At 69.1% G+C, this 56142-nt stretch carries 53 protein-coding genes and 2 pseudogenes (2 of these 55 running past the window's edge); 26 read left to right on the plus strand and 29 right to left on the minus strand.

Features of this window, described 5'->3' with window-relative positions:
- From AC5Y6X_RS10455 to AC5Y6X_RS10475, 5 genes are all read right to left on the minus strand, one after another.
- Positions 1 to 511: the 5' portion of a TIGR03085 family metal-binding protein gene (locus AC5Y6X_RS10455; RefSeq protein ID WP_499986346.1), read on the minus strand. Its footprint begins 107 nt before the window's first position; the window shows 511 of its 618 coding nt (coding positions 1–511); the start codon lies at positions 509 to 511; its stop codon lies beyond the left edge, outside the window.
- A 4-nt stretch (positions 512 to 515) separates the two neighbouring features.
- The gene (locus tag AC5Y6X_RS10460) at positions 516 to 1184 is read right to left on the minus strand and encodes a C39 family peptidase (RefSeq protein ID WP_499986347.1); all 669 of its coding nucleotides are present in this window, start codon (positions 1182 to 1184) and stop codon (positions 516 to 518) included.
- A gap of 253 nt (positions 1185 to 1437) precedes the next feature.
- Positions 1438 to 3204, minus strand: coding sequence for a serine/threonine protein kinase PknE (locus AC5Y6X_RS10465; protein WP_499986348.1), 1767 nt, complete (start codon positions 3202 to 3204; stop codon positions 1438 to 1440).
- Positions 3205 to 3306: 102 nt separating this feature from the next.
- A complete protein-coding gene (locus AC5Y6X_RS10470) occupies positions 3307 to 3648 on the minus strand; it encodes a hypothetical protein (protein ID WP_499986349.1) in 342 nt (113 codons plus the stop codon).
- Positions 3649 to 3787: 139 nt separating this feature from the next.
- Positions 3788 to 5095: a PPE family protein, SVP subgroup gene (locus AC5Y6X_RS10475; protein ID WP_499986350.1), complete on the minus strand. Its 1308-nt coding sequence runs from the start codon at positions 5093 to 5095 to the stop codon at positions 3788 to 3790.
- Positions 5096 to 5475: 380 nt separating this feature from the next.
- Here AC5Y6X_RS10475 and AC5Y6X_RS10480 point away from each other — a divergent pair, with 380 nt between their 5' ends.
- Positions 5476 to 5961 carry an SRPBCC family protein gene (locus tag AC5Y6X_RS10480; protein ID WP_499986351.1) on the plus strand — a complete coding sequence of 162 codons (486 nt, stop codon included), beginning with the start codon at positions 5476 to 5478 and terminating at the stop codon, positions 5959 to 5961.
- 38 nt (positions 5962 to 5999) lie between these two features.
- On the opposite strand, the gene AC5Y6X_RS10485 is transcribed toward AC5Y6X_RS10480, so the two are convergent.
- The gene (locus tag AC5Y6X_RS10485; RefSeq protein WP_499986352.1) at positions 6000 to 6497 is read right to left on the minus strand and encodes a flavin reductase family protein; all 498 of its coding nucleotides are present in this window, start codon (positions 6495 to 6497) and stop codon (positions 6000 to 6002) included.
- A gap of 16 nt (positions 6498 to 6513) precedes the next feature.
- A complete protein-coding gene (locus AC5Y6X_RS10490; protein ID WP_499986353.1) occupies positions 6514 to 7638 on the minus strand; it encodes an FAD-dependent oxidoreductase in 1125 nt (374 codons plus the stop codon).
- 223 nt (positions 7639 to 7861) lie between these two features.
- Between AC5Y6X_RS10490 and AC5Y6X_RS10495 the strand changes: the two are divergent.
- Positions 7862 to 8705: pseudogene (locus tag AC5Y6X_RS10495) on the plus strand (hypothetical protein).
- A gap of 33 nt (positions 8706 to 8738) precedes the next feature.
- Here AC5Y6X_RS10495 and AC5Y6X_RS10500 read toward each other — a convergent pair.
- Positions 8739 to 9941, minus strand: a complete 1203-nt coding sequence (locus AC5Y6X_RS10500) for a glycoside hydrolase family 3 N-terminal domain-containing protein (RefSeq protein WP_499986354.1) — start codon at positions 9939 to 9941, stop codon at positions 8739 to 8741.
- Between the two features lie 246 nt (positions 9942 to 10187).
- Here AC5Y6X_RS10500 and AC5Y6X_RS10505 point away from each other — a divergent pair, with 246 nt between their 5' ends.
- Positions 10188 to 10736 (plus strand): DUF4333 domain-containing protein, encoded by a 549-nt coding sequence (locus tag AC5Y6X_RS10505; RefSeq protein WP_499986355.1) that lies wholly within the window; start codon positions 10188 to 10190, stop codon positions 10734 to 10736.
- Positions 10737 to 10817: 81 nt separating this feature from the next.
- Complete coding sequence (locus AC5Y6X_RS10510) at positions 10818 to 11495, plus strand: PadR family transcriptional regulator (RefSeq protein WP_499986356.1); 678 nt, start codon at positions 10818 to 10820, stop codon at positions 11493 to 11495.
- On the opposite strand, the gene AC5Y6X_RS10515 is transcribed toward AC5Y6X_RS10510, so the two are convergent.
- Entirely contained in the window at positions 11492 to 13204 is a 1713-nt protein-coding gene (locus AC5Y6X_RS10515) for a 3-ketosteroid-delta-1-dehydrogenase (protein ID WP_499986357.1), read from the minus strand. The genes AC5Y6X_RS10510 and AC5Y6X_RS10515 overlap by 4 nt on opposite strands.
- Positions 13205 to 13304: 100 nt before the next feature.
- Here AC5Y6X_RS10515 and AC5Y6X_RS10520 point away from each other — a divergent pair, with 100 nt between their 5' ends.
- Together AC5Y6X_RS10520 and AC5Y6X_RS10525 are read left to right on the plus strand one after the other, a co-directional pair.
- Positions 13305 to 14441 (plus strand): 3-ketosteroid-9-alpha-monooxygenase, oxygenase component, encoded by a 1137-nt coding sequence (locus AC5Y6X_RS10520; RefSeq protein WP_499986358.1) that lies wholly within the window; start codon positions 13305 to 13307, stop codon positions 14439 to 14441.
- Entirely contained in the window at positions 14438 to 14782 is a 345-nt protein-coding gene (locus AC5Y6X_RS10525) for a ferredoxin (protein WP_499986359.1), read from the plus strand. Before AC5Y6X_RS10520 ends, AC5Y6X_RS10525 begins: the two co-directional genes overlap by 4 nt.
- Here AC5Y6X_RS10525 and AC5Y6X_RS10530 read toward each other — a convergent pair.
- Genes AC5Y6X_RS10530 through AC5Y6X_RS10540 form a run of 3 tightly spaced genes read right to left on the minus strand, consistent with a single transcriptional unit; the run spans position 14760 to position 17346 of the window.
- Positions 14760 to 15836: a hypothetical protein gene (locus AC5Y6X_RS10530; RefSeq protein ID WP_499986360.1), complete on the minus strand. Its 1077-nt coding sequence runs from the start codon at positions 15834 to 15836 to the stop codon at positions 14760 to 14762. The genes AC5Y6X_RS10525 and AC5Y6X_RS10530 overlap by 23 nt on opposite strands.
- Positions 15837 to 15873: 37 nt before the next feature.
- Entirely contained in the window at positions 15874 to 16818 is a 945-nt protein-coding gene (locus AC5Y6X_RS10535; RefSeq protein ID WP_499986502.1) for an alpha/beta hydrolase, read from the minus strand.
- Positions 16819 to 16875: 57 nt separating this feature from the next.
- Positions 16876 to 17346 carry a nuclear transport factor 2 family protein gene (locus AC5Y6X_RS10540; RefSeq protein ID WP_499986361.1) on the minus strand — a complete coding sequence of 157 codons (471 nt, stop codon included), beginning with the start codon at positions 17344 to 17346 and terminating at the stop codon, positions 16876 to 16878.
- Positions 17347 to 17447: 101 nt separating this feature from the next.
- Here AC5Y6X_RS10540 and AC5Y6X_RS10545 point away from each other — a divergent pair, with 101 nt between their 5' ends.
- Both AC5Y6X_RS10545 and AC5Y6X_RS10550 read left to right on the plus strand, forming a co-directional pair.
- Positions 17448 to 19349, plus strand: a complete 1902-nt coding sequence (locus tag AC5Y6X_RS10545) for a flavin-containing monooxygenase (RefSeq protein ID WP_499986362.1) — start codon at positions 17448 to 17450, stop codon at positions 19347 to 19349.
- Positions 19346 to 20233, plus strand: coding sequence for an SDR family NAD(P)-dependent oxidoreductase (locus tag AC5Y6X_RS10550; RefSeq protein ID WP_499986363.1), 888 nt, complete (start codon positions 19346 to 19348; stop codon positions 20231 to 20233). The genes AC5Y6X_RS10545 and AC5Y6X_RS10550 overlap by 4 nt, the downstream gene beginning before the upstream one ends.
- On the opposite strand, the gene AC5Y6X_RS10555 is transcribed toward AC5Y6X_RS10550, so the two are convergent.
- From AC5Y6X_RS10555 to AC5Y6X_RS10595, 9 genes are all read right to left on the minus strand, one after another.
- Positions 20234 to 20860, minus strand: a complete 627-nt coding sequence (locus AC5Y6X_RS10555; protein WP_499986364.1) for a Dabb family protein — start codon at positions 20858 to 20860, stop codon at positions 20234 to 20236.
- Positions 20853 to 21197: a hypothetical protein gene (locus AC5Y6X_RS10560; RefSeq protein WP_499986365.1), complete on the minus strand. Its 345-nt coding sequence runs from the start codon at positions 21195 to 21197 to the stop codon at positions 20853 to 20855. Before AC5Y6X_RS10560 ends, AC5Y6X_RS10555 begins: the two co-directional genes overlap by 8 nt.
- Before the next feature lie 11 nt (positions 21198 to 21208).
- Positions 21209 to 22030, minus strand: coding sequence for an IclR family transcriptional regulator (locus tag AC5Y6X_RS10565; protein ID WP_499986366.1), 822 nt, complete (start codon positions 22028 to 22030; stop codon positions 21209 to 21211).
- A 141-nt stretch (positions 22031 to 22171) separates the two neighbouring features.
- Positions 22172 to 23638 carry an FAD-dependent oxidoreductase gene (locus AC5Y6X_RS10570; protein WP_499986367.1) on the minus strand — a complete coding sequence of 489 codons (1467 nt, stop codon included), beginning with the start codon at positions 23636 to 23638 and terminating at the stop codon, positions 22172 to 22174.
- Positions 23639 to 23645: 7 nt separating this feature from the next.
- Positions 23646 to 24554 (minus strand): biphenyl-2,3-diol 1,2-dioxygenase, encoded by a 909-nt coding sequence (gene bphC / locus AC5Y6X_RS10575; RefSeq protein WP_499986368.1) that lies wholly within the window; start codon positions 24552 to 24554, stop codon positions 23646 to 23648.
- Positions 24555 to 24562: 8 nt separating this feature from the next.
- Positions 24563 to 25747, minus strand: a complete 1185-nt coding sequence (locus AC5Y6X_RS10580; protein WP_499986369.1) for an acyl-CoA dehydrogenase family protein — start codon at positions 25745 to 25747, stop codon at positions 24563 to 24565.
- 92 nt (positions 25748 to 25839) lie between these two features.
- Positions 25840 to 26118, minus strand: a complete 279-nt coding sequence (locus tag AC5Y6X_RS10585) for a 2Fe-2S iron-sulfur cluster-binding protein (RefSeq protein ID WP_499986370.1) — start codon at positions 26116 to 26118, stop codon at positions 25840 to 25842.
- A gap of 193 nt (positions 26119 to 26311) precedes the next feature.
- The gene (locus tag AC5Y6X_RS10590) at positions 26312 to 27190 is read right to left on the minus strand and encodes an alpha/beta fold hydrolase (protein WP_499986371.1); all 879 of its coding nucleotides are present in this window, start codon (positions 27188 to 27190) and stop codon (positions 26312 to 26314) included.
- 137 nt (positions 27191 to 27327) lie between these two features.
- On the minus strand, positions 27328 to 27783 hold the full coding sequence (locus tag AC5Y6X_RS10595) for a nuclear transport factor 2 family protein (RefSeq protein ID WP_499986372.1): 456 nt from the start codon (positions 27781 to 27783) through the stop codon (positions 27328 to 27330).
- 69 nt (positions 27784 to 27852) lie between these two features.
- Between AC5Y6X_RS10595 and AC5Y6X_RS10600 the strand changes: the two genes are divergently transcribed.
- Positions 27853 to 30099, plus strand: coding sequence for a molybdopterin-dependent oxidoreductase (locus AC5Y6X_RS10600; RefSeq protein ID WP_499986373.1), 2247 nt, complete (start codon positions 27853 to 27855; stop codon positions 30097 to 30099).
- Between the two features lie 99 nt (positions 30100 to 30198).
- Here the strand turns inward: AC5Y6X_RS10600 and AC5Y6X_RS10605 are convergent, their stop codons facing one another.
- Positions 30199 to 31038 (minus strand): SDR family NAD(P)-dependent oxidoreductase, encoded by an 840-nt coding sequence (locus AC5Y6X_RS10605; RefSeq protein ID WP_499986374.1) that lies wholly within the window; start codon positions 31036 to 31038, stop codon positions 30199 to 30201.
- A gap of 163 nt (positions 31039 to 31201) precedes the next feature.
- On the opposite strand from AC5Y6X_RS10605, the gene AC5Y6X_RS10610 reads away from it, so the two are divergent.
- Complete coding sequence (locus AC5Y6X_RS10610) at positions 31202 to 32251, plus strand: alpha/beta hydrolase (protein WP_499986375.1); 1050 nt, start codon at positions 31202 to 31204, stop codon at positions 32249 to 32251.
- 84 nt (positions 32252 to 32335) lie between these two features.
- Here the strand turns inward: AC5Y6X_RS10610 and AC5Y6X_RS10615 are convergent, their stop codons facing one another.
- Positions 32336 to 32575: a hypothetical protein gene (locus AC5Y6X_RS10615; RefSeq protein ID WP_499986376.1), complete on the minus strand. Its 240-nt coding sequence runs from the start codon at positions 32573 to 32575 to the stop codon at positions 32336 to 32338.
- Positions 32576 to 32642: 67 nt separating this feature from the next.
- Here AC5Y6X_RS10615 and AC5Y6X_RS10620 point away from each other — a divergent pair, with 67 nt between their 5' ends.
- Complete coding sequence (locus AC5Y6X_RS10620; protein ID WP_499986377.1) at positions 32643 to 35300, plus strand: FHA domain-containing protein; 2658 nt, start codon at positions 32643 to 32645, stop codon at positions 35298 to 35300.
- Between the two features lie 14 nt (positions 35301 to 35314).
- Here AC5Y6X_RS10620 and AC5Y6X_RS10625 read toward each other — a convergent pair whose 3' ends face one another.
- A complete protein-coding gene (locus tag AC5Y6X_RS10625) occupies positions 35315 to 35479 on the minus strand; it encodes a hypothetical protein (protein WP_499986378.1) in 165 nt (54 codons plus the stop codon).
- A 223-nt stretch (positions 35480 to 35702) separates the two neighbouring features.
- On the opposite strand from AC5Y6X_RS10625, the gene AC5Y6X_RS10630 reads away from it, so the two are divergent.
- From AC5Y6X_RS10630 to fadD1, 9 genes are read left to right on the plus strand one after another with little or no spacing between them, the layout of a single operon-like run.
- Entirely contained in the window at positions 35703 to 36881 is a 1179-nt protein-coding gene (locus AC5Y6X_RS10630) for an acyl-CoA dehydrogenase family protein (protein WP_499986379.1), read from the plus strand.
- On the plus strand, positions 36871 to 37968 hold the full coding sequence (locus tag AC5Y6X_RS10635; RefSeq protein WP_499986380.1) for an acyl-CoA dehydrogenase family protein: 1098 nt from the start codon (positions 36871 to 36873) through the stop codon (positions 37966 to 37968). The genes AC5Y6X_RS10630 and AC5Y6X_RS10635 overlap by 11 nt, the downstream gene beginning before the upstream one ends.
- Positions 37965 to 38465, plus strand: coding sequence for a MaoC family dehydratase (locus tag AC5Y6X_RS10640; RefSeq protein WP_499986381.1), 501 nt, complete (start codon positions 37965 to 37967; stop codon positions 38463 to 38465). Before AC5Y6X_RS10635 ends, AC5Y6X_RS10640 begins: the two co-directional genes overlap by 4 nt.
- Before the next feature lie 7 nt (positions 38466 to 38472).
- Entirely contained in the window at positions 38473 to 38919 is a 447-nt protein-coding gene (locus tag AC5Y6X_RS10645) for a hotdog family protein (protein ID WP_499986382.1), read from the plus strand.
- Positions 38916 to 40118 (plus strand): thiolase family protein, encoded by a 1203-nt coding sequence (locus tag AC5Y6X_RS10650; protein WP_499986383.1) that lies wholly within the window; start codon positions 38916 to 38918, stop codon positions 40116 to 40118. The genes AC5Y6X_RS10645 and AC5Y6X_RS10650 overlap by 4 nt, the downstream gene beginning before the upstream one ends.
- A gap of 2 nt (positions 40119 to 40120) precedes the next feature.
- The gene (locus AC5Y6X_RS10655; protein ID WP_499986384.1) at positions 40121 to 40540 is read left to right on the plus strand and encodes a Zn-ribbon domain-containing OB-fold protein; all 420 of its coding nucleotides are present in this window, start codon (positions 40121 to 40123) and stop codon (positions 40538 to 40540) included.
- Between the two features lie 8 nt (positions 40541 to 40548).
- Positions 40549 to 41508 carry an alpha/beta hydrolase gene (locus AC5Y6X_RS10660; RefSeq protein ID WP_499986503.1) on the plus strand — a complete coding sequence of 320 codons (960 nt, stop codon included), beginning with the start codon at positions 40549 to 40551 and terminating at the stop codon, positions 41506 to 41508.
- Positions 41505 to 43106 carry a flavin-containing monooxygenase gene (locus AC5Y6X_RS10665; protein WP_499986385.1) on the plus strand — a complete coding sequence of 534 codons (1602 nt, stop codon included), beginning with the start codon at positions 41505 to 41507 and terminating at the stop codon, positions 43104 to 43106. Before AC5Y6X_RS10660 ends, AC5Y6X_RS10665 begins: the two co-directional genes overlap by 4 nt.
- Positions 43103 to 44698: a fatty-acid--CoA ligase FadD1 gene (fadD1, locus tag AC5Y6X_RS10670; RefSeq protein ID WP_499986386.1), complete on the plus strand. Its 1596-nt coding sequence runs from the start codon at positions 43103 to 43105 to the stop codon at positions 44696 to 44698. Before AC5Y6X_RS10665 ends, fadD1 begins: the two co-directional genes overlap by 4 nt.
- Before the next feature lie 16 nt (positions 44699 to 44714).
- Here the strand turns inward: fadD1 and AC5Y6X_RS10675 are convergent, their stop codons facing one another.
- Both AC5Y6X_RS10675 and AC5Y6X_RS10680 read right to left on the minus strand, forming a co-directional pair.
- The gene (locus tag AC5Y6X_RS10675) at positions 44715 to 46079 is read right to left on the minus strand and encodes an HNH endonuclease signature motif containing protein (protein WP_499986387.1); all 1365 of its coding nucleotides are present in this window, start codon (positions 46077 to 46079) and stop codon (positions 44715 to 44717) included.
- A 133-nt stretch (positions 46080 to 46212) separates the two neighbouring features.
- On the minus strand, positions 46213 to 46533 hold the full coding sequence (locus tag AC5Y6X_RS10680) for a hypothetical protein (RefSeq protein ID WP_499986388.1): 321 nt from the start codon (positions 46531 to 46533) through the stop codon (positions 46213 to 46215).
- 105 nt (positions 46534 to 46638) lie between these two features.
- On the opposite strand from AC5Y6X_RS10680, the gene AC5Y6X_RS10685 reads away from it, so the two are divergent.
- From AC5Y6X_RS10685 to AC5Y6X_RS10695, 3 genes are read left to right on the plus strand one after another with little or no spacing between them, the layout of a single operon-like run.
- Entirely contained in the window at positions 46639 to 48261 is a 1623-nt protein-coding gene (locus tag AC5Y6X_RS10685; RefSeq protein ID WP_499986389.1) for a class I adenylate-forming enzyme family protein, read from the plus strand.
- Positions 48248 to 49018 (plus strand): class II aldolase/adducin family protein, encoded by a 771-nt coding sequence (locus tag AC5Y6X_RS10690; protein WP_499986390.1) that lies wholly within the window; start codon positions 48248 to 48250, stop codon positions 49016 to 49018. The genes AC5Y6X_RS10685 and AC5Y6X_RS10690 overlap by 14 nt, the downstream gene beginning before the upstream one ends.
- 4 nt (positions 49019 to 49022) lie before the next feature.
- Positions 49023 to 50291, plus strand: a complete 1269-nt coding sequence (locus AC5Y6X_RS10695; RefSeq protein WP_499986391.1) for an amidohydrolase family protein — start codon at positions 49023 to 49025, stop codon at positions 50289 to 50291.
- Positions 50292 to 50297: 6 nt separating this feature from the next.
- Here AC5Y6X_RS10695 and AC5Y6X_RS10700 read toward each other — a convergent pair whose 3' ends face one another.
- The 3 genes and pseudogenes from AC5Y6X_RS10700 to AC5Y6X_RS10710 all read right to left on the minus strand — a co-directional run.
- Positions 50298 to 51113, minus strand: a complete 816-nt coding sequence (locus tag AC5Y6X_RS10700) for a class I SAM-dependent methyltransferase (protein ID WP_499986392.1) — start codon at positions 51111 to 51113, stop codon at positions 50298 to 50300.
- 2 nt (positions 51114 to 51115) lie between these two features.
- Positions 51116 to 51586: a GbsR/MarR family transcriptional regulator gene (locus AC5Y6X_RS10705; protein WP_499986393.1), complete on the minus strand. Its 471-nt coding sequence runs from the start codon at positions 51584 to 51586 to the stop codon at positions 51116 to 51118.
- A 140-nt stretch (positions 51587 to 51726) separates the two neighbouring features.
- Positions 51727 to 52308: pseudogene (locus tag AC5Y6X_RS10710) on the minus strand (nitronate monooxygenase); the annotation flags it as partial.
- A 43-nt stretch (positions 52309 to 52351) separates the two neighbouring features.
- On the opposite strand from AC5Y6X_RS10710, the gene AC5Y6X_RS10715 reads away from it, so the two are divergent.
- From AC5Y6X_RS10715 to AC5Y6X_RS10725, 3 genes are all read left to right on the plus strand, one after another.
- Complete coding sequence (locus AC5Y6X_RS10715; RefSeq protein ID WP_499986394.1) at positions 52352 to 53962, plus strand: arylsulfatase; 1611 nt, start codon at positions 52352 to 52354, stop codon at positions 53960 to 53962.
- 24 nt (positions 53963 to 53986) lie between these two features.
- Positions 53987 to 55201 (plus strand): FAD-dependent oxidoreductase, encoded by a 1215-nt coding sequence (locus tag AC5Y6X_RS10720; protein ID WP_499986395.1) that lies wholly within the window; start codon positions 53987 to 53989, stop codon positions 55199 to 55201.
- A 109-nt stretch (positions 55202 to 55310) separates the two neighbouring features.
- Positions 55311 to 56142 carry the 5' portion of a Gfo/Idh/MocA family protein gene (locus tag AC5Y6X_RS10725; protein WP_499986396.1) on the plus strand. It continues 176 nt past the right edge of the window, so the window shows 832 of its 1008 coding nt (coding positions 1–832); the start codon lies at positions 55311 to 55313; its stop codon lies off the right edge, out of view.

The raw sequence follows: 56142 nt of genomic DNA on the forward strand, positions 1-56142 counted from the left end.
CGCCGGTCACGGTGACGGCCGGGCCCCGCCCGGCGGTCAGCAGCGTCTTGCCCTCCGGGGTGCGCAACGCGACCCGGCCCGGAACCTTCGCCAGCGTCAGCCGGCCCATCAGCGGCAGGGTCCGGCGCAGCCTGGAGGCCAGCGCCGGCTCGAGTGCCCGCGGCTCCCAGCCCGGCCGCGCACGTCGCACGTCCTCGTGGTGGATGAACATCTCCCCGACGTTGGCGACCGGGTCAAGCAGTTTGAGCGGCGAGTAGGCCGGCGGGCCGGACGCGATCTTGTCGAGCAGCTCGTCCCAGTCGCGCTCGGCCACCTCGTTTTGCACCCTGTCGGTGTGGCCGGCGAAGAACGGGATCACGATGCCGGGCGCGGCGTCGGGGCGGTACTCGCGGATCACCAGATGGGCCGCCAGGTCCCTGGTTTTCCAGCCTTCGCACAGGGTGGGCGCCTCGGGTCCGACGCTGCGCATGGTTTCGACGAGGGCGGCACGTTCGCGTTGGGCAACCGACACGCGTTCAGCCTAGTGTGACGACGGCCGAGTTGCGGTTGGGCGCCCACGCGCGTTCGAAGGTCGCGAGGGGGACCCGCTCGTCGCGCCCGGTGTCGACGCCGCTGTCGTTGAGGTGCACGACGCCGGTGCTGGTGTCGATGCCGGTGACGACCACGAAATGGTTCGCGGAGTCTCGCCTGCCCGGCCGGTTCCAGATGGTTTCGGCGTTGAGGATCACGACGACCTTGCGCCCCCCGGTCAGATCCTGCTCCAGCGCTTTGGTCGTGGTCTGAATGTTCTCCGACCGGATCCAGTAGTGCCACAACAGCACCGGCAGATTCCTGATGTCGGTGTTGCCGGCGGGTTTCCAGATCGGGCCGCGGCCCACCGCGCCCTGGGTGGCTTCGGCGACGGCGGTGATCTGCTGCTCGCTGGGTTCGCGGCCGGTGATCTGGCCGACCACGTCGGCCACCGCCAGCTCCCCGCAGTCCGAGGAGTGCTGCCGCTGCCAAAAGCGCGCGGCGGCCGCGGGGTCGCCGTGCATGCCCAGCTCGTAGTTGGCGTCGGGGACGGACCTGCCCGTTTCGGCGTGGGCCGCCGCGGATCCGCCCCCCGATGCCGCGGCGCACGCGAGGAGCACCAGCCCGGCGATTCGCGCCGCCGCCGCGACCGTGGTCCTCGGGATCCTTGTCATGCGTGTCCTCTTCTCGGGCCGCCCCGCGGCGGCGCGTCGGGAGTATGGAGAAAAGGCTCACGGGTCGCCCTACAGGGATCATCGATCCGAACCTGGTCAAGATCTTGCACCGACGCGCGGAAACTTTGTCCCGATTACGACGGATTGCTCACCCCTTGCCGGCCGCGCGGCCCGCTTGTTCTCCGAGACTTAAATCGCTGCGACACCCGTCGGCGTGTCGTGTGCGTCGTTTAAGTGTCGGGGACTGAGCGGATCACCCGATGAGCTTGGTGAGCCAGGTCGCGTCCTGATAGTTCACGGCCTTGGTGCCGTCCCACACGAACGGCGTCCCGGAGGCATTGAACCCGGACAGCGTCGCGTCGCCGGCCGCCGCCTTCGCCTTCGCGGTGGCGACGTCGTCGCCCGCCTTGATGCAGTTGATCACGCTCGCGTCCACGCCGACGGTCTTGGCCAGCTGGGCCAGTTCGCCGTCGGTGCGATCTTCCAAGGCGTCCTCCGCGGGCTGGAAGTTGCTGGCGAACAGGCCGGTGTAGAAGCCGCTGTAGAGCTTCGGATCATTTTGCGCCGCAACACAATACGTCGCCGCAACCGCGCGGGTCGAGTAGTCCTTGCTGCGCGATTTGTCGTCGAGGAAGTTGAGCAGGTGATACCGCACCGCGAGCTTCTTGTTGTTCACCGCGGTGTCGATGTCGCCGGCATTCGACCTGATGAAGCTGCCGCACGGTGGGCAGATGGGTTCGTTGAAGATGTCGATCGTGGTCGATGCCGCCGGGCTACCGACGAACACGCCGTCGTCGAGGACCCGCAGCGCGACCGCGTCGGCCGGCGGCGGTGGGGGAGTCGGCGGGGCCGGGGACGGTGACTGCCACGGGCGGGCGACCACCAGGACCACGGCCACGACGACCACCACGGCGAAGGCGGCGACGCCGGCCCACAGCCAGGGCTTACCGCCGCGCCGCGGTGGCTGGCCCCACGGCGGCATCCCGGTGGACATCCCGGTCGGCATCGAGGCGGGCATTCCGGTGGGCATTCCGGTGGGCGCACCCCAGCCCGGCCCCGGCGGCGGCGCGTGGGTCACCACCGCGGGCGGCGGCGCGACACCGCCGGGCGGCGGGCCGGCGAAAGCGGCCGGCAGCCCCGCGAGCTGGCTGCGCTGCAGGATGTCGGTGGCGCGGTCCTGATCGGGTGTGGCCAGCGCCGCGTAGGCGGCAGCCGACAGGTCACCGCAGGTGGCGTAGCGGTCCTCGGGCTTTTTCGCCATGCCGCGGGCGATCACGCGGTCGAAGGCGACCGGAATGCCCGGGCGCGCCGCGCTGGGCCGCGGGATCGCCTGGTTCAGGTGCGCGCTCATCACGCTGATCTGGTCCCCCTGAAACGGCGGCGAGCCGGTCAAGCACTCGTACAGCACACACGCCAGGGCGTAGATGTCGGCCCGGTAGGTCACCTCGGCGTCGGAGAACCGCTCGGGGGCCATGTATTTGAAGGTGCCCACCGTGGTGCCGAACTGCGTCAGCTTTTCGTCGGAGCTGGCGCTGGCGATCCCGAAATCGACGAGGTAGGCGAAGTCGTCCGAACTGACCAGAATGTTCTCCGGCTTCACGTCGCGGTGCAGCACCCCCGCGGCGTGCGCGGCGTCGAGCGCCGAGCCGATCTGGCGCACGATCGCCACCGCCCGCGGCGGGGCCAGCGGCCCGTAGCGGCTCAGCATGGTCGCCACGTCCACGCCGTCGATCAGGCGCATGTCGACATAGAGCTGCCCGTCGATCTCGCCGAAGTCGTGGATCGGCACGACGTGCGGCTCCTGCAGCCGCCCCGCGGTGCGGGCCTCGCGCTGCATCCGGGAGCGGAACACCGGGTCGCTGGAAAGCGCCGGCGACATCAGCTTCAGCGCCACGACCCGTTCCCGCACCGTGTCCTCGGCCTCGTAGACGTCGCCCATGCCGCCGCGACCGACCAGCCGCCGCAGCCGGTACGGCCCGAACTCCGAACCCTCACGCGAATCCGCGGTCGTGTCACTCATCGCCGACTCCTCACCCGCCGTACGCGGTGGAATGCCAGGCATAAGGCTAATGGTTCGGGCAACCACCGGGCACGGTGAACGCGGAGAATGCCAGCAAAGCGGTCAGGGCCGCTCTTCGCCGCCGTTCCTGCGTTCGCTCAGGCCCTCCCGGGACAAGGCCCTGACGAAGCCGTACGCGTGCATCCCGGCCGGGCCGGGATTTTGGACGATCCAGTCGTTGATCCTTCCCAGCGCCCTGGCCAAGTCGTCGCGCCTGACCCGGATGAGGTAGGTCTTCCGATCGTCGTTCGGGTCGTCGGTGGCTTCCGCGACCGCGACGGGGTGCCGGAACGCGTACGCGATCCCGTGCACGGAGTCGTGGTTGAGCGCCCAGTGAAGTTCGCTGGGCCGCAGTCGATTCACCGCCAGGTTGCGGTAATCGCGATCGTCGTTCGCACTGCTCACCTGCCCGATGGTCCTCCTGAAGGGTGCCGCGACAATTTTCGCGACATGGATTGAAAGTGGTGTCGCGCAGGCGATTCGATGAAAGCGCCACGGCGGACTCTCTCATCATAGGAAGACGGGCGGTTCACCGCCTGTCGAATCAGCGGCCGAGCAGGCGCCGCTTCAGCTCGAGGAATTCCTCGTTGGTCAGCACTCCGGAGTCGCGGAGTTCGGCGAGCTCCCGTAGCTCGGCCGCGATTCCCTTCACGACGCCGCCCCGTTCGAGCGACTCGGTGTCACCGGTTGTCGCCTTGGCGCGCTCCCGGCGCCCGCCGCCGCCGAGGGCGCCGCTGATGGCCCGGCTGGCCGTCGCCCCGACCGCCATGTCGCCGAGCGGGCTTCCGGTGCCGATGGTCAGCGCCGCCTCGGGTGCGGCGGCGGTGCTGGCGGCCGGCAACCCGAGCGCGGCCGGACGTATCGCCGGGGCCTGCGCGGTCCAGCCCGCCGGCACCGACAGCGCGCCCACCTTGTTCGCCCCGCCCAGGCCAGCCGAGAGCGTCGTTCCCCCGGCGAGGTTGGTGATCACCGGAAACGGTGTCGGCGGTACCGGCGCCGAGCCCGGCCAGGCCTGGATGCCGGCCCAACCGCTGACGATCTCATCGGTGTGCAGACCGGTCAGGGCACTGGCGACGTCGAAGGGCAGCGCCACGCTGCCGACGGTGAGCCCGGCCGCCCCGATTTCCGGGTCGACAAAGATTCCGCTCAGGCTGCCCAGCAGGTTGATCAGAGTCAGCGCCGACGGCGGGTCGGCCGCGGCCGGCGCGCCGAGGCCGATGAGCGCGTTGGGTACCGCGGTGACCGACGAGACGATGCTTTGCGCGTTTCCCGCTGCGGTGCCGGTGCTTTGGCCGACGGCGGCGGCTTGGTCGGCCCCGGCCGCCGGGCTGGTGGTCCGCGGCGGCTCGGTGAACGGCGACAACGTGGTCGCGGCCGCCGACGAAAGCGCGTAGCCGTACATCGCCGCGGCGTCCCGGGCCCACATCTCGGCGTACTCGGCCTCGGTGGCGGCGATGGCCGGAGTGTTCTGTCCTAAGAGGTTGGTGGCCACCAGCGTTGCGAGCTGGGCGCGGTTGGCCGCGATCACCGGCGGGGGCACCGTGTCCGCGAACGCGCTCTCATAGGCGGCGGCGGCCATCTTGGCCTGGGCGCCCGTCTGCTCGGCCTGCGCGGCGGTCGCGTTCATCCACGCCGCGGTGGTGGCGGCGGCGGCCGCCATCGACGCCGACGAGGGGCCCAGCCACGGGCCGGCGATCAGCCCCGACAGCACCGACTGATACGAACTTGCCGCGGCATGCAGTTCGGCGGCCAACGTGTCCCAGGCCGCCGCGGCGGCCAGCATGGGTCCCGACCCGGCGCCGGCATACATCCGGCCGGAGTTGATTTCCGGCGGTAACGCCGCGAAATCCATCGCTGCACACCCTCCCGCAGGTCGGGTTCGAAGCGGCCCCCATGAGCGGGGTGGCCCCAAACGAACCGGTACTGGCCATAGTGACGGTCACGGCCCGTGCGCCGCCGTGGTTTGCTCCGTTCTCGCTACGTTAATCGCCAGTTAATGTGACTTCGTATGCGGCAACCGCCGCCGAGCAAATCCCGTGCCGGCGGCACGTGGGACGGATGGCTAGAGGGTATACCGAACGGCCTGCGAACCAGTCGCGAATCGCCGCGGCCCGGGTGTGTCGCCGAACCCCGCCGCGATCCTTGTGACCTGCGGTTTTTGGTAACACCGTCGGGCGATCCGAGCATCGGCGAGTAGATTGACGATCTCACCTTCGGCGGTTGCGAGGAATAATGACGGAACGCTTCGAGGTCGAACGCACCATCCCGGCGCCGGCGGCCGATATCTTCGCCGTGCTGTGCGACCCGCAGGGCCACGTCGCGATCGACTCGTCGGGGATGCTTCAGGACGCCGAAGGCGATCCGGTGCGGGCCGCCGGCGACGGTTTCGTGGTCCACATGGACCGCGCGGCGCTGAACGACTTTCCGCAGCTGGGCAAGTACGACGTCACGGTCAGCATCACCGAGTTCGAGCGGGACCGGCTGATCGCGTGGACGGTGCTGGGCCAGATCAAGCCGCCCATCGGCCATGTCTACGGTTACCGGCTCCGGCCGGCCGACGACGCGACGGGCACCGCGGTCACCTCGTTCTACGACTGGTCCAACATCGATCCGAAGTGGCGCGAGGCCGGGATCTTCCCGGTGCTTTCCGAGGGCGCGCTGCGGGCGACCCTGGGCATTCTGGACCGCACCGTGCGCCGCGGTTATCCACGGCGATAAGCCGGCGGGCGATAAGCCGGCGGGCGATAAGCCGGCGCTCAGGCCTGGTGGCCGGGCCGCAGGTGATGGACGTCGCCGAAGGACACCCAACGCTCGAGCCCGTGCGGTGGGCTGCCGCCCACCGGTTCCAGCAGGTGCCCGACGTGGTCGCCCAGGGAGAAACGGTCGAGGATCTCCCCGACGAACCAGGCCGCCGCGTCGTCGAGGATGGGCATCCGCGCCGGGCCGTGATGCCAGGAGCAGCGCTCGAACTTGTCGACGGTGTCGCCGGTCTGGGTGCCGAACAGTTCCACGACGTCGAGGTGCTCGCGGCCGAACACGTGCACCGCCAGGTGGGTGGCGCCGGTGGCCACCCGGAACGTGTGGTTCTGCTCGGACAGGCCGACCAGGAAGCGGGGCGGGTGGATGCTGGCCTGGCAGGCGAACCCCACCAGGCACCCGGCCGCGACGCCGTCGGCGTGCGTGGTGACGACGAACATCGGGTAGTTCAGCAGCGCGACCAGCTTCTCGAATGCGTCCACCCCGGGCTCGGCCACGGGCCCAGTGTCGCACTCAGCGCAGCGGGTTGTTTTCGCGCACGCCGCGATACATGCCCCAGCGCACGATCCACGGCATCACCACCCGCTCGACCGACCAGGACGGGAAGCGGAACGCGTGGCCGGTGGGGAAGAACACCTCCAGGCCGTCGGGCTGGATGCCCAGCAGCGAGCCCCACCGCCGCCCGGGCGTGCGGAAGGTGCGCAACTTTCGGCCGGCGAACTCGGCGCGAATGTTGTGGTCCACCAGCACATCCCCACGATTGCGGGCGGAGCTGCGGAGGGGGTCGGTGGCCGCGACGTCGCCGACCGCGAAGACGCCCGGATGGCCCGGCACCCGCAGCTCGGGCGTCACCCGCACGAACCCGTTTTCGTCCAGCAGTTCCGGCGGCAGCCAGTCCGTGTTGGGTTGGACCCGGCCTATCGCCCACAGCACCGCGTCCGCGCGAGCCGGGGGCTGTCCGGTGCTCCAGCTGACCGGTTCGTCGGTGATCTCGTCGCCCGCAAAGCCGTTCGAGAGCACGGCGCGGTGCCCCGGGTGAAGGCCGACGCCGAGGCCGGTCAGCCTGTCGCGGATGCGCGCCCAGATGGCGGGGTGGTACGCGCCCAGCGCGCGCTCGCCGGGAAAGTAGAGGTCGATCCGCTTGGCCGGCCACGTCGTTGCCATGTTGGCGGCGCTGCTCACCGCGGCGGCGCCGCCGCCCACGATGATCACCGAGCCGGCGGCCGCCAATCGGTCGTGTGCGGCGCGCAGGCCCGCGCCGATCTCGGCGGCCGACTGCAGCGTCGGCTGCCGCCAGAAGCCGTTGGCCACCCCGGTCGAGATGACCAGCGCGTCGTACGCCTCGGTGACCGCCGTGCCGTCGTCGCGCCGCCCGCGCACCACCCGGGCCGCCAGGTCCACGCCCGTCAGCGTCGCGTGCACGGTCCGCACCCGGTCCAGGCGGCGGAAGCGGTCGAACGGGATCCAGTAGTCGCGGGCCCAGTCGTGTGGGCGGGCGAGGCGCACGCCGAGCTCCTGGCCGCTGACCAGCGCGGGTTTGACCGAGATTCCGACGACGTCGGCGTGGTCGGCGAGGCGGATCGCCGTCAGCAGGCCCACGTCTCCCAGCCCCGCCACGACGACGCGCTTGCGGGTCACGCTCTCACCCCGCGCGCCACATCGCGCCCAGTTCGCTTGCGCTGCTGGACTTTCCGGCGTCTGAAGACGCATGCGACGGCGGAGCCGATGCGGCCCTCCTTATGCGCGATGCCGGTTGCCCGGATGCCCGGCCACGGTGGGCAAACCGTAACACGCCCGGATCAGTAGCATTAGCCAGCCGGTCACGATGGCTGCGGTGGAGGACGTGTTGGAGGTTCACACGATGATGCCCGCACGGGTGCGTGCCGTCCTGCGCGCCGCGGCGCGCGCGTCGGCTCCCCGGCCCGCCGCCGCGCAGCGGGCCGCGAGGGACTTCGAAAAGGCTCTGTGGCCCGCGGTCGGTGCGGAGGTTCCGCTGGGCGTTCACCCCGCCGCGAACCTGGCTCATGGGCGTGGTGGCCAACGTGTTCCTGGCCGCGGCGTGGTTGCTCGTGCAGCCGCTGACCGTCGGCCACCACCATCACCACCGCGACTGGGTCATCCTGGTCGGAACCTACTTCTCCTCGTGGGTCCTCGCGGATGTCACCACCACCAACATGCTGGGCGCCGACCACTATCGCGTTCGTGCGGCGTTGGGCTGCGACGTGCCGGTCGGGCGGATCCTGCTGATCAAGAACCTGGCGCTGCTGGTGATCGTCGGGTTGCCCACCCTGGCGGCGGCGATGTTGTTGACGTTGTGGCTGGAAACGCCTGGGCGGCTGGCGATCACGGTGCCCACCGTCGCGGTTCCCATCGTGTCCTGGCTGGGCGTGGGAAACGCCATGTCGGTGTTGCACCCGGTGGGCGTCGAGCCCCTGCTCCGCCGGTGGCGGCAGCGCGGTGATCGTCGCCGCACCGGCAACTGGCTGGTGGGCCTGGCGCTGCCGTACGCGCTGTACTACGTCGCCGACCCGATGGGCGGCGTGGAGCACCGCGTGTTGTGGAACCAGGTACCCAGATTGATCTGGCCGGTGTTCGGGCGCGACACCAAGAGCCTGGTGCACCTGGCCATCGCGCTGGGCGTCTGGCTGGCCGGCAGCGTGGCCGCCGTGCTGTGGGTGCGCAAGCGCGGCCTTCAAATCCATTGAGAACCGGGCTGTTTCGTTGCCAGGCGTGACATGTCAACGCCCGCAGGGCGAATCGAAGGCCTTGGCCGCCGCCATCCGCCGCACCGAGGCTTCTATGGCGGGCATGCTCAGCTCGCCGGAGGCCAGCGCCGACACCAACCGGTCGAGTACCGCCGGAACGGCGGTGGTGCTCACCCACAGCGCGGTGTCGGCGCCGGCCTGCAGGGCCTTGAGCACCGCGTCGGAAATTCCGTAGCGATCGGTGATCGCTCGCATGCTCGACAGGTCGTCGGTGAACACCGGGCCGTCGAATCGCGGTGCGCCGTAGTCTTTTCCGTTGCGCAACAACGTGACCGCGGCCTTGCTGAGGCTTGCGGGATCGTCACCGGTCAGGTCGGGAACCTGCATGTGGCCGATCATCACCCCCACCGGCGCCTGGTCCACCAGCGTCCGGTAAGGGACCAGGTCGACGCCTTGCATCTCGGCCAGCGGCGGGGTGACCACACCGGTGGCGTGCGAGTCGCCGGAGGCGTGGCCGTGCCCGGGAAAGTGCTTGAGCACCGGCAGGATTCCGGCGTCGCGCAGGCCGCGCGCGTAGGCGCCGGCGTACTGCGTCACCACCGCGGGCTTGTCGCTGAAAGACCGGTCACCGATCACGGTGTCGTCGGGTGCGTCGGTGACGTCGACGACGGGCGCGAAATCGATGGTGATGCCGAGCCGGCGCATCTTGCGTCCGCGATCCAGCGCCAGCCGGTAGACCTGCTCTGGCGACTCGTTCTGCGCCAGGAAGCGAGCCGACGGGGCCGTCCCGAGCAGCGCCGGTGCGGACAACCGCTCGACCCGCCCGCCCTCCTCGTCGACGCTGACCCCGAGGTGCAACGGGCCTGCCGAGGAAGCGATCTCGGCGAGTGACCCGTCGCTCAGCATCGACATGTTGGTCCAGCTGGCGACGAAGATTCCCCCGACGTGCTGGCCGGATACGACCGCTCGCGCGTCGGCCGCGTCGGTCACGCCGACCATCAGCAGTTGCGCGAGTTTGTCGCGGGGCGACATCGACGCCAGCAACGACGAGATGTCGCAACCAGGCGACGCGGGGGAGGACACGCCCTTACCGGGCGGTGGCGACGAGGCGGCGTGCTGGGTGCGGCCCAGCCGAAGACCCACGGCGATGCCGCCGGCGACCACGGCCACGGCGAGGATGCTGATCGCGACGATCGCGGCGCGCGGCCAAGATCGGAGTCCCCGCTTATCTGTCATCGGGATCGACCATCGGTGGTGCCCGCCTGCATTCAAGCCTCCCATGCGTCGAAAACCGTGTCGGTGGATTTGTCGAAATGCTTGAACCGTCTGGGATTTCGAAAATCGCCCACCGAAAGCGGTAACGGCCGAAGCGATCCTTGCCGATCGCTTCGGCAAAGACAATAATTACCCGCACCTAACCCCGAGGTTGGATTCTCCATTCTCGCCGCGTCGGGTGCAGTTCGTCGAAGGGAGGATCCGATCGTGACGACACCTGCGGGCTGGTATGACGATCCCGAGGACTCGACCGTACAGCGCTACTGGGATGGCCGAGAGTGGACGCCGCACCGTCAGCAAAAGGCGGTCTCGCAACCCGCGCCGCAACCGGCCGGGCCCCCGGCCATGCCGCCGCCCCCGCCCGGGCCGCCGGGCCAACAGGCGCAGTGGCTACCGCCGGGACAACCCCCCGGCGGGGTGGCGCCGCGACGATCACGGACCGCGCTTCTGGTTGTCGCCGTCCTGGCCGTGGTCGGCGTGCTGGCGGTGGTGGGGGTGTTGGTGTTTGTGCTCCTGTTGAACGACAAAACCATCGTGCCCGACAAGGCCGCGAAAATGCTGACCAATGCGGTGTCGACGCAGAACGGGTTCACCCCGACCGACGCGAAATGTCCCTCCGGGGTCAAGGCCAAGGTCGGCACGACGTTCGACTGTCGCTTCACCGGCCCCGACGGGTCGACCGTGACCTCGCACATGAAGGTGACGAAGGTCGAGGGCGACGATGTCGAGCTCGACATGAGGTGGGGCCAGGATTAGTGGGTGAACCCGCGTACTAGCGTGTCCCGGCCAGCGGTCAGCCTCACGCAATCCGCCGCCCCGGGTTGTTAACCTGGCGAAATGGACGAGCCCAGGGACAAACCGGCTAAGGCGGCGCTCGCGGCCACCAGCTGGGCGCTGCTGGGCATGATGTCCTACGAGGAAGAAGTCTCCGGCTACGACCTGAAAAAGTGGATCGACTGGAGCGTCGACCTCTATTACTGGAGCCCGTCGTACAGCCAGATCTACACCGAGCTGAAGAAGCTCGAGGGGCTGGGCCTGGTGACATCGCGCGTCGAACGCGACGAGGGCACCCGCAGCCGCCGGCTGTACAAGATCACGCCCGCCGGGATGCACGCCGTCACGGAGTGGACCAACGACGCGCCGGTGGACCCGCCGGTGCTCAAGCACAGCGTGCTGTTGCGGGTGACATTCGGCCATCTCAGCAACCCGGCCCGACTCAAGGAATTGCTGCAGGAGCATGTGGCGTACGCGGAAGCCCGGCACCGCAAGGCCGTTGAGGACGCCGAGGGGGCCGAGGCCGAACCCGCCTGGGCCTACTCGGTGATCGCGTTGCGTTGGGCGGCGAAATACTACGCCGCGGAGCGGGAGTTCGCCCTGGAGCTGATGAAGGACATCGACGAGGCCGACGCCATCATGAAGCGGGCCGAAAAGGGCGGTTTCGGGCAACCGCGCCCGCGGCCCGGCTACTGGCGCGAAGTCGAGAAGCAGGTCGAGGCAAAGCGGAACGCCGACTAACCGGCGCCGGCCGCGTCGCGCGCCGCGACGTACCCGTACACCAGCCCCTGCGCGATCGTCGCGCCCGCACCCGGGTACGTCGTGCCGAACGCGTTGGCGGCCGTGTTGCCGATCGCGTACAGCCCCGCGATGACGCTGCCGTCCTCGCGCAGCACCCGCGCCCGCTCGTCGGCCCTCAGCCCGCCGCAGGTCCCCAGATCGGACAGCACCATCTTCACCGCGTAGAACGGGCCCGTGGTCAGCGGGCGCAGGTTGGGATTCGGCTTGATCGTCGGGTCGCCGTAATAGCGGTCGTAGGCGCTGCGGCCCCGGCCGAAGTCGGGATCCTCACCGGCGGCGGCGTTTTCGTTGAAGCGGGTCATCGTGCCGACGAACTCCGGCACCGGAACACCGATCCGCCCACCCAACCCGGCGAGGCTGTCGGCCCGTGCCGCGATGCCCGCGTCGTACCACGACTGCGGGAGACGCATCCGCGGAAAGAGCACGGCGCCAAAGACATAACTGTTGCGGTACTGCTGATCGAAGACGATCCACATCGCCTCGACCCGGCTTCCGGACCGCTCCAGCTCGAGCAACCGCTGACCGAACGACATGTAATCCGACGACTCGTTGGCGAACCGGTGCCCGTTCTGGTCCACAACCAGGCAGCCCGGAAGTGACCGCTCGGCCAGCATCACCGCGGGCGCCCCACCGGGCAGCGGCGCGACGGCCGGAAACCACCACGCCTGATCCATCAGATCGATGCCGGCGCCGATTTCCTGCCCGGCGCGGATCCCGTCGCCGGTATCGGTGTGCGCGCCCAGGCTCAGGTTGGCGCCCAACGACTCCGACTGGAATTTCCACCGCATCTCCATGCTGTGGTCGAAGCCGCCGGTGGCCAGCACCACGCCGCGCCGCGCGGTGATCGTCACCTCGCGCCCGTCGTGGCCGACGACGGCACCGTTCACGCGGTCGCCGTCGGCCGGATCGTTTAACAGACGCAGCAGCGTTGTGCCGGTCCACACCGGGATTCCGGCGCGCAGCACACCGGCGAACAGCCCGGCCATCAGGCCCTGGCCGCCCGCGGCGTAGCGCCGGCCGAGCAGCCGGCCGCCGACGCCCTGCGCCAGGCGCTTGGCGAAAGTCGGAATGCCCTTGCCGGGCACCCGGGCCACCAGGTTCATCCAGCGGTAGTCGGCACCCGTCGTCGGTATCGGGACGCTCGACTCCATCAGGCCCGGCTGCAGCCGGGTGCGGTATCCGCCGAGGACCGAGGTGTCGAACGGAAGGCACTCGCAGGTGCGGCCCGCCGCGCTGCCGCCGGGCTCCTCGGGGTGGTAATCGGAATAGTCGCGGGCCCAGAACAGCCGCAACGGCGTCGTTCGGCGCAGCATCTCGACAGTCGCGGACACATGCTCCAAAAACCCGGCCGAACGCTGCCGCGGCGCCGACCCCGCGACCACCGCGTCCAGGTAGGCGCCGGCTTGCTCCGTCGTGTCGTCGGCGCCGGCCTCCCTCAGCACCGGGCTGGCCGGCAGCCACAGTGCGCCGCCGGACCGGGCGGTCGAACCGCCGACGTAGCGGGACTTCTCCACGATCAGCACCGACAGCCCGAGCTCGTGGGCGGCCAGCGCCGCGGCCATGCCGGTGCCCGAGCCGACGACCAGCAGGTCGACGGTCGTGTCGGCAACCGGAAGCCCGACGGGGATGGTCGCGCTGTGGGTGCTCACTCCGAAAACGGTATGTCGCGGCGGCGCCACGCGGGAAGAGCCGTCCTGATGAGTGGAACAGGGCACCCGATGGGCCGCGCCGGGCGGCTAGAACGGGCGTATGACGTCGCAGACTCGCGCCGACAAAGTTCGGCTCATCGAAGCGCAGGCCGCACCGACGCGGTTCGCCCGCGGCTGGCACTGCCTGGGCCTGATCAGAGATTTCGATGACGGCAAGCCGCACGCGATCAACGCGTTCGGGCAAAAGCTCGTCGTCTTCCGCAGCGGCGACGGCAACATCAACGTGCTCGACGGCTATTGCCGGCACATGGGCGGCGACCTCTCCCAGGGTGAGGTCAAGGGCAACGAGATCGCGTGCCCGTTCCACGACTGGCGCTGGGGCGGCGACGGCCGCTGCAAGCAGGTGCCCTACAGCAGACGCGCACCCAAACTGGCCCGCACGCAAGCCTGGACCACGCTGCAACAGGACGGCATGCTGTTCGTCTGGAACGACCCCGAGCGCAAAACACCGCCACCGGAAGTCACCATCCCACGCATCGAGGGCGCCGGCGGCGACGAGTGGACCGACTGGCACTGGTACACCACGGTGGTGAACAGCAACTGCCGCGAGATCATCGACAACGTCGTGGACATGGCGCACTTCTTCTACATCCATGGTTCGCTGCCAACGTATTTCAAGAACATCTTCGAAGGACACGTGGCGACGCAGTACATGAACGGGGGGAGCCGACCCGATCTCGGCGGCACCGCGGGTTCGCAGTTGCTGGGTACGACGTCGGTGGCGTCCTATTACGGCCCGTCGTTCATGATCGACGACCTGACCTACCACTACGAGCACGGCGACGCCAAGACGATCCTGATCAACTGCCACTACCCGATCGACTCGAATTCGTTTGTGCTGCAGTACGGCATCATGGTGAAGAAATCAGATGCGCTGCCCGCCGATGAGGCCATGAAGACCGCGATCACCCTCGGCGACTATGTCAAGCTCGGTTTCGAACAGGATGTGGAGATCTGGCGGCACAAGGCGCGCATCGACAACCCGCTGCTGGTCGAGGAGGATGGGCCCGTCTACCAGCTGCGACGCTGGTACCAGCAGTTCTATGTCGACGCTGCCGAGGTGCAACCGGATATGGTGGACCGCTTCGAGTTCGAGCTCGACACGACGCGGCCGTGCGAGGCGTGGATTAAAGAGGTCGAGGCCAACATGGCGGCGCAGCCGAATGCGGTTCGATGACGCCGAATTCAGCAGTCCGGCAAGACAATCGCCTCGACGAGACGCCCATGATGCCCGCCGCGTGCCGTGACTGCGGGGCGCGGGTGCTGGCGCGTAAGAGCAGCTGGAACCAGACCAGCGTGCAATGGAACGCCGAGGCGACGGCCCGGTGCGCCGAGCGCGCCCAGGCGCAGCGGATGTCGGTGCCGGGGAGCCGGGGCGTGTTCCTGGCGTGCTCGGCGCTGAGCGAGTCGATCCGGGACGCGGTGCGGCGCGGCGAGTTGACCGTCGTCGACGACATGAACGAAAGAGGCGAAATAGACGAAATACGCCGTTCGCTCAGGCCGGCTGGAAGGCACTGATCGGCGCCTCCTCCGGGTAGCCGGCCGGCCCGCCCAGGTCGTACGCGGCGTTGAGCGCGCCGATGAATGCGGGGTCGTGCAGTGGTTCGCTGGGCACGTCGAGCTTGATACCGCGGGCATGGACGTCGTCGACCATCACGTCGATGGCCCGTTCGATGGTCAGGTCGTCGGTGCCGTCCATGTTCTTCTTGAGCTCGTCGAAATCGGAGAACACCTCGGCCGACCAGTGCACCAGGAAACGCAGCTCGTCGGTGTGGTGGCGGGCAATCGGCTCGTCGCCGTTCTTCAGTAGCCAATGATCGCGGTCCTCCGGATCGCCGGTGAACACGGTGTCGAAGGCCAGGCCGGCTGGAATCTGTTGGTCCAGCGGCCCGTTCGCCTCGCCGCGGTGCATCATCATCTCGTTCTGCACCACCACCCCGCGGTTGTAGACCGGCGGCAGCACGCGCTTGGGCGCCCGCAGCGGGCCGTCGGGCCAATAGGTGAATCCGCTGTCGGCGTCCAGCGAGAACCAGGTGATGACTTGGGCCATCTTGATCAGATAATCCCGGAACAGCCCGGACTTACCCATCACGCTGGTGAGCCAGGTCGGCGCGTTCTCGTGTCGCACGCCGCGGAAGCTCGGCGAATCCAGGTGCCCCGGATCGCGGTTCGCGCACGGCCCGTTGATGTTGAACAGCATCAGCTGCGGCTTGGCGTACTCGGCGTTCCAGTAGCTCTTGGCCATCGCCAGGAACTCCGCGTTGTAGAAGCAGTCGTGCAGTTGCGGGTAGAGCACCGCGCCGTAGTTCGCGAGATAGCCGCGGAATGTCGGTGTGAGAAACAGATCCAGCGAAGGCGTGAACCCCTCGGGGAAGGCCCCGCTCATCGTCGCGATCAATTCGTCGGCCGACGCGAAGTGTTGCGCGATGATCAGCTTCCACGGCCCCTGCGTGCGCACGACGTCGAGCAGGCGGTCGCGTTGATCATCGGTGTACACGTTGTCGATCTCCCGCGGCGGCGCGGCCGGCCGCAAGACGTCGGAAAGCTCCATCCGGCGCTGATCGGTGAGCATGAGTTGTCTCCTCTGCGGGGTGTGTGGCGTGGACGTGTCAAAACGGCAGCGGGTGGGCGAACTTCGCCCGCAACAGGGCGCCGATCTCGGCGATGGCCAGCCGACCGCGCGCGGTCGCGTCGCAGCGCATCAGGAAGCCGTGGTACATACCGGGATAACGGGTGATGGTGGTCTGCACGCCCGCGTCGCGCAGCCGGGCCGCGTACCGCTCACCCCAGTCGCGGATCGGGTCGCAGCCGGCGGTGACGACGATCGCCTGCGGCAGCCCGGACAGGTCGCGGGCGTACGCCGGGACGAGGTATGGGTCACGGGGAAGTGCCCCGGCGCCATCGCAGAGGGCGTGCAGGTAGTCAATGTCGTCGCGGGTGAGCATCGGCGCGTCGGCGAGCGCGGTGATCGATGCGGCGGCCATGTCGCGATCCAGGCCGGGATACAGCAAGACCTGCGCGCGGATCGGCGGCCCGGCGCGGTCGCGGGCCGCCAGCGCGACCGCGGCCGCCAGCGAACCGCCCGCGCTGTCGCCGGCCACCGCGAGCCGGTCGGCGTCGACCCCGATCTCGTCGGCGTTCCGCGATAGCCACTCGGTCGCGGCGTAAGCGTCGTCGAACTGCGCGGGTGGCGCCGACTCCGGGGCCAGCCGGTAGTCGATGGCCGCGACGGTCGCCCCGGAGGCCGACGCCAGCGCGCGGGCCAGCGGTTCGAACGAGTGGTTGGAGCCCATCACCAACCCACCGCCGTGCAGGTACACGACCGCGGGTGGCCTGGATTCGCCTGTGGGGCGGTAGATTCGGGCCTGAATCGGCCCACCCGGCCCGGGGACGGCGACCTCGGTGATGTCGGACATCTGGGGCATGACATCGGGAAGCGGCGCCGACTCGAGCGCGGCGCGCACCGCGGACAGGCCCCGTCGGCGCATCGGCGGTACGTCGCCGAACGATGCGACCCGCGCGGCGGCGTCGGGATCGAGTGCGGGGCTTGTCATGTCGGCTGCGGTGATGACGGCGTCGCCGCCGGAAAACGTTTCGCGGACGCTCACGGGCTACGAACCGGCGGCGGTGAGCTCGGACAGCAGGACCGAGTTCCGGGTGTCCAGCACCACCTCCATCCCCGTGAACACAAGTCCGTTGGCCTCGCGCCGGACGGCGACGTGGACGACGCCGCTGGACACCGCGAACGGCACAAAGTTCGCGATCTGGTTGACGAATATGTAGAAACGCCCGTGGGTGACCTCGCCGTCGCTGCCGGTCCGATGCACGTTGGTGGCGTGGTGGCGCAACGGGTATGGGCTGTGCTCGCGATGATCGGACAGCCACTCCAGCACCGCGTCGCGGCCGTGCAGTTCGGGCGACATCAGTTCCTCGAAGGGACTGGCGCCCGAATCGCTCCTGGTCACGTAGTGCACATCCGCGGCGAAGCGCGCCGCGAGCTCGTCGTAGTGCGCCTCGTCGTAGTGGCACCAAAAGGCCGCAATGAACTCCTGCAGTTCGGACAACGTGATCTCGCTGCTCATGACCTGGGAGTCAACTCCGATGCGGCCCGAAAAATACCGGCGATGCCCGTTCAGTGGAACACCGTGTGCACCCGGCGGCGCGGCGCCCCGATACTCGTGCCATGAGCGCTGGCGCCCCGGTGGACCCCGGTGAACTCCGGGCCAACCTGCGCCGCGCGGACCCCGGCGTCCTTGTCGCGGTGCTGGCGCAACTGACCGGGGACCACGGGGTCGTCGACCGTTTCGCGCCGAGGATCGCCCACGTGCCCGACCCGCCGGAGCGGGCGGGTGTCACCGACCCCGAGACCGCGGTGGCGCTCGTCGACGCCGTGGCCGTCGCGGCGCGATCGCCGCGGCCGGCGGCCGCCCTGGCCGCCGATGACCCGGGGCTGTTCGCACGAATCGCTCCGGTGGCGCTCGGGGGAGTTGTCGGCGCGGAGTACCTCCCGCTGCTGTTGGAGCAGGGCGGATTCCAGCCGCCACAGCCGGTGCTGCCGCGCACCGCCAAGCTCCCCGACGGCTTCCGGGTCGCGATCATCGGCGCGGGCATCGCCGGGCTGACCGCCGCGCTGGCGTGCGACGACGCCGGCATCGAATACCAGATCGTCGACCGCAACGACGAGGTCGGCGGCACCTGGTACACCACCACGTATCCGGGCATCGGCGTGGACACCCCGTCCGCGTATTACTCGTTGTCACGCGACATCAACGGTGATTGGTCCAGCTATTACCCGATGGGCGCGGAGTACCAGTCCTACCTGGTGACCGTGGCCGACAAGAACAACCTCCGTCGGCGCACCAGGTTTGGCACCGAGGTCGACGCGCTGTGGTGGGACGACGAGCACAACCGGTGGGAGATCCACGCGGTCGGACCCGACGGCACCCGCGACGTCGGCCACGCCAACGTGGTGATTCCCGCCGCCGGTTACCTCAACCGGCCGCGCTGGCCGGAGCTGGCCGGGCGGGGGACGTTCGCCGGGGTCGAGATCCATTCGGCGCAATGGGATCCCGAGCTGGATCTGACCGGCAAACGCGTCGCAATCATCGGGGCGGGCTGCACCGCGGTTCAGATCGTCGACGCGTGCGTCGACCAAGTCGCACACCTGACGGTGTTTCAGCGTCAGCCACACTGGGTGGCGCCCCGGCGGCGCCCCTCGGACGACGTTCCGGATCACCAGCGGTGGCTGGGAACCCATCTCCCGTTCTACGCGAATTGGCTTCGGCTCAAGTCGTTTTGGGGGACGGCCGACAACAACTATCCGGTGATCCTGCGCGACGCCCAATGGGCGGGCGAGCACCTGTCCATCTCGCCCGCCAACGACGTGCTGCTGCAACTGTGCCTGGACTACATCGACCGGGTCTTCGGCGCGGACAGCGAGCTCGCCCGCAAGGTCACCCCGGATTTCGCGCCCTATGGCAAGCGGATCATCCGCGACCCGGGCGGATACTACGCGGCGCTGGCGCGCGACCACGTGGACGTCGAGGCCGCCGAGCCCGCCCGAATCAACGAGGCGGGCATGGTAACCGCCGATGGCCGCCAGCTCGATCTCGACATCATCATCTACGCGACCGGCTACCACCTGGATTTCCTGTCCACCATCGACATTCGGGGCCGCGACGGCAGGAAGCTGGCCGATGAATGGGGCGACAGCCCGCGCGCCTACCGCGGCGGAACCGTGCCCGGGTTTCCGAACCTGTTCATCTCCTCGGCACCCAACTACAGCCCGGGGCACGGCGCGGGGCACAACTTCGGCGTCGAGGTGATGGTGCACTACGTCATGGAATGCCTGCAGTTGATGGCGCTGCGCAAGGCATCCGCCATCGAGGTCACGCAGCGCGCCTACGACGACTACGTGGCCGACATCGACCGGACGATGGCGGGCACCGTCTGGTGTCACACCCCGACTGCGCACACCTATTACCGTTCCGGCGGCGGGCGGATCGTCACCGCGTTCCCGTATCGGTTGGTCGACGTGTGGCGGAGCCATCGCGCTCCCATCGAAGAGGACTTCACACTGCGGTGACCGGATTGCTCGCGGGCAGAACGGCTTTGGTCACCGGCAGCAGCCGGGGGATCGGCCGCGCGGTCGCCCGGCGACTGGCCGCCGAGGGCGCCACGGTGGCCGTCACCGCCCGGTCGAGGGCACCGTCCCCATCGGCGCGCGCCGGCGCCACCTCAACCCTGCCCGGCAGCATCGGGGAGACGATCGATCTCATCGAGGCGGCGGGCGGGGATGCGTTCGGCGTGACGGCCGACCTGGAGGATCCCGAGCAGCGCGACGGCCTGCTCGGCCGGGTGCTCGACCGCGCCGGCCGCATCGACATCCTGGTCAACAACGCGGGTTTCGCCGACTACTCGCTGGTCGAGGACATGAGCCTGGAGACGTTCGACCGGACGGTCGAGCATTATCTGCGAACGCCTTTCGTCCTGACGAAGGCGGCGGTGCCGCACATGCGCGGGCAAGGGGCGGGCTGGATCGTCAACATCGGCTCGGTGACCGGGGTGGCGCCGGTGCGGCCGTACCGGGAGTACAACAAGACCTCGGGCGACGTGGTCTACGCGTCGATGAAGGCCGCGCTGCACCGGTTCACCCAGGGTGTGGCCGCCGAGCTGCTCGACGCCAACATCGCGGTGAATTGCGTCGGCCCCTCGACGGCTGTTCGCACACCCGGTGCGGCGCAGCTGATTCCGGACGCGTTCCCGACCGAGCCGGTGGAGTACCTGGCCGAGACGGTGCTGGCGATGTGTCACCTGCCCGCCGCCGAGCGCACCGGCCTGGTGGCGTTCAGCCTGCACTATCCGTGGTCGCAGCGGTTGCCGGTGCACAGCCTGGACGGGACGCGGTTGTTGCCACCGCTGAAACCGCCGGCGACGGCCAACCCACACATCGCGCCCGCGGGGGTCTAGTCAGCTCAGCACCGGCTCGGTCATCGGGCAAAAGCTGTGGCACACGCGGTCGCGGACGATCACGTCGGTGGTCTCGGGGTCGAACCAGCGGTCGACCACCGCCCAATGGATCGGATGCATGAGGTAGGAACCCATCAGCCCGTCGACGTCACCGAACTCCTGCTCGAACACATGGGTCCAGTCCGAGGTGCCGAGACTGTCCTGCACCCGGCTCAATTGCCACGCCCGAATCGCCGGGATGTAGTGCGGCATCGACGACAGTTCGTGCTCGAAGCGGGCGACGGTGGCCGCGGCGGTGTCGGGCACCACCCGGAGCAACAGCGCCCGGTAGACCGCGCCCGGCGCATCACCGCGGCGTTCGGGTTCACCCGAATAGCCGGCGCCATTGACTCGAGTCACCCCGGGCCGGGCCATCAGCGCGGCGAATTTCTCTGCCACACAGAGCCAGTGGTCCTCCGAGGTGAATCGTAGGTGCACCAGGATGTCGCCGCCGTTGCGCGCCCCGGGCAGCGTTGGCTGCACGAGCCGGCGCAGAGCCCCGGCTTCGGCAGCCGCAGTGCGTAATTCGGCGAGTAGGGCGTCACGGTCGGCGGGGGCCACATCGAGCAATCTGATCACGCTATACATCGCAGAGGCCGTCCACATCATCTGCGGCGGCGGCGAACGATCGGGACCGCTCCTGCACCAATTCGCCTATTTGCGACCACCATTCGCCCAGGGCCGGATCCGGCCTGCCTTTCCACGTCATCTCCCACCACGCCCGAACGTCGGGCAGAGTCCAGGTGATCGTGACGGTGTTGTGGTCATCGAACCAGATCGGTGGGCTGACGAGAACGTCGCGCAGGGTCATTCCCCGATCGCGGGCGCCCGGGGCGTACTCGGCGAGGTAGGTGTCGATGAAACGCCGCGCGCAACCCGGCCGGGTCACCACGCGGTCGATGACGAACACTTGGCCGCCGGCCATGAGCGCGAGACTCAGGCGTACTGCAGGGCGGGCTGCGACGCGGGACGCGCAAGCCGCAACGGCCGCGGCGGCTGCAGGGTCGGCGCGACCCGCCGCGGGCCGTCTTCGACGTTGCGCCAGATGGCCATCGCGGTCATGCGCACCGGGGCGGCCAGGCGCTGATCGAACATCATGCGATTCATCGGGCCGCACACCGACACCGCCGCGAGGGCCTCGCCCGGGCTGCCGATGGGGGCCGCGACGCAACCGAATCCGGGCAGCGACTCCTCGCGCTCGAACGCGACGCCGTGGGCGCGCACCCTGGCCAATTCGACGGCGAGCTGCGCGCTGCTGGAGATCGAGTACTTCGTCTTGCGAGCCTGCAGATCAAGCTCGCCGTCCTCGTCGCGGTAGGCCAGAATCGCCTTGCCGAGGGCCGTACAGTGCGCGGGCTGGCGGCCTCCCACCCGGGTGGGGATCCGCTGGTCACCGATCTTGTCCAGGTAGACGACGTCGGGTCCGTCGAGGACCGCGAGGTGCACGACAAGCCCCGTGGCGCGGTGCAATTCGCCCAGCAGTGGGCCGGCCGCCCGCACCAGGCGATCCTGGTGCACGGCCAGCGAACCCAGCTCCACCAGGCGCATGCCGAGCTCGTAGTCGCGACCGCTGCGCCGCAGCCAGCGCAGCTGCACCAGGCGCTCGAGCATCCGATGCGCCGACGAGCGCGGCAGGCCGGTGCGCCGCACGATCTGGGCCAGCGTCAGCCGGCCCGGCCCGTCGAACGCGTCGAGGACCAGGGAGATGCGGTCGATGACGGCCGTGGGGGTGGCTGGTTCGACGGTGTCAACGGTCATCGGCCCTCCAAGGCTGCGGGGTATCCCGGTATGGTGTATCTGGTTGGCATATTCCTATTAGGAATATAGCAGCTCGGCGAGCAGACGCAATAGCCCCCGACACACCGAGTGTCCGGGGGCCTTTGCGTCTTCTCGCGGGAATCAGCCCTTTGCGGCCGACCGGCCCGCGCGGCGGCCGTAGAAGCTGCCGTCGCCGAGCGAGATGCCGCTGGCGTAGCCCCACGCGGCCAGCCCCGCGGTCGAACGCCCCGCGGCGAAGAGCCCGGGAATGGGCTCGCCGCTGACGTGCAGCACCTCGGCGTCCAGCGAGGTGCGCAGGCCGCCCAGGGTGAAGCCGCCGGTGCTCTCCCGCAGGTCGATGGCGCCGACGGGCGAACCGATCGGCCTCAACCACTCGGGCTTCTTGTGCAGCAGCGGGTCCTCGCCGCGGGCGGCGCCCTCGTTGTAGGCGGCCACGGTCGCCTGCAGCGAACCCGGTGCCAGGCCCATGTCCCGCTCCAGGTCCGCGACGCTGTCGGCCACCCAGGTCGCGGGCCGCAGCATGAACTTGGGCGACCACGAGGCCATCGCCTCCTGCTGCGCATCGTCGTCGATGATCAGGTATGCGGTGTTGTCCTGCTGGTAGAGGGTGAGCTGGCCGACCCGGCCGGGATAGGTGTCCTCGGCGACGTAGCGCTGGCCGCGCCCGTTGACCAGGATGCCGCGCACCAGCTGTTGCGGGTCGATGAAGATCGCGACCTCGGTGGCGTCCATGTGCGCCAGGTCGGCGCCCAGCGCTTGGGCCATCCGGATCGCCTGCCCGTCGTGCTGCTCGATCGACGCGGCCGGCCGTCCCGCGATGCGCGGGGCGTACTGCGCCACCATCGCGTCGTTGTAGGCGAAGCTGCCCGTCGCGAGCACCACGCCCGAGCGCGCCCGAATCGAAAGCTCGCTGCCGTAGCGGCGGGCGCGCAGGCCGACCACCCTGCCGTCCGGCTCGACGATCAGCGACTGCACCCGCACGTCGTAGAGCGCCCGCGCGCCGGCCGCGGTGGCCGTCTCGACGAGCGGCTTCATCAGCATGTAGCCGGCGCTGGCTTCGCCCTGCTTCTTGTTCGACATCTGCGGAACGTGCCCGCGCGGAGCCGGAGTGGCAATGGTGTTGAACGGGTAGGCATTTTCGCCGCCGCTGTACATCAGCCCCTGATCGCCCATCGGCTCCCAGCCGGGCTCGGAGAAGAACTCCGCCTTGAACGGCACGCCGCACCCGACGAGCCAGTCGTAGTGGGCGACGCTGCCGGCGCAGTAATCGGCGATCCGGTCCTCGTCGGCGCCGGGCCCCATCGCGACGTTGAGGAACGCCGCCATGTTCTCGACGGAATCGCGGAAGCCGCAAGCCTTTTGCAGCGCGGTGCCACCGCCGAGGTAGATGAAGCCGCCCGCCATCGCCGCCGCGCCGCCCCACGAGCCGGTACGCTCCACAACCAACACCTCGGCCCCGGAGCGGGCCGCCTCGACCGCCGCGGCGGCGCCGGCGACCCCGTAGCCGGCGATGACGACGTCGGCCTCGTCGTCCCACGAGGTGATCGACGCGGCGGGCACCGGCCGGACGTCGGCGTCGGGCTTCATAACCGCATCACAGCCGCATCGCGGCGGGCATCTCGCCGACCCACTGGTGACCCCAGTAGCTGTCGGCGGTGATTTCCTCTGCGGTGTAATAGGTTTCGTCGACGCGCATGCCGTCGGTGCCGAATTCGATGTCCCAGTCGCCGGGGGCGCGGACGTAGAACGAGATCATCTTGTCGTTGGTGTGCCGCCCGAGGGTGGACGACAGCTGGAAGCCCTCGGCGTTGACCCGGTCCAGGGCCTGGCCGACCGCGTCGAGGGTGTCGACCTCGACCATGATGTGGACAAGGCGCGGGTCGCGCTGATGCGCGGCGGGGACGATCGCCATGCTGTGGTGTCGTTCGTTGATGCCCAGGAAGCGAACCCGCACCGGGCCGAACTCCTTCGGCAGCGGCACCCGGAACGCTCCCCGGGAGCGGAAACCCAGCACCTCGGTGTAGAAGTCGAACAACCCGTTGGGGTCCATCGCGGGAACGACGACGTGGCCCAGCCCCTGATCGCCGGTGACGAATCTCGCGCCGAACGGGGTGACCACCGGGCTGTGGTCGAGCACCGCGCCGTGAAAAACCTCCAGCGTGGTGCCGGCGGGGTCCTCGAAGGTGATCACCTCTTCCACCCGGCGCGCCTCGGCCTCGTCGGTGGACAGCTGCTTGAACGCGACCCCGGCGCCGTCGAGGGTCGCCTTGACCCGCTGCAGGGCGGGGTGGTCGCGGACCTCCCAGCCGATGGTGAGCACCCGGTCGGCCTCGCCGGGCACCACGATCAGCCGGGCCGCGCGCTCGTCCATCCGCAGGTACAGCGCCGACGGATCTGGCCCCTTACCCTCCGCGAAGCCGAGGACGCCGAAGACGAACCGCCGCCAGCGATCGATGTCGCTCGTCGAAATGGTGATGTAGCCAAGGCTTTTCAGGTCGCTCACCGTAACTCCTAAATCAGCGCCCGCAGCGGACCCTCCGGGGGTTCGATGCCCAGCGAACTCAGCGCCGACGCGTGGTAGGTGGTGCCGGGCACGTGGATGGCGTGCAGGTGGCCGACGTGCACGTCGCGCCAGTACCGCTGCAGCGGCTTGTCCATGCGCGCGGCGTTGCCGCCCGAGCGGGCGAAGATCTCGTCGACCGCCGACACCGCGCGCCACACCGCGCGGATCTGCGTGCGACGACCGGCCGCGCGGTCCGCGAACGACACCTCCTTGCCCGCGGCGACCATGTCGTAGATGCGGTCGACGTTGGCCAGCAGCTCCTGGCGCGCGGCGTTGATGTCGGCCGCCGCCTCGCCGATGGCGTACATGACGTAGGGGTCGTCCTTGATCGCGGTTCCGGTGGCCCCGACGCGCTCCCGCTGGTAGTCCAGGTGCGCGGCGAGCGCCCCCTCGGCGATGCCGATCGTCGCCGCGGAGATGCCCAGCGGGAACATCGTCGACCACGGCATCAGGTACAGCGGCTCGGTCATGCCGGCCTCGCGCTGGGCGGTGCCGTCCATCACCTTCGTCGCGTCCATGGTCCGGTAGGTCGGGACGAACGCGTCCTTGACGATGACGTCCTTGGAGCCGGTTCCGCGCAGCCCCACCACGTTCCACGAGTCCTCGACGATCTCGTAGTCCTTGCGCGGCAGGATCATGTGCAGCATCTGGGGCGGCATCAACGGGATGCCCTTGTCGTCGCCCAGCATCGCGCCCAGGATGATCCAGTCGCAATGGTCGGTGCCCGAGCTGAATTGCCAGCGGCCGTTGAAGATGTAGCCGCCGTCGACGGGCCTGGCCACGCCCTGCGGCGCGTACGGGGAGGCCATCCAGGTGTCGGCGTCGTCGGCCCAGACCTCGGCGGGCACCTTGGGGTCGGCATAGGCCAACTGGTAGGGGTGCACGCCGACGACGCCGACGATCCAGCCGGCGGCCGGGTCCAGCGCCGCGGTGGCCATCGCCGTCTCGGCCCACTCGCGGGGGTGCACCTCGAAACCCTGGTAGGCCTTGGGCTGCAGCAGCCGGATCAGGCCGGCGCCCTTCATCAGCTTGACGGTGTCGTCGGTGAGCCGGCCGATCCTTTCGGCCTCGGCCGCCTGGTCGCGCAACTGGTCGGCCATCGCCATCACCCGGTCGAGTACCCGCTCGCTCATATCGTTCGTCCTAACGTGTGGGGGCTTGGTAATGGTCTACCGCAGTCGACGCCCGGCCTGAAGGCAATCCCGGTGAGCGGACGCAAATGCGGTCAAAACGTGATGTGGAGATCGGCGCTGGCCGGCCGGGCCTGGCACGCGAGAATCAGGCCGTCCCGCAGGTCGTCGGCGTCCAGGATGTCGCACGCCGCCATGTCGACCTGACCCGCGACGACCGTCGCCACGCACGAGCCGCAGCGGCCCTCCCGGCAGGAATGTGGCGCGTCGATCCCCGCGTCCAGCAACGTGTCGACCAGGCTCTGACCGCATGGCCAGCGCAGACGATGCCGCCGACCGTCCAGCTCGACCTCGACGTGGGCGACTTCTGACATGAGCCGATGGTGGGCGATCGGCACGGCCGGGGGAGCGCGCCCGCCCGGTGGCCGGGACGACTCCCCCGAAGTGTCCGTTGACCGGGACGTCCGCGATTGCGCAGTTTGGCCAACGAGCTTGCATCGCAGAGTATTCGGAGGAGGACCGTGACGTCAGGCAGCTGATCGCGTCGTACGGGCGTGCGATCGCCGCTTAGCGGGTCAGGAACCCCAGCACCGTGCTCTCGAACGCCTCCCTGGCCTCGATCATGGCCCAGTGCCCGGAGTTGGGGAAGATGTGCAACTCCGCGTTGGGGATGGTGCGCATCGGGATGAGCGCCATGTCGGGCGGGCTCACCCTGTCGTCCCGGCCCCACGTCAGCAGCGTGGGCGCGGTCAGCTTGTGCATGACGGCCCACGGCATCGGCCGGTCCGAGGCCGCCATCGCGGCGTTCATCGCGGCGAACGCCGCCTTGCCGTACATGCGGCGCGCGGCGTCCAGCGTCGCGGGATCGGTGGCCAGCTGCCAGCGCTCCTCGACCAGTTCGTCGGTGACCAACGCCTGGTCGTACACCATGGATTTCAGCCAGTCGACGAGCCGCTGCCGGGTCGGGTCCTCGACGAACTCCTGCAGCAGCCGGATGCCCTCGCTGGGGCTGGGGCTGAAGATGTTCGTCCCGATGCCGCCGATGGTCACCAGCCGGCCGATCCGGTCCGGATTCTGGATGGCGAAGTTGATGCCGACGGCGCCGCCCATGGAGTTCCCGACGATGTGCACCTTGTCGACGCCGAGCGCGTCCAGGAACGGCGACACGGTGCCGAACGCCGTCACCATCGGGTGGCCGCCGAAGTCGTCGCTGACGCCGAAGCCGGGGAATTCCAGGATCAGGCAGCGAAAGCGCTCGGCGAAGCGGGGCAGCACCCCGCGAAAGTTGCGCCAGCCGGTGACACCGGGGCCCGAGCCATGCAGGAACAGCAGCACCGGTCCGGAATCGGGGCCGCAGTCGTAGTAGCGCAAAGCGCCCTTCGGGGTGCTGATTTCACGCAGGTCGCTTTCGACGATCGGTTTCGCGGTGTTGGCCACGGATGTCACCCTGCCATGCCGCCGCGGCGGACGGGAGCGGTGTACCGCTGACCGGCACGGCGGTCTACAGTCTGTGCGCATGCGCTTGCTGGTCACCGGCGTCGACCATGCCTGGCGCGCCGGTCCGGACGGCTGCCGGCTCAACATCATGACGATCGGGGTCGCGCCGGCCGGGCCATGACGGAGTCGGGGGCCGCCCAGTCGGTCGACACCTTGCGATGCTTGATCAGCCAGGCGTCGCCGTCGGGCACCAAAATGTCGCGATAGCGCCCGAAATGGTCGAGCCCGACATGGGTGACCACGGTGAAGTAGGACGAGACGTGGGCCTCGCCCGGGGTCAGGCCGGTGAACAGCACGTTGGCGACGTTGTGCCGCACCACCGGCTTGACGTCGGCGTTGCCGGCGACGTTTCCGGTGACGCCGCCGAGGAACTCCGCGATCTCGGAGCGGCCGCGCAGCGGTTCGGCCCCGCGGATCTCGAGAACACCGTCCGCGCAGAATGTTTCGGCGAGCCCGTCGACCCGGCCGGCGTCGCCCGACCAGTTGTAGCGCGCGAGCGTGTCGCGGATCCGTTCACGGGCGACCAGTTCCCACATCTCCATCGTCGAGAGCTTACGGATGCCTCCATTCTGCCACTTCCGCTACGGGCGGTAGCGGAATACAGTGGGTGGGTGACGACCGGCAACGGCAGCAGACATCTGCGTACCTGTCCATTGTGTGAAGCCATGTGCGGCTTGGAGATTCACGTCGAGGGCGGCCCCAAAGACGGGAGGGTCACCAGCATCCGCGGCGATCCTGACGACGTCTGGAGCCACGGACACATCTGCCCCAAGGGCGTGACGCTCGGCGCGCTGCACGACGACCCGGACCGCATCCGCCAACCGATGATCAAGGTCGACGGCCGCTGGCGGGAGGTGAGCTGGGACGCCGCGTTTCGCCGCTGCACCGAGCTGCTGACGCCCGTCATCCGCAAGTACGGGATCGGTGCGGTCACCGCCTACACCGGTAACCCGCTGGCGCATTCGTTCTCGCTGGCCCGGTATGCGGGTGTGCTGATGGGCATGTCGGGAATGCCGGTCACCTATTCGCCGGGGACCGTCGACCAGTGGCCGAAAAACCTGTCGTCGCACCTGATGTACGGGCTGTGGTGGAACTTCCCGGTGCCCGACATCGAACGCACCGACCTGATGGTGATCATGGGCGCCAACCCCGCCGCGTCGCAGGGCTCGCTGCTGGCAGCACCCGACGTGATGGGCCTGATCGACGCGATCCGCAAGCGTGGCAAGGTGATCGTGATCGACCCGGTGCGCACCCGCACCGCCGCCCGCGCCGACGAGTGGCTTCCGATCGTCCCGGGCACCGACGCGGCGCTGCTGATGGCCGTGGCGCACACGCTCTTTGACGAGGACCTGATCGATCCCGGGCCGCACGTCGACGGGGTCGAAACCATGCGACGGGTCGCGGCGGACTGGCCGCCGGAGCGGGTCAGTGCAGCCACCGGCATCGACGCGGATCGCATCCGCCAGCTGGCCCGCGAGCTTGCCGGGACGGAAAGATCCGTCATCTATGGCCGAATTGGCCTGTGCAACCAGGAGTTTGGCAGCCTCGCCAGCTGGCTGGTCGACGTGATCAACATCCTGATCGGCCACTTCGACACGCCCGGCGGGGCGATGTTCCCCCGGCCGGCGGCCTGGTCGATCACCTCGCAGCCGCTGCCCGGGCTGGAGGGCGGCGCCGCCGAATTCGGCCGCTGGCACACGCGGGTTCGCGGCGCCAAGGAGGTGCTCGGGCAGGCCCCGGTGTCGTGCATGGCCGAGGAGATCGCCACACCGGGCGACGGGCAACTCAAGGCGCTGATCACGGTCGCGGGCAACCCGGTGCTGTCCACGCCGGGCGGGGACAGGCTCGACGAGGTGCTGCCGATGCTGGAGGCGATGATCTCGATCGACCTGTGGCTCAACGAGACAACGCGGCACGCCGACGTGATACTGCCCGGGCTGTCCCCGCTGGAGCAGCCGCACCACGACGACCTCGTGTTGCTGTTCGCGATCCGCAGCATCGCGAACTATTCCGCCCCGGTGTTCGACCCGGGCGATCGCCCCCACGAGTGGGAGATCCTGATCCGGCTGACCGGCCTGTGCACCGGCACACCCGCCGAAGACGTCGACGTGGCGGCGATCGACGACGGCTTCTTCGACTACCTGGCCTTCACCCGCGGCCTCGACGGCGCGGAGCTCCGCAAGCTCTACGATCACGGCGGCCCGGAGCGGATCCTCGACCTCACGCTGCGCACCGGCCCCTTCGGGGACCGCTACGGCCAGAACCCGGGCGGGCTCACGTTGGACATGCTCAAGGCCAACCCGAACGGGATCGACTTCGGGCCGATGGTGCCCCAGCTGCCCGACATCCTGGCCACCCCCGACAAGAAGATCCGGCTCGCCCCGCAATACCTGCTCGACGACCTGCCGCGGCTGGCCGCGCGCCTGCAGCGGCCCGCCGAGCCGCTGGTCCTGGTGAGCCGGCGGCACCTGCGGTCGAACAACACCTGGATGCACAACGTGCCCGCGCTGATGAAGGGCAAGGACCGGTGCACGCTGCTGATCCACCCCGACGACGCCGCCCGCTTCGGCGTCGCCGACGACGACGTCGTCACGGTGAAGTCGGAGGCCGGCGAGATCAGGGTGCCCGTCGAGATCACCGACGCGATCAAACCCGGCGTGGTGTCGATGCCGCACGGCTGGGGGCACGGCAAGCCGGGCACCCGCATGTCGGTGGCCAACGGGTCGCCCGGAGCCAACACCAACGTGCTGTCCCCGCCGACGTTCGTCGACGAGCCGTCCGGCAATGGCGCTCTCAACGGCATCCCGGTGACGCTGATCGGCGACCACGCGCGATTTCGCGCCGGGCAAACCGCCTGAGCCTTGCGCGACACTGAAACCACGCACACGACGCCCCGAAAAGGGTGTGCGACGTTTAAGTTTCGGCGCGTCGAGCGAGTCGTCGTCACGCCCGAGTCATCACGGCGCGATGGGCCGATTCGTCCATTCCCGGTCGGCGCGGCGCGACGAGCGGAACCATCCGCCCGCCGCGCCGGTGCCGCCGTCGGTGGGGATGGTGTGGCCGGTGACGAACCCGGACAGGTCGGAGGCGAGGAAGAGGATCACTCGGGCCTGGTCGTCGGGCAGGCCCATCCGACCGACCGGAACCCACTGCGGCCACTGCGCCTGCTCCTCGGCGGAGAGCCACCGCGAATAGGGCACCTGCAGCGATTCGGTGACGTCGGGGCCGACGCCGTTGACCCGCACACCGTCGCGGCCCACCTGGACCGCGAGGCTGCGGGTGAAGTGGATGACGGCCGCCTTGAAGGCGGCATACACCGGATCCTCCGGATAGCCGCGCAAACCCTCGACGGACGACACGTTGACGATCGCGCCCGCGCGCCGGTCGATCATCGCCGGCAGGAACGCGTGGGTGACGAGGAAGACGTGGTGCAGGTTGATCCGGTAGAGCTCGTCCCATAGCTGCGGGTCGGTGTCGACGAAGTTGCCCGGGTGACGCAGCCAGTGCCCGACGTTATTCACGAGCACGTCCACCCGGCCGTAGCGGTCCAGGACGGTTCGCGCCAAGCCGGCAACCTCGTCGGCGTCGCGGACGTCGGCGACGACCGTCAGGGCCGACCCGCCGGACGCGCTGATCTCGTCGGTGGTCCGCTGCGCAAGATCGGCGTCGATGTCGACGATGACGACGTGGGCGCCGTGCCGCGCGAACAGCCGCGCTGTCGCCGCGCCGATGCCGCCGCCGCCACCGGTGACCACCGCGACCCGGTCGGCCAGCAGCCGGCCATCGATTGGCTCCATGTCCATATATTGGGCCATACCTTGGGCCGCGGTCGGAATTTGCGCAGCTGTACCCATTCTCCGGGCGGGTAAACAGTGATGAACGCGACTTTGCCAGCGGTTTTACTCACCGTTTTGCGCTGCACCGCCGGGGTACCCGATCGGCAAATAGGAGTTGTGTGCAATGGACAGCACGAAGGATCCGGAGGATCACCATCGTCGGTCCCGCCGCGGGGGGAGCAAGCGGCGCATTCACCATGGTCACAGCCCGCAATCGGTCGCGGTGTCGTTGGCCAGCCGGCTAATCGTGAAGAACGCGGTCCGCGCTTGGGCGATTCAGCCGAATCTGCACTGGCCATTGGAATACGTGGACAGCATGGCCGGTTTGCTGCCGCGCTTTCGATCGTCGGCGAGGATAGAGCCGGTACAACTCGAAAACTGTGCCGCCGAATGGATCCGCGCGCGGGGCGCATCGTCGAGCCGCGCGATCCTTTACCTGCACGGCGGCGCGTTCCTGACCTGCGGGCTGAACACCCACCGCTCGGTGGTCTGCCGCCTGTCGAAGGCGGCCGACGCCGGTGTTCTCACCGTCGGCTACCGGAAGCTGCCCTCGCATCAGATAGCCGATGCGATCGAAGACGGCATAAGCGGCCTGCGCTGGTTGCGGCAGTGCGGCTATGACGACGACCAAATTGTCGTGGCGGGTGACTCCGCCGGGGGTTACCTCGCGTTCATGACCACGCTCGCCGCGATCCGGACCCATCTTTCGAGGCCGGCGGGAATCGCCACGGTTTCGCCCTTCACGGACCCGGATCCGGAGCGCAAGCTCAGGCACCGGAACGCGCGCAAGTGTTCGATGTTCACCCGCGGGGCCTTGTCGATGTTCGCCCGCTACCTCGGCGAGGTACAGCTGCCGACGGGCCGGGGGAGCTCCCGGGCCCGCGTGGTCTCACCGGTGGACGCCGACCTGTCCTCGCTGCCTCCGGTCACCATCCACGCGAGTTCGGACGAGTTGTTGCTGCCGGACGCCGAGCTGATGGCGAAACGTCTGGAAGCCAGCGGAATTCGCTGCGATCTACATCTTTGGGACGGACAGGTCCACGACTTCCCGCTGGCCGCCGACATCCTGCCCGAAGGCAGGCGGGCCATCCGGTACATCGGGGACTTCGTCAAGGACGTCACCGCCGACACCGGCGTCGGCTGGCGCGAGCCGCTCGCCGCTACCGCGGGATAGCGCCACCGCCGTCGGCGCCGCGAAAGCGTTTGCGGCGCAAGCTTATTCGGAAAACTATTCGGAAACCGTCTCGGCCTGTCGCCGTTATTCGTATTCCTCGGGCTCGTCGAATTCGGGGTCTATCAGGACGGTCTCGCGTTGCTCCTGCCAGTCGGACGCAGCCGCCTCCAGGGGCACGTCGCCGTCGTCCTCCCAGGATGCGGCGTCGTCATCCTCGTCGGGCAAATCGGAGGTCGGCCGGTGTTGGTCAACGGCATCCGCGACGGGCACGTCGTCGGGGAAGTCATTGTCGCTGTCCTGCATGGACGGCGGATTACCCGCCACCGCGGCATTGAAAACCGGTGCGACGACTTGACCTGCAATCGGCGCCCATGCCGATAAAGTTGGCGTGATGAGCCGACCAGCCCCGCCTGTACTGACCGTGCGGTATGACGGAGCCGAGCGCACCTTCGCGGCAGGCAACGACGTAGTGATCGGGCGTGACCTGCGCGCGGACGTCCGCGTCGCCCACCCGCTGATCTCCCGGACACACCTGGTGGTGCGATTCGACCAGGGCCGATGGGTCGCCGTCGACAACGGCAGCCTCAACGGGCTCTACGTCAACAACCGGCGGGTCCCGGCCGTGGACATCCTGGACGGCCTGCGGGTCAACATCGGAAACCCGGACGGCCCCGCGCTGACGTTCGAGGTCGGCCGGCATCAGGGTTCGGCCGGGCGGCCGCCGTTGACGACGTCGATTCCGATCGTCAATCCGCCCAGCGGACCGAGCGGCGCGGCGCCGCCGCCGCTGTCGACCGGCCCCTCGTCCTGGCCGGGCCAGCCGCAGACACCGTCGGGCCCATTGCGTACGCAGCCGGCGCATCCGCCCACCGGGCCGCAGCCCGTGCACCCCTCGGGCCCGCTGCCGAGCCAGCCCTCCGGCCCGCAGCCGCGCTACCCAACCGGTCCGCAACCGGCGGCTCCGCCCAGCGGGCCCCAACCGGCGCCGCAGATCTACCGGGCACAGCCGGCCAAGGTGCCCCCGGCCGCGGCGGCCGGACCCGAGACCGCGCGCGTCGGCGCCGACGCGTCGAACCTCGCGACGTCGATGATGAAGATCCTGCGGCCGGGCAAAGCGGTCGAGTCGATGCCGGGCGCGATCAAGATCGGCCGGGCCAACGACAACGACATCGTCATCCCCGAGGTGCTGGCATCGCGGCACCACGCCACCCTCATCCCGACGCCGCGCGGCACCGAAATCCACGACAACCGCAGCATCAACGGCACTTTCGTCAACGGGTCCCGGGTCGACGTGGCGGTGCTGCGCGACGGCGACGTCGTCACGATCGGCAACATCGACCTCGTCTTCGCGGGCGGCACGCTGGCACGCCGCGACGAGACCGCGACGGCGACGCGCACCGGCGGCCTCGACGTGCGCGGGGTCAGCTGGACGATCGACAACAACAAGACGCTGTTGGACGACATCTCGCTGGGCGCGCTTCCCGGGACGCTGACGGCGGTCATCGGCCCGTCGGGCGCCGGCAAGTCGACGTTCGCCAGGCTGGTGGCCGGATACACCAGCCCGACCACCGGCACGGTCGCCTTCGAGGGCCACAACGTGCACGCCGAGTACGCCTCGCTGCGCAGCAGGATCGGCATGGTGCCGCAGGACGACGTCGTGCACGGCCAGCTGACCGTGCAGCAGGCACTGATGTATGCCGCCGAGCTGCGGCTGCCGCCGGACACCACCAAGGAGGACCGCGCCCAGGTGGTTGCCCGGGTGCTCGAGGAACTCGAGATGAGCCAGCACCTGCACACGCGGGTGGACAAGCTGTCGGGCGGCCAGCGCAAGCGCGCGTCGGTGGCCCTGGAGTTGCTGACCGGGCCGTCGCTGCTGATCCTGGACGAGCCCACGTCAGGTCTGGACCCGGCCCTGGACCGGCAGGTCATGACCATGCTGCGGCAGCTGGCCGACGCCGGTCGCGTGGTCCTCGTCGTCACCCACTCGCTGACCTACCTCGACGTCTGCGACCAGGTGTTGCTGCTCGCCCCCGGCGGAAAGACGGCGTTCTGCGGTCCGCCCAGCCAAATCGGCTCGGCCATGGGCACCACCAACTGGGCCGACATCTTCAGCACGGTCGCCGGCGACCCGGACGCGGCCAAGGCGCGCTACCTGGCGCAGACGGGCCCACCCCCGCCGCCACCACCGGCGGAGAAGCCGGCCGAGCTGGGCGACCCCCCGCAGACCAGCCTGATGCGGCAGTTCTCCACGATCGCGCGGCGACAGATCCGGTTGATCGTCTCCGACCGCGGCTACTTCGCGTTCCTGGCGCTGCTGCCGTTCATCATGGGTTCGCTGTCGATGTCGGTGCCCGGCACGGTCGGCTTCGGCATCCCCAACCCCATGGGTGACGCGCCGACGGAGCCCGGGCAGATCCTGGTGCTGCTCAACGTCGGTGCGGTGTTCATGGGGACGGCGCTGACCATCCGGGATCTCATCGGTGAGCGCCCGATCTTCCTGCGCGAGCAGGCGGTCGGCCTGTCCACCTCCGCGTATCTGTTGGCGAAGGTCTGCGTCTACACCGTGTTCGCGATCGTCCAGTCGGCGATCGTCACCGCCATCACGCTGCTCGGCAAGGGCGGACCGACTCAGGGCGCCGCGGCGCTGGGCAAGCCGGGGCTGGAGCTGTTCGTCGACGTGGCCGCGACCACCGTCGCCTCGGCGATGCTGGGGTTGGCGCTGTCGGCCATCGCCAAGTCCAACGACCAGATCATGCCGCTGCTCGTGGTGGCGGTCATGTCGCAGCTGGTGTTCTCCGGCGGCATGATTCCCGTCACCGCACGCATCGGGCTCGACCAGATGTCTTGGGCCACACCGGCGCGATGGGGTTTCGCGGCGTCCGCCTCCACGATCGACCTGACCCACCTGGAGCCCGGACCCCAGGTGCCGAAGGATGCGCACTGGCATCACAACGCCGGCACCTGGTGGTTCGACATGGCCATGCTGGTGGTGATCAGCGTCTTCTATCTCAGCTTCGTGCGCTGGAAGATCCGCCTCAAGGGAGGCTAGGGAGGCTAGGGAGGTTAGGCGCCCTTGCGGACCAATTGGTCGGCGGCGGCGTGCATCCGGTTCGACAGCTGGAGGAGATCATGCTCGCCCACCCCGTGGGGCATGGTGTACGCCAGCTGCCGTAACTCAACGGCGTAGTTGCGCAACTCCTGGCGGAGACGCGTCTCGATGGTGGCCATGAGTTCTCCAGGTCTAGATCAGGCGATGTCCAAATTTTCGCAGCCTCGTCCCGAATCCGCGACGGCACCGATGTGTTTTAACGGGAGTTTGACAGCGTTTTTACAGTTGGGGCACAACGCCCGCCGGCGCAGCGGCGCCGAGCGTAACGTCAGTGCGCATCAGCGGGCGGAATTTCACAGCGGCGTTACGCTGGCGCGGCCGGGACGGAAAGGGTAGGCCGGAATGGATTTCGAACTCGACGCCGGACAACGCGCCTGGCTGACCGAGGTTCGCGAATTCCTCCGGGACAACGTCACCGCGGAGTTGCGGGCCGAACTGGCCCGGCACGATCTGGAGCTTCCCGACGGCGAGGTGGCGCGGTTTCGCCGCAAGATCGGGGAGAGGGGCTGGTTCGGGCTGAACTGGCCGCGCGAGTACGGCGGCCTCGGGCTCGGCGCCGTGCATCAGCACCTGCTGATGAGCGAGTTCGAATACTGGGGCGTGCCCGGGCCGGACCTGACGGTGACATCGGTGGCGCCGATGATCATGCGGCACGGCACCGAGCAGAACAAGACCGACTGGCTGCCGCTGATCGCCAGGGGCGAAATGATCTGCGCCGTCGGCTATTCCGAGCCCGAGGCCGGAACCGACCTGGCGAACCTGCGGACCCGCGCCGCGCGCGACGGCCGGGAATGGGTGATCAACGGCACCAAGATCTGGAACAGCGGGGCGCAGCGCGCCACCCACGAGTGGCTGTGCGTCCGCACCGATCCCGACAGCGCTCGCCACCGCGGGATCTCGGTGATCATCGTCCCGATCGACAGTCCCGGCGTGGAGATCCGCCCGCTGTACGCGTGGTCGGGTTACCGCACCAACGAGGTGCACTTCCGCGACGTCCGGGTGCCGCTCGCCAACCTGGTGGGCGAGGTCAACCGCGGCTGGACCTACATCACCGGTGCGCTGGACCTGGAGCGAGGCGCGCTGACCAACGCCGGCGACCTGCGGCGCGCCGTGGACGAACTGGCCGAGCTCGCGCGACAGCCGAGGCGCGACGGCACCGTGCCGTGGGACGAAGCGGCCCTGCGCCGCCGCCTGGCGCAGGCCGAGGCCGACGTCGAGGTCGCCACGCTGATGGGTTACGAGGCGGCGTCGCTGCTCGACGGCGGCGTAATACCGACCGTGGAGGTCAGCGTCGAGAAGGTGTTCACCAGCGAATTGCGCCAGCGCATCGCCGAATTGGCGCTCGACGTGCTCGGGCCCGACGGACTGTTGGCGCATCGCAGCGAAAACGCGCCCCTGGCGGGCAAATTCGAGCGGCTGTATCGGGCCGCGCCGTTGATGCGCTTCGGGGGAGGGGCCAACGAGGTGCTGCGCGACATCATCGCCCAGCGCGGCCACGGAATGCCCTCGTATGGACGTTAGGCCCACGGTAGAGCGGCGCGAGTTCGCCTCGGCGTTGCGCGCGCTGCTGTCGGCGGAGAACCCGGTGGCCCTGGCGCGCGGTGGCGACCGCAGCACCCCGGCGCTGTGGAAGGCGCTGGCCGACGCCGGCGTGTTCGGCCTCGCCATCGCCGAACAATACGGCGGCTCCGGCGGCTCGCTCGACGACCTCGCCGTCTTCTACACCGAGTCCGGTCGCGCGCTGTGCCCGACCACGGTGCAGAGCACCCTCGCGGCCGCCCTGGCGATCGACCGGCTGGGCTCGCCGGACGCCAAGTCCGCGTGGCTGCCCACGCTGGCGGTCGGCAACGTTCGCGGTACCACGGCGCTGTGGAGCGCGCGCGACGCGGCCGTCGTTTCCGGTGTGCTGCAAGCCGATTCCGTGTCGACCGGGTGGCGCCTGAACGGAGCCGCGGACTACGTCGCCGACGCGGACGTCGCCGACCTGATCGTGGTGTCGGCCGGCGCGGCCGAGCGCACGCTGGTCTTCGTCGTCGACGCTCGCGCGGCCGGGGTGACCATGCAACCGCTGGCGATGGCGGGCGGGCACCGGGCGTTCACCGTGCGCTTCGACGACGTCGTCGCCGAGGCCGGTGGGCTGCTGGGCGACGTCGCCGATTCCGACCTGCGCCGGGTTGCCAATGCGGCGGTGGCGCTGGGGTCGCTCGACTTGGTCGGCGTCGGGGAGGCCGTGTTGGACCGCACGGTCGAATACACCAAGCTGCGCCACCAGTTCGGCCGGCCGATCGCATCCTTTCAGGCGGCCCAGCACCTCGTCGCCAACATGCACATCGCGTTGTCCGCGGCGCGGTTGGCCGCGCACTCGGCGGTCTCCCGGATCGCCCGCGGCCACACGGCGACCAGGGAGACGGCCATCGCGCGCGTGCACGCGGCGACCGCGGCCAGGCTGATAACCCTGGACGCGCATCAACTGCACGGCGGGATCGGCTACGTGACCGAGACGGACCTGCACCTGTGGAGCGAACGGGCAAGGCTAGGCTCCACACTCGGCGGCGGCGCCGACGTCGCCGCGTCCTGGTTGGAGGAAACCATGAGGGAGCCCCGGTGAGCGAGGACAGCCTGATCGACGCGGAATCGGCGTCGCGGGTGGGCACCGTCGCGGCGTCGGCGACCGGCGAGGTGAACCGGCGCGACTGGCAACGGTGGGCGGCCGCCGTCGGTGACCACAACCCGCTCTACTTCGACCCGGATTACGCCCGGGCCAACGGCTTTCGCGACATCGTTTGCCCACCGCTGTTCCTGCAGTACGCGGTGCTCGGCGTCACCCGCCTCGACGCGCTGCGGCCCGACGGGTCCTCCGGCGCGGTTTCGGGCGGCCTCGCGTTTCCCCGCGCCCCCAAGCGGATGGCCGGCGGGGAGAGCTTCACCTTTCACCTGCCGGCCTATCACCGCGACGAGATCGAGATGGTCCGCACCATCGAGTCGATCGTCGAAAAGCACGGCCGATCCGGGAGATTCGTCCTGGTCACCTGGCACACGGTGTACCGCAACCAGCACCGCGACCTGGTTGCCGAAGCGTCGACCTCGATGATCGCCCGGCCCTAGGAGCGCGATGACCGGTCAGCAAGTGTTTTACGACGACGTCGGCGTGGGCGAGCAGATTCCCGCGCTCACGGTGACCGTCGACGAAACGCAGTTGTTCTTCTTCAGCGCCGCCACTTACAACGGCCACCGCATCCACTACGACAAGGACTGGGCCCGCACGGTCGAAGGCTACGACGACGTGTTGGTGCACGGCCCGCTGCAGGCGGCGCTGCTGGCCCGGGCGATCGGCGACTGGATCGGCGGGCGCGGCCGGCTGGTGTCCTTCGCGGTGCAGAACCGCGCGGTCGCCCACCCCGGCCAGCGGCTCAGCTTCGGCGGGACGGTGACGGGCAAGCGCCTCACCGAAAGCGGCGCCGGGCTGGTCGATCTCGACATCAGCGGCCGCCGCGGGGACGCCGTGCTGATGCCGGGAACGGCGACGGTCGAGCTGCCCCGGCGGGGGGCGGCGCCGTGACGGGGCTGCGCGGCGAGGCGGCCATCGTCGGCATCGCCGAGCTGCCCGCCGAACGCCGCCCGAGCGGGCCGCCGAGGTTCACCCTCGACCAGTACGCGCGGTTGGCGAAGATGGTCGTCGAGGACGCCGGGGTCGATCCCGGCCGCATCAACGGCCTGCTCACCCACGGTGTGGCCGAATCGGCGATGTTCGCACCGGCCACTTTGTGCGAATACCTGGGCCTGGCCTTGGATTTCGGTGAGCGCGTCGACCTGGGCGGGGCGACGTCCGCGGGCATGGTGTGGCGCGCGGCGGCCGCGGTGGAACTCGGTGTGTGCGACGCGGTGCTGGCGGTGGTGCCCGGCTCGGCGTCGGTGCCGCGGTCGCGGAAGGGCCCGCCGCCGGCCCCGAATTGGTATGGGGCGTCGTCGAACACGTACGGGTCGCCGCAGGCCGAGTTCGAGATCCCGTACGGCAACGTGGGCCAGAACGCGCCCTATGCGCAGATCGCGCAGCGGTACGCGGCGCAGTTCGGTTACGACGCGGCCGCGGTCGCCAAGATCGCGGTCGACCAGCGCGCCAACGCGTGCGCGCATCCGGGTGCGGTTTTCCACGGGACGCCGATCACCGTCGACGACGTCCTCGCGAGCCCGATGATTGCAGACCCGATCCACATGCTCGAGACGGTGATGCGCGTGCATGGGGGAGTCGGCGTGTTGATCGCCAATGCGGACATCGCGCGGCGCGGCCGCCATCGTCCGGTGTGGATAACCGGCTTCGGCGAACACATCGCCTTCAAGACGCCGACCTATGCCGACGACCTGCTGTGCACGCCGATCGCGCGCGCCGCCGACAGGGCGTTCGCGATGTCCGGGCTCAGCCGAGCCGATGTGGATATCGCCTCGATCTACGACTGCTACACGATCACCGTGCTGATGACCCTGGAGGACGCCGGGTTCTGCGCGAAGGGAAAGGGCATGTCCTGGATCACCGAGCACGACTTGACCTTCCGCGGCGACTTTCCGCTCAACACCGCGGGCGGTCAACTCTCCTTCGGTCAGGCCGGGATGGCCGGCGGCATGCACCACGTCGTCGACGGCGCCCGCCAGATCATGGGGCGGGCGGGCGCGGCGCAGGTGCCCGACTGCCACACCGCGTTCGTCACCGGCAACGGTGGGATCATGAGCGAGCAGGTCGCGTTGCTGATGCGGGGAGACTAGCCATGACCGAGACTCCGGCCGAAGCGCTCCCGGTTCCCGAGCCCACCCCGGTGTCGCGGCCCTTCTGGGATGCCCTGGCGCAGCACCGGATCCTGGTGCAGTACTCGCCGTCGCTGGGCCGTTACGTCTTCTATCCGCGCACCCTTGCGCCGGGAACGCTCGCCGACGATCTGGAGTGGCGTGAGATCGACGGTGCCGGGGTGCTGTACACCTTCACCGTCGCTCGCCGGCCCACCGGCCCGCCCTGGGCCGACGCTGTGCCGCAGCTCCTCGCGGTGGTGCAGTGGGAAGCCGGACCACGGATCAGCACCGAATTGGTCGACGTCGATCCGGGCGACATCCGGATCGGAATGCCCGTCAGCCCGGTGTTTTTCGACATGCCCGACGCCGGGGTCACCCTACTGAAATACCGGCCCGCATGACCGGCGCGCTGCACATGGACGACGGCGTGCGCCCGATGTTGGACCAGCTGAACGCCGGATTCCCGCGCGTCGAGGAAATGACCGGCCCGCAGGCCCGCGCCGCGGTGGCCGAACGGCGGGTTCCCGTCGACAATCTCGACGACGTTCGCGAAGCCGTCGACCGCTCGATCCCGGGCCCCGCCGGCCCGATCCCGGTGCGGATCTACCACCCGCACGGCGAGCCGTCACACGATCGCCCAGGGATCGTGTTCACCCACGGCGGCGGATTTGTCTTCTGCGACATCGAATCCCACGACGGGTTCTGCCGCGCCCTGGCCCGAGGTTGCGAAGCCGTGGTGGTGTCGGTGGACTACCGCCTCGCGCCGGAACACCCCGCGCCCGCGGCGGCCCTCGACGCGTTCGCGGCCTTCTGCTGGGTGGCCGAACACGCGGCCGAGCTGGAGGTCGACCCGGGGCGGATCGCGGTCGCCGGCGACAGCGCCGGCGGGAACCTCGCCGCGGTCACCGCGATCCTGTGCCGCGAGCATGGAGTCGCCCGGCCCGCCGCGCAGGTCCTGCTGTATCCGGCGCTGGATTACTCGTTCGAGACGGACAGCTACCGCCGCTACGGCACCGGCTACTTCAACACCCGCGCCGCGATGCAATGGTACTGGCACCAATACCTATGCGGTGCGGGTGATTTCGACCCGCCCCACCTCGTTGCCCCGGCCCGCGCGGAATCCCATGCGGGCCTGCCGCCCGCCGTGATCGTGACGGCCGGCCTGGACCCCCTGCACAGCGAGGGCTGCGATTACGCCCGACGGTTGCGCGACGCGGGCGTGCCCGTCGTGCACCGGGACTTTCCCGGATTGTTCCACGGCTTCGTGACGATCCAGGGCTTCGCACCCGGGGCCTCGGCGCGCGACCTGGTGTGCGGTGACCTGCGCCGGCTCCTCGCGCCGAATCACCGTGGGAGCCAGCCGAAATGACCGAGGTGACGGATGTCATCGTCGTCGGCGCCGGATTCGCCGGGCTCTACGCCGTGCACCGGCTCGCGTCGGCGGGCCTGTCGGTCACCGCCCTCGAGGCGGCCCCCGACGTGGGCGGCACCTGGTATTGGAACCGCTATCCCGGCGCGCGCTGCGACGTCGAAAGCGTCGACTACTCCTACTCGTTCGACGAGGAGCTGCAGCAGAGCTGGACCTGGAGCGAACGATTCGCCGCGCAACCGGAGATCCTGGCCTACCTGCGCCACGTCGCCGACCGCTTCGACCTGCGCCGCCACTACCGATTCGGCGCCGACGTCGTCGGCGCCGCGTTCGACCCGAACCAAGGCCGCTGGCTGGTGCGCACCGCTGCCGGTCAGGACTACGCCGCGCCGTTTCTCGTGTGCGCGACGGGATGCCTGTCGGCGGTCAACCGCCCCGACATCCCCGGCATCGACGATTTCGCCGGGGACACGTACTTCACCGCCGCATGGCCGCGCGACGATCCCGACTTGCGCGGCAAACACATCGGCCTGATCGGCACGGGTTCGTCCGGGATCCAGGTGGCCCCGATCATCGCCGGGCAAGCCGAGAAGCTCGTCGTATTCCAGCGATCGGCGAACTACAGCATCCCGATGCCCAACCGCCCGTGGTCCAAGGAGGAGCAGCAGCGGATCCGCGCGGAATATCCCGAGCGCCGGCGGGTCTCGGCCTACGCGCCGGCGGGCACCCCGCACGGCACCTACCACAAGAAGGCCGTCGATACCGATCCGGCGGAACGCGCGGCGGCGCTATGGCAACGGTGGCGCCAGGGCGGCGTCCTGTTCGGCAAGACCTTCCCCGACCAGAACGTCGACCCGGCCGCCAACGACATCGCGCGGACGTTCGCCGAGGACCGGATCCGGGAGATCGTCACCGACCCCGTCGTCGCGACCGACCTCATCCCGGTAGATCATCCGATCGGCACCAAACGCATCTGCACCGACAGCGGTTACTACGCGGCCTTCAACCGGGACAACGTCCGGCTGGTGAACCTGCGCCGCGAGCCCATCGAAGCGATCACCGCCGACGGAATACGAACGAGCGACGCTTTCTATCGCTGCGACGTGCTGATCTTCGCGACCGGGTTCGACGCGATGACCGGGGCGCTGACCCGCATCGACCCGGTCGGGCCCGGGGGAGAGCGGCTGCGCGACATCTGGGCCGACGGCCCGCTGACGTTCCTCGGCCTGATGGTGCCGGGCCTGCCGAACCTGTTCACCATCAGCGGACCCGGCAGCCCGTCGGTACTGTCGAACATGGTGCTGCACGCGGAAGTTCAGGTCGACTGGGCCGTCAACCTGGTGCTGACCGCCCGGCGCCGCGGGCTGAGCGAGGTCGAGCCGCGCCGCGACGCCGCGCGCGCCTGGACCGACCACGTCGCCCAGGCCGCCGAGCAGACCCTGTTCCCCAAGGCGGCGTCTTCGTGGTATCTGGGTGCCAACATCGAAGGCAAGAAACGCGTATTCATGCCCTACACAGGGGGATTCGGCAACTACCGGCGCCAGTGCGACGAGGTGGCCCGCAACGACTACGCCGGGCTGGTGCTGACCACCAGATGATCGAGACAGTCCAGCAGCTGCTACGGCAGCGCAGGCACGACGACACCCGGGCGCTCGTCCACGGTGACCGGACCTGGACGTGGCGAGAGCACCTGGCCGAGGCGGAGGCCGAGGCGGCCGCGCTGATCGCCGTCGCCGACCCGGCGCGCCCGCTGCACGTCGGGGCGCTGCTGGGCAACTCACCGGAGATGCTTCGGGCGATGGCCGCCGCGGCGCTCGGCGGCTACGTGCTGTGCGGCATCAACACCACCCGGCGCGGGGCGGGCCTGCTCGCCGACGTCCGGCGATCCGACTGCCAGATCCTTCTCGTCGATCCCGAGCACCGACGGCTGCTCGACGGCCTGGACCTCGGCGGCCTCGAGGTGCTCGACGTGACCGGGCGGCGCTACGCCGACGCGGTCGCCGCGGCGCCACCGCTGGTGGCCCACCGCGAGGTCGGCGCCGCGGACACCCTGATGATGATCTTCACCTCCGGCACCAGCGGCGATCCGAAGGCGGTCCGGTTCGCGCACGGGATGGCGATCATGTGCGGCGCCAGCCTGATCTTTCAGTACGACGTCACCGCGGACGACGTCTGCTACCTGTCGATGCCGCTGTTTCACTCCAACGGGGTCGCCGCCGGATGGGCGGTCGCCATCGGCAGCGGCGCCACCATGGCCCCGGCCCGGTTCTCGCCGACACGGTTCCTCGACGACGTCCGCCGCTACGGCGTCACGTACTGGAACTACGTCGGCAAGCCGCTGGCGCTGATCCTCGGCACCCCGGAGCGCCCCGACGACGCCGATACGACGCTGCGGATGGCGTTCGGCAACGAGGCGACCGATCGCGACATCGCCGAATTCGCAAGGCGTTTCGGCTGCCGCGTGGTCGACAGCTTCGGCTCGAGCGAGTTCGCGGTGATCGTCGTCCGGGAGGACGGCACCCCGCCCGGCTCGATCGGCAAGCCCTACCCCGGGGTGAGCATCTACAACCCGACCACGGTGACGGAGTGCGCGGTCGCGCAGTTCGACGAACACGGCGCACTGACCAACTTCGACGAGGCCGTCGGCGAACTCGTGAACACCCAGGGCGCCGGGCCGTTCGCGGGCTACTACAACGATCCCGCCGCCACGGCGCAGCGCATGCGGCACGGCATGTACTGGTCGGGCGACCTGGCCTACCGCGACGCCGACGGCTGGATCTACCTTGCCGGTCGCACCGCCGACTGGATGCGGGTGGACGGCGAAAACCTGGCGGCGGCGCCGATCGAACGGATCCTGGAGCGGCTGCCGCAGGTCGGGCAGGTCGCCGTCTACGCCGTGCCCGACGAGCACGTCGGCGACCAGGTGATGGCCGCGCTCGTGATTCGCCGCGGGATGGATTTGCGGCCAGCCGATCTCGAGCAGTTCCTGGCCGCGCAACCGGACCTGTCGCCGAAGGCGTGGCCGCGCTACGTGCGCATCAACGACGACCTCCCGGCCACTTCGACCAACAAGATCCTCAAACGTGAGCTGATCGCCGCCGGAATCAGCGCGCAGGGCGGGGTGCTGTGGGCGCGCCCGGCGCGCGGGACGACGTACTTCGTGGTGGTCGAGGACGCGCTGCACGATTAGGGGAGCCGCCTGAGCGTCAATGGGGCTCATCGTCGTCCTCACCGCGGAGGAATCGTTCGGGGTGGTGGAAGCTGTTTGTTCTGGGTTGGCCTCGGTCGAGGTGTGGGGGTGGGATCCATTCGGTTTCGCCTCTTGTGTTGGTGCGGGTGGTCCAGCCCTTTTCGGCCAACCTGTTGTCCGGGCCGCAGGCTAGGGTGAGGTCGGTGATGTCGGTGCGATGCGTGTTCGTCCATCCTGTTACGTGGTGGACCTGGCTGTGATAGGCCGGGGCGTCGCAGCCCGGCTTGGTGCACCCGCGGTCCTTGGCGTACAGCATGATGCGCTGGGCGGGGGAGGCCAGCCGCCTGGTGTGATACAGCGCCAGCGGCTTGGCGCCATCGAACAGAGCCAAGTAATGGTGGGCGTGGCCGGCCCAGCGGATCACATCGGTCATCGGCACCAGGGTGCCGCCCGCGGTCAGCGCCTTGCCCGCGGCGGCCTCCAACTCCCGCAGGGTGGCCATCGCGATGATCGACACCGGCAACCCGTTGTGCCGCCCCAACTTTCCGGAGGCGAACAAGCCACGCAGTGCGGCCAAAAACGCGTCGTGGTTGCGCTGGGCTGCGGTGCGGTGATCGCGGCGCACCGCCTCCTCATCGGGGGCCGCATCCACGATCGGGGTTTGGTCGTCGGGGTTGCAGGCGCCGGGGGCGGCCAGCTTGGCCAGCATCGCCTCGATCGCCGCGCGCAGCTCGGGGGTGATCATGCCGCTGATGCGCGACATGCCGTCGTATTCCTGGGCGCCCAAACTGATGCCGCGCTTGCGGGCCCTCTCTTGATCGCTGAAGTCGCCGTCGGGGTGCAGCCAGTCCATGATCCGCTGGGCGTATTTCGCCAACTCATCGGGGCGGTAGTGGCAGGCGTTGATGGCCAGATCGCGCTCGGCGGCCTCCCGGGTGGCGGCGTCCACCTCGGCGGGCAGGTGGGCAAAGAAGCCGCGGATGACCTTCACGTGCCCGTCGCCGATGAGCCCCGCGCGTTGGGAGGTGGCGGTCGCGGCCAACCGCGGCGCCAACAACTCCCCGGTCAGCGCCCGGCGCTCACCCAGGTCGTCGGCGTCGTCGATGCGCCGCCCGGCCTCGGCCCCGGTGATGCGCAGCCGCTCGGCCAGCGCCGTGCGCAGGCTGCCGCCCAGCTCTTCGGCGCAGGCCTGGGCGCCGATCTGGTTGATCAAGGTGTGCTGCGGGGCGCGCAGCCGCCGCGCCGCGCATTCGAGCCGCTCGAGGGCCCGCAATCGTTCCGGGGTGGTCAACACGTCAAAGGACAACCCGCCCAGCCTGTCCAGGGCGGTGTCGAGCGCGCCGAAGGCCTCGACGATCTCCTCACGACTGCTCGCACCCATACCCCCACTCTATCGAATGTGTGTTCGAATCAGCTACTCGATTCGCCCGCCCTGTGGATAAAGCGCTGACTGTGGATAACTCGTCGCCGGCCACGTCACAGCTCCGGCGAGAAACGCAGCTCGCGACGTTGGGTCACATCTCGGAGATGATCTGCAGGCGCCGCGCGCTGTATTCCATGTCCGAGATCGCGCCATTGTCGCGCAGGGCCTGAAGCTCCTTCAGGCGCTCGGAAGCGTGGAGGGGCGTGTGCTCGAAGTGGTCGACCGTGGTGCCCCAGCCCGCGCCGAGGTTGATCAGCCGCAGCGCGAACAGAACGCCGGCCGCGGTGATGGGCAACCCGAGATACAGCATCCATCCCAGCGGCATGCCCGCCCGGCTCAGCGCGAAATAGCGCGACAGCAGCAGCATCGCGATCAGAGCCCCGGACAACAGGACCACGACCTTCGTTTTCATTGCAGGCTTCCTCCTTGCACGCAAGTGAAAACCTGCGATGCCGCTACCGATCCCAAAACTTGTCCTCACCGCGGGCGACGGCGTGCGCCTTCCTATGATTTGGGGATGAGCGCCGGCGGGCTGGATACCGTGGGCTCGCCGGCATTCACCGACGAGGACCGGGCCCGGTTTCGTGCGGCCGGCTGGTGGTCCGACTCGACGCTGTCGGACGCGGTACGCCGCAACGCCGTCCGGGCGCCGCACCGCGCCGCCTATGTCGACCATCCGGGCCCCTCATTGACGTGGCGCGAGTTCGACGATGCGGCAACCAATCTCGCCGAACAGCTGGCGGGCGTCGGCATAGCGCGGGGCGATCGGGTCGCGGTGTGGCACGGCGACTCCGCCGCGATCCACGTGCTGTTCGTGGCCATCGAACGCTGCGGCGCCGTCGTCGTCGGCATCGGCGCGCGCGCCGGCACCCGCGAGGCCGCCGCAATCCTGCGCGACGCGCGGCCCAAGGTCCTGATCAGCGACGACCAGCGCCGCGCTGTCGCGACGCAGGCCGGTGCGGACTCCGCGGTCCCGGTGCTGGTCCTGGGTCACCCCGCCGGCGCCCCGCGCCTGAACGTCGATGTCGAGCCCAAACCCCTGCCACCCGAATCCGCGCTCGGCTCCGACGACGTCTTCCTGATCAACTCCACGTCCGGGACCACCGGCCTGCCCAAGTGCGTCGTGCACACCCAGAATCGCTGGTACTACTTTCACCAGAAGGCGGTGGCCAACGGGCACCTGACGCCGGACGACGTCTTCCTGCCGGTCGTACCGATGCCCTTCGGCTTCGGGATATGGACCAGCCACAGCACCCCGATCTACCTCGGTGGGACCGCGGTGATCCTGGACCGTTTCACGGCCAAGGCGGCGTGTGAGGCGATAGCCCGGCATCGGGTCACCGTATTGTGCTGTGTCAGCACGCAATTGACGATGCTGATGGCCGACGCCGCGTGCCGGGATTACGACCTCAGCACGCTGCGGGTGGTGTTCGCCGGCGGCGAGGCGTTGCCGTACCGGCCCGCCGCCGAGTTCGAGCAACTCACCGGCGCAAGGATCCTGCAGTTCTACGGCTCCAACGAGACCGGGCTGCTCAGCGGGACCACGCTGGACGACCCGCTGCAACGCCGGCTCCGCACCTGCGGCCGGATCGTCCCCGAGATGGCGGTTCGTCTCTTCGACGGCGACGACGACGTCACCGACACGGGGCGAGGCCAACCCGCCTGCCGCGGCCCCGCGACCAGCCTCGGCTATCTCCGCGGCACCGACCACGACAAGCTGTTCACCAGCGACGGATGGATGCGCATGGGCGACATCGCCGAGATCGACGCCGACGGCTATCTGAGCGTCACCGGCCGAACATCCGACTTCATCCTGCGCGGGGGCAAGAACATCAGCGCCGCCCAGGTCGAGGACGCGGTGATGACGCACCCCGCGATCGCGCTGGCGGCTGCGGTCGCCATGCCCGATCCGGTGTTCGGCGAAAGGGTCTGCCTCTACGCCGAACTCACCGACTCGCGGGTCATCGAGTTGCCCGAACTCGTCAACCACCTGTTGGCGCGGGGGGTTTCCAAGGAACTGCTGCCCGAGCGGCTCATCGTCGTCGACGAGCTGCCCCGGTCGTCCGGGGGAAAGATCGCCAAAGGCGAGCTCCGCCAAGATATCCGAGCAAGGATGGAGGCCGATCATGAACGCTCCTGACGCACGACCGGGCGGGCTGGAGGTTTGGGCGCCGTCGGTGGTGCCCCCGATCCCGGAGCTGTCCGACGAGCAGGCGCTCGCGGTGGCCTTTCGCCACCTGGCGGGCATCGGGTTCGCCGAGAACATGGCCGGACACATCACCTGGCAGCCCGACGGGCAGACCGACATGTTCGTCAACCCGTGGGGACTGTGGTGGGCGGAGCTCACCGCCTCGGACATCTGCGTCGTGGACAGCGACGCGCGGGTGGTGCGGGGCCGCTGGGACGTGACGCCGGCGATCCACATCCACACCGAACTGCACCGCGTCCGCGAAGACGCCCGGGTGGTCATCCACAACCACCCCTACTACGTCTGCGTGCTGGCCGCGCTCGGCAGGCTGCCCGACCTGTTGCACCAGACCGGGTCGCTGTTCCTCGACGACCTGTGCCTGATCGACACCTACGACGGCGAGATCGACAGCCCGTCCCGCGCGGCGGAGCTGGCCGCGCGCATCGGCGGCGCCAACCTGACCATCCTGGCCAACCACGGCGTCATCGCTACCGGAACCAACCTGGCCCAGGCCGTATACCGCGCGGCGTCGATCGAGCGGGTGTGCAAGCTGGCCCACGACGTCATGCTCACCGGCAAGGAACCGCTGCAGATGAACTGGGCGGACATGGCGGGCATGCAGCGGTCGCTGATCGAGCGGGCCGCCGACGTGTATTGGGCGGGCGCGGCCCGGATGACCATCAAGGCCGATCCCGACGTGCTCAGGTGAAACCATGAAATCAATCGACGAGTTGGCCGCGAACGCGAACTTCACCACCGCCAAGACGGGCGCGGACCGCTCCGTCACGTTCCTTCCGGACCCGCCCCGGGCGCCGCGGCGCTACACGGTGATCTCGGTGGACGATCACATCGTCGAGCCGCCGGACACGTTCACCGGACGCCTGCCCCGCAGGCTCGCGGATCGCGCGCCGAAGGTCGTCGACACCGACAGCGGCGGGCAGACCTGGGTCTACGACGGGCAGGAACTGCCCAACGTCGGTTTCAACGCCGTGGTGGGACGGCCGGTGGCGGAGTACGGCTTCGAGCCGGTCCGGTTCGACGAGATGCGCAAGGGCGCGTGGGACATCCACGAGCGCGTCAAGGACATGGATCTGAACGGCATCTACGCCTCGCTCAACTTTCCCTCGTTCCTGCCCGGCTTCGCCGGCCAGCGGCTGCAGCAGCTGACCAAGGATCGTGACCTGGCGCTGGCCTCCGTCCGGGCCTGGAACGACTGGCACCTCGAGGTGTGGGCGGGCTCCTATCCGGACCGGATCATTCCGTGTCAGCTGCCGTGGCTGCTGGATCCGGAGCTGGGCGCCCGGATGATCTACGAGAACGCCGAGCGCGGGTTTCACGCGGTGACGTTCAGCGAGAACCCGGCGATGCTCGGGTTGCCCAGTATCCATTCGGGCCACTGGGATCCGATGATGGCGGCGTGCGCCGAAACCGGCACCGTGGTGAACCTGCACATCGGTTCCTCGGGCTCGTCGCCGTCGACCACGGACGACGCGCCGCCGGACGTGCAGGGCGTGCTGTTCTTCGCCTACGCCATCTCGGCGGCCGTCGACTGGTTGTACTCCGGCCTGCCCAGCAGGTTTCCGGATCTCAAGATCTGTTTGTCGGAGGGCGGAATCGGCTGGGTCGCGGGGCTGCTCGACCGGCTCGATCACATGCTCAGCTATCACGCGATGTACGGCACCTGGCAGGCGCTCGGTGAAAGCCTCACTCCCGCAGAGGTTTTCACCCGCAACTTCTGGTTCTGCGCGGTGGAGGACAAGTCGTCTTTCGTGCAGCGCGACCGGATCGGTGTGGACAACATCATGCTGGAGGCCGACTATCCGCATTGCGACTCGACCTGGCCGCACACCCAGCAGACGATCCACGAAGAAATCGGCGACCTGCCGCAGGACGCGATCCGCAAATTCACCTGGGAGAACGCTTCCCGCCTGTACCAGCACCCGGTGCCGGCGGAAGTGCAGCGGGATCCCGACGCATTCTGATGGCCGTCAGAACGCGAAGCGGTTAAGGACGTCGTAATTCCCCATAGGCGTGGCGTTGACCAGCCGCCAGAGCAGCCGCAGCGGTGCCGACGGTATCCGTTGGTAGAGCGCCCCGACCGGCGACCGCTCGAGGAAGCGCAGCCGCGGGTTCCATTGCTCGATTTCGCGGGCGTCGCGGATGCCCCACTTGGTGATGCCCTTGGTAAGCACCTTCGACAGCCGCGGTGCCATCGGCGACGCGGTGTCGAAGGCGAGCTCGCCGCTGCCGAACCGATCCGTGAGGCGCTGCAGCAGCGCACGCACCTGAGGCTCGGTGAGGTACATGAGCAGTCCCTCCGCGACGATCAGCGTCGGGCGGTCGGTGGGCACCTCGTCCAGCCACGCCTCGTCGGTCACCGACGAGGCAATCATCCGGTAGCCGTCGCGATCGTTGTACAGCTTGCGCCGCAACGCGATTACGTCGGGTTGGTCGACGTCGAACCACAGCACGGTGTCCGGCGGATGCAGCCGGAACGCCCGGGTGTCCATGCCGCACCCGAGGTGCAGCACGACAGCGTTCGGGTGGTGGCGCAGGAAGTCGGCGCTCCAGTCGTCGAACTGCTTGGCGCGCATGGTGACCAGGTACTGGTTGGATCTGGGCCATGAGGCGCGGCGCATGCGCTCCCAGTCGTATGCGATGCGGTCCACCGCCTCGGCGGCGGCCTTGTCGTCGAGAATCGGTTCGGGCGAACGGGTTTCGTAGGCCCGCAAGTACAGCGTGCACAGGTTCGTCCATTCCACTGACCCCCACGCCACGTCGCTGAAGTCGACCCTGCCCGTCATTGTCATGACTGTCTCTTTCCATCCCGATATTCGGTCCACATTCGCATCAGCTGGTCGCGATAGTCCCGGGTGCAGAACTCGCAGAAGTCGCGGAAGTCCTCAACGCGCTCCCGCTGCTCGGCGCGGTCCGCCCCCAACATCGACAGAGCGAACTCGGCGGGCTCGATGCCCAGGCGCATCAGCGACAGCTGCGTTTCCATCACGCTGGTGAACCCGCCCGGCGTGACCCGGTAGAGGTGTTGACGGTTCGGGCTCGGCAACCGCTCGATCATCCCGCCTTCCAGCAGCTGCCGGGCGACAGTGCTGATCGAGGCCTTGCTCACCGACAGCGCGCCGGCCAGTTCGGTCAACGACTGCTGAGGCGGATGACAGATCAGCAGCCACCCGTATACGCGGCCCATGGTGCGGGTGGCGCCGAGGAGCTCGAAGAATAGACCCATGCGGTCGACGAACTCAGCCTCTTCCGGCGACATCAAGTCCTCCTATTACGTTCAGTACATACTAAATGTAGGCTACGATAGATTCAAGCCTCGTGGGGCAAGCATCGGCGCGCTTGACGTAGGCCGCCGCTCGGAGCAGTTTGCGAAATTCCGTCGGGACAGTGGCGCGATCAGAGGTCGGGTGCCGCGGCCGCAGTGCCGAGCCCACCGGCGGTCATCACCGGCAGCGGTACGGTCCTCACGATCCGTCGGACGAAAGTCGGCGATCGGCACCTGCCTCGTGCGCCTGCGCCGCCTCTTCCGGAGTCGTAACTGCCTGCACGACCACGCTATTGGCCAGTTGCAGCGCGTCGATCACGCGGCGCGGCTGGATACCGAAGGTGAACGACGCCATCGACACCGGACCGTCGAGCGGCACGGAGATCTTCTCGTCGAACCCGTCGGCGGCATCGATCGGCTCCGACGGCACGGTCACGCCGAATTGGTCGGCCTCCCGCTGACTGGTCGCGGCGTACGTCCGGTAGCCGTCGGGGTCGACCGGAAGCGGATTGGGCCAAACACGTTGACGCCGAACGGGTTCCTGCTGCGCAAACGCTTGCGATCTCGGCCTCGACGGCCTCCACGGCCTTGTAGCCGGCCGCGAGCAGGCCCAAGCCACTCGCCCGCTTCGCCGCCGACACCATCGCGGTGGCGGTGGGGCCGCTCGACACCGGGGCGGCGGCCAACGGAATCGAGATGCCGAATTGCGCCAGCATCTCCAGTTCCCTTCGGACGCTAGACCTGACAGGATGCTTCACCGTGACGCGGCCCAACTTCCTGGTGATCGTGGCGGACGATCTGGGGTTCTCCGACATCGGTGCCTTCGGCGGTGAAATCAACACGCCCAACCTCGACCGGCTCGCCCACGCCGGGATCCGGCTCACCGACTTTCATTCGGCGCCGGCCTGCTCGCCCACCCGGGCGATGCTGTTGACCGGAACCGACCACCACATCGCCGGCATCGGGACGATGCTGGAGGTCGCGATCCCCGGATTTCGGGGCGCACCCGGCTACGAGGGGCACCTGAACGATCGGGTGGTGGCGCTGCCCGAGCTGCTGCGCGACGCCGGTTACCTGACGCTCATGTCGGGCAAGTGGCACCTGGGCGACACGATCGAGACCTCGCCGTGGGCCCGCGGATTCGAGCGGTCGTTCGCGTTGTTGCCCGCCGGCGCCAGCCACTACGGCCCCGCCGCCGGCGGGTTCCCGCCCGCGCCAAGGCTTTACACCGAGGATGACCACTTCGTCACGGTCGGCGACGACTTCTACTCCTCGGACTTCTACGCCGACACCCTGCTGCGCTACCTCCGCGAGCGATCCGCCGATGACGACAGACCGTTCTTCGCCTACCTGCCCTTCCAGGCGCCGCACTGGCCGCTGCAGGCGCCCGACGAGTCCGTCGCGGCCTATCGCGGCCGCTACGACGCCGGGCCGGACGCCCTGCGCGAGGCGCGCCTGGCGGCACTCAAGCGGCTCGGCCTGTGCCCGCCCGATGTCGCCGCGCACCCCGTCGTCGCCGACGGCGCCCCCGAGTGGTCCGACATGAGCGACGACGAGCGCGCGCGGTCGGTCCGCAGCATGGAGGTCTACGCGGGGATGGTGGACCGGATGGATTGGAACATCGGGAGGGTGATCGACTACCTGGCCGGCACCGGGGAGCTCGACAACACGGTGGTGATCTTCTTGTCCGACAACGGCGCCGAGGGCGCGATCGTCGAGGCGATGCCGCTGCACGGGCCCCGGATCGCCGCGCAGATCGAGCAGTACTACGACAACAGCCTCGACAACCTCGGCCGGCCCACCTCCTACATCTGGTACGGGCCGCGCTGGGCCCAGGCCGCCACCGCGCCGTCGCGGCTGCACAAGGCGTTCACCACCGAGGGCGGGATCCGGGTGGTCGGGTTCATCACCTGGCCCGGCTTCCAACGGCAAGGCCAGATCGGCACGGCCTTCGCGACGGTGATGGACATCGCCCCGACCGTGCTCGAACTCGCGGGCGCCGCGCATCCCGGCACCGCCTACCGCGGCCGTCGGGTCGAACCCATGCGCGGTGAGTCCCTGGTCCCGTACCTGTCGGGCGCAACCGAGGCGGTGCACGACGCCGCGACCGGCACCGGCTGGGAGTTGTTCGGCCGCCGCGCCATTCGCCAGGGCGACTGGAAGGCGCTGCATCTGCCCGCCCCGTACGGCCCGGGCGCCTGGCAGCTCTACGACCTGTCGGCCGACCCCGGTGAAATCGTCGACCTGGCGGCGTCCCGGCCCGACAAGCTGGCCGAACTCCTCGAGCTGTGGGACCGCTACGTCGAGGAAACCGGCGTGATTCTCGATCCGGTGTCGGTTTTCGAGATCGACACGCAACTGCTCGGCTGAGTTCACCACGTACGCTGAGCGCTGATGGTCGACAGAACCACGTGCGCGGTTATCGGCGGCGGCCCGGCCGGGATGGTCCTCGGGCTGTTATTGGCTCGGGCCGGTGTGGACGTCACCCTGCTGGAGAAGCACGGCGACTTCCTGCGCGACTTCCGCGGCGACACCGTGCACCCGACCACGCTTCGGCTGCTCGACGAGCTGGGCCTGTGGGAGCGCTTCTCGCAGTTGGGCTATAGCGAGGTCCGCAAGGCCCGGATCGACTCGAATGGCCGCTCGGTGACGTACGTCGACTTCGAGCGGTTGCGGCAGCCCCATCCCTTCATCGCCATGGTGCCGCAATGGGACCTGCTGAACCTGCTCGCCGAGGCCGCCCAGGCCGAGCCGAGCTTCAGGCTGCGGATGAACACCGAGGTCACCGGGTTGCTGCGGGAGGGCGCTCAGGTCACCGGAGTGCGTTACGACGGGCCCGAGGGCCCGGGTGAACTGCGGGCCGAGTTGACGGTGGCGTGCGACGGTCGGTGGTCGATCGCGCGGCGTGAGGCCGGGCTGGAGACGCGCGAATTCCCGGTGAACTTCGACGTGTGGTGGTTCAGATTGCCGCGGGACGGCGAGGAGAAATTCACCTTCTTGCCTCGCTTGGCCCCCGGCAAGGCCCTCGTCATGATCCCGCGCAAAGGCTACGACCAGATTGCCTACCTCGGGCCCAAGGGGTCCGACGCGCAGTTGCGCGCTCGCGGCATCGAGGCCTTCCGGCGCGACATTGGCGCGCTGCTGCCCGATGCGGACCAGTCGGTGGCGGCGCTCACGTCGATGGACGACGTCAAACACCTCGACGTCCACGTGAATCGGCTGCGCCGCTGGCACACCGACGGGCTGCTGTGCATCGGCGACGCGGCGCACGCGATGTCTCCGCTGGGCGGTGTCGGCATCAATCTGGCGGTCCAAGATGCCGTCGCGGCGGCCACGATATTGGCCGAACCGCTGCGGCGGCACCGGGTCACCGACCGCGACCTGGCCGCCGTCCGGCGGCGCCGCGTCTTTCCCACGGTGGTGACCCAGGCGGTGCAACGGGTGTTGCAGCGCGTGCTGCTCGGCCCGCTGCTTCGCGGCGCGGACCCCACCCCGCCGGACGCGCTGCTGGGACTGGTGCAGCGGCTGCCGTGGCTGTCGGTGGTGCCCGCGTACTTCGTCGGCGTCGGGGTCCGTCCCGAGCGCGCGCCCGCATTCGCGCGTCGCTGACGCTGCCGCCGAGATCGACGATGGCGTGGAAAACTGCGAGTGAGCCGCACGCTAACGTCGGTTTCGGCGATGCCCGCGGCGGATATGGCCAAGTGCTAGCGTCGGATTCGTGTCTGATCAGTCTGATCGTGGGGCCCGGCTGCGGATCGGCATTCTGGGAGCCGCCCGCATCGCACCGATGGCGCTCGTCAACCCGGCCAGGAAGAACGCCGACGTCGTGGTGGCCGCCGTGGCGGCGCGGGATGCGTCGCGCGCGCAAGCCTTTGCGGCCAAGCACAATATCGCCCGGGTGCACGACAACTATGACAAGCTGATCGCCGATCCGGATCTCGACGCGGTCTACATTCCGCTGCCGAACGGCTTGCACGGCAAGTGGACTCGAGCCGCACTGGCCGCCGGTAAGCACGTGCTGTGCGAAAAGCCACTCACCGCCAACGCCGCCGAAGCCCGCGACATCGCCGAACTCGCCGCGAAATCGGATCGGGTGGTGATGGAGGCATTCCACTACCGCTATCACCCGCTGACCTTGCGGATCGAGGAGATCATCGCGTCCGGGGAGCTGGGCAAGCTCGAGAGGGTGGAGGCCGCCCTGTGCTTCCCGCTGCCGAAGTTCTCCGACATCCGCTACAACTATTCGCTCGCCGGCGGTGCGACCATGGACGCCGGCTGCTACGCGGTGCACATGGCTCGCACGTTCGGTGGTTCGACCCCGGAAGTCGTTTCGGCGCAGGCAAAATTGCGCGAGCCGCGTGTCGACCGGGCCATGACCGCCGAGTTGCGGTTTGCCGGCGGGCATACGGGCCGCGTCCACTGCTCGTTGTGGTCGACGCGCCTGCTGCAGATCAGTGCCACGGTGGTTGGCGACCGGGGCGAGCTACACGTATTCAATCCCGTGATGCCCCAGATTTACCATCGGCTCTCGGTCCGCTGGCCCGACGGGA

It is taken from the genome of Mycobacterium sp. NGS26, assembly GCF_059813025.1.

What these genes read in the sequence shown, in the direction of transcription:
- AC5Y6X_RS10460 (WP_499986347.1), bottom strand. Translation starts at nt 1,184, where the DNA reads ATGACAAGGATCCCGAGGACCACGGTCGCGGCGGCGGCGCGAATCGCC.
- AC5Y6X_RS10465 (WP_499986348.1), bottom strand. Translation starts at nt 3,204, where the DNA reads ATGAGTGACACGACCGCGGATTCGCGTGAGGGTTCGGAGTTCGGGCCG.
- AC5Y6X_RS10475 (WP_499986350.1), bottom strand. Translation starts at nt 5,095, where the DNA reads ATGGATTTCGCGGCGTTACCGCCGGAAATCAACTCCGGCCGGATGTAT.
- AC5Y6X_RS10480 (WP_499986351.1), top strand. Translation starts at nt 5,476, where the DNA reads ATGACGGAACGCTTCGAGGTCGAACGCACCATCCCGGCGCCGGCGGCC.
- AC5Y6X_RS10500 (WP_499986354.1), bottom strand. Translation starts at nt 9,941, where the DNA reads ATGACAGATAAGCGGGGACTCCGATCTTGGCCGCGCGCCGCGATCGTC.
- AC5Y6X_RS10510 (WP_499986356.1), top strand. Translation starts at nt 10,818, where the DNA reads ATGGACGAGCCCAGGGACAAACCGGCTAAGGCGGCGCTCGCGGCCACC.
- AC5Y6X_RS10520 (WP_499986358.1), top strand. Translation starts at nt 13,305, where the DNA reads ATGACGTCGCAGACTCGCGCCGACAAAGTTCGGCTCATCGAAGCGCAG.
- AC5Y6X_RS10525 (WP_499986359.1), top strand. Translation starts at nt 14,438, where the DNA reads ATGACGCCGAATTCAGCAGTCCGGCAAGACAATCGCCTCGACGAGACG.
- AC5Y6X_RS10530 (WP_499986360.1), bottom strand. Translation starts at nt 15,836, where the DNA reads ATGCTCACCGATCAGCGCCGGATGGAGCTTTCCGACGTCTTGCGGCCG.
- AC5Y6X_RS10535 (WP_499986502.1), bottom strand. Translation starts at nt 16,818, where the DNA reads ATGACAAGCCCCGCACTCGATCCCGACGCCGCCGCGCGGGTCGCATCG.
- AC5Y6X_RS10540 (WP_499986361.1), bottom strand. Translation starts at nt 17,346, where the DNA reads ATGAGCAGCGAGATCACGTTGTCCGAACTGCAGGAGTTCATTGCGGCC.
- AC5Y6X_RS10545 (WP_499986362.1), top strand. Translation starts at nt 17,448, where the DNA reads ATGAGCGCTGGCGCCCCGGTGGACCCCGGTGAACTCCGGGCCAACCTG.
- AC5Y6X_RS10555 (WP_499986364.1), bottom strand. Translation starts at nt 20,860, where the DNA reads ATGTATAGCGTGATCAGATTGCTCGATGTGGCCCCCGCCGACCGTGAC.
- AC5Y6X_RS10560 (WP_499986365.1), bottom strand. Translation starts at nt 21,197, where the DNA reads ATGGCCGGCGGCCAAGTGTTCGTCATCGACCGCGTGGTGACCCGGCCG.
- AC5Y6X_RS10565 (WP_499986366.1), bottom strand. Translation starts at nt 22,030, where the DNA reads ATGACCGTTGACACCGTCGAACCAGCCACCCCCACGGCCGTCATCGAC.
- AC5Y6X_RS10570 (WP_499986367.1), bottom strand. Translation starts at nt 23,638, where the DNA reads ATGAAGCCCGACGCCGACGTCCGGCCGGTGCCCGCCGCGTCGATCACC.
- AC5Y6X_RS10580 (WP_499986369.1), bottom strand. Translation starts at nt 25,747, where the DNA reads ATGAGCGAGCGGGTACTCGACCGGGTGATGGCGATGGCCGACCAGTTG.
- AC5Y6X_RS10585 (WP_499986370.1), bottom strand. Translation starts at nt 26,118, where the DNA reads ATGTCAGAAGTCGCCCACGTCGAGGTCGAGCTGGACGGTCGGCGGCAT.
- AC5Y6X_RS10595 (WP_499986372.1), bottom strand. Translation starts at nt 27,783, where the DNA reads ATGGAGATGTGGGAACTGGTCGCCCGTGAACGGATCCGCGACACGCTC.
- AC5Y6X_RS10605 (WP_499986374.1), bottom strand. Translation starts at nt 31,038, where the DNA reads ATGGAGCCAATCGATGGCCGGCTGCTGGCCGACCGGGTCGCGGTGGTC.
- AC5Y6X_RS10610 (WP_499986375.1), top strand. Translation starts at nt 31,202, where the DNA reads ATGGACAGCACGAAGGATCCGGAGGATCACCATCGTCGGTCCCGCCGC.
- AC5Y6X_RS10620 (WP_499986377.1), top strand. Translation starts at nt 32,643, where the DNA reads ATGAGCCGACCAGCCCCGCCTGTACTGACCGTGCGGTATGACGGAGCC.
- AC5Y6X_RS10625 (WP_499986378.1), bottom strand. Translation starts at nt 35,479, where the DNA reads ATGGCCACCATCGAGACGCGTCTCCGCCAGGAGTTGCGCAACTACGCC.
- AC5Y6X_RS10630 (WP_499986379.1), top strand. Translation starts at nt 35,703, where the DNA reads ATGGATTTCGAACTCGACGCCGGACAACGCGCCTGGCTGACCGAGGTT.
- AC5Y6X_RS10635 (WP_499986380.1), top strand. Translation starts at nt 36,871, where the DNA reads ATGGACGTTAGGCCCACGGTAGAGCGGCGCGAGTTCGCCTCGGCGTTG.
- AC5Y6X_RS10645 (WP_499986382.1), top strand. Translation starts at nt 38,473, where the DNA reads ATGACCGGTCAGCAAGTGTTTTACGACGACGTCGGCGTGGGCGAGCAG.
- AC5Y6X_RS10655 (WP_499986384.1), top strand. Translation starts at nt 40,121, where the DNA reads ATGACCGAGACTCCGGCCGAAGCGCTCCCGGTTCCCGAGCCCACCCCG.
- AC5Y6X_RS10665 (WP_499986385.1), top strand. Translation starts at nt 41,505, where the DNA reads ATGACCGAGGTGACGGATGTCATCGTCGTCGGCGCCGGATTCGCCGGG.
- fadD1 (WP_499986386.1), top strand. Translation starts at nt 43,103, where the DNA reads ATGATCGAGACAGTCCAGCAGCTGCTACGGCAGCGCAGGCACGACGAC.
- AC5Y6X_RS10675 (WP_499986387.1), bottom strand. Translation starts at nt 46,079, where the DNA reads ATGGGTGCGAGCAGTCGTGAGGAGATCGTCGAGGCCTTCGGCGCGCTC.
- AC5Y6X_RS10680 (WP_499986388.1), bottom strand. Translation starts at nt 46,533, where the DNA reads ATGAAAACGAAGGTCGTGGTCCTGTTGTCCGGGGCTCTGATCGCGATG.
- AC5Y6X_RS10685 (WP_499986389.1), top strand. Translation starts at nt 46,639, where the DNA reads ATGAGCGCCGGCGGGCTGGATACCGTGGGCTCGCCGGCATTCACCGAC.
- AC5Y6X_RS10690 (WP_499986390.1), top strand. Translation starts at nt 48,248, where the DNA reads ATGAACGCTCCTGACGCACGACCGGGCGGGCTGGAGGTTTGGGCGCCG.
- AC5Y6X_RS10695 (WP_499986391.1), top strand. Translation starts at nt 49,023, where the DNA reads ATGAAATCAATCGACGAGTTGGCCGCGAACGCGAACTTCACCACCGCC.
- AC5Y6X_RS10700 (WP_499986392.1), bottom strand. Translation starts at nt 51,113, where the DNA reads ATGACGGGCAGGGTCGACTTCAGCGACGTGGCGTGGGGGTCAGTGGAA.
- AC5Y6X_RS10705 (WP_499986393.1), bottom strand. Translation starts at nt 51,586, where the DNA reads ATGTCGCCGGAAGAGGCTGAGTTCGTCGACCGCATGGGTCTATTCTTC.
- AC5Y6X_RS10720 (WP_499986395.1), top strand. Translation starts at nt 53,987, where the DNA reads ATGGTCGACAGAACCACGTGCGCGGTTATCGGCGGCGGCCCGGCCGGG.